This is a genomic window from Ochrobactrum sp. Q0168 (assembly GCF_016427605.1).
Classification (GTDB): domain Bacteria; phylum Pseudomonadota; class Alphaproteobacteria; order Rhizobiales; family Rhizobiaceae; genus Brucella.
This window is the reverse complement of the sequence record NZ_JAELXQ010000008.1, coordinates 168,320-225,990: the sequence shown is the minus strand read 5'-3', so window position 1 is coordinate 225,990 and position 57,671 is coordinate 168,320. Positions and strand designations below refer to the sequence as shown.

Below are 57,671 nucleotides of genomic sequence, written 5' to 3'. Positions count from 1 at the left end.
GATCTGCTCCGGCGAGCTTGCGCCGATCAGCGCCGAGGTCACGCGCGGATCGCGCAGCACCCAGGCCAGCGCCATCTGCGCGAGGCTCTGTCCGCGCTTCTTGGCGATTTCATTGAGGCTGCGGGCGCGCTCGATATTCTCGTCGCTCAAATGCGCCGGGCGCAGCGATTTGTTGCCCGGCTGGTTGATGCGCGCATCCGCCGGAATACCGTTGAGGTAACGATTGGTCAGCAAGCCCTGCGCCAGCGGCGTGAAGGCGATGACCCCTGCACCGACATCGTCGGTGGCCGACAGAAGATCCTTTTCGATCCAGCGGTTGAACAGGTTGTAGGACGGCTGGTGGATCAAGAGCGGCACGTTGCGCGCAGCGAGGATTTTGGCGATTTCACGCGTCTTGCCTGCCGAATAGGATGAAATGCCGACATAAAGCGCCTTGCCCTGTTCGACGGCGCTGACCAGCGCGCCTGCCGTTTCTTCCAATGGCGTATTGGCATCGAAACGGTGCGAATAGAAAATATCCACATAATCGAGGCCGAGGCGCGACAGGCTCTGGTCGAGGCTTGCAAGGATCGCCTTGCGCGAGCCGCCGCCACGCCCATAGGGGCCGGCCCACATGTCCCAGCCGGCCTTGCTGGAAATGATCAGTTCGTCGCGATAACGGCCAAGATCGCTTTTCAGGATTTGGCCGAAATTGCGTTCTGCCGAACCGGGAGGCGGGCCGTAATTATTGGCAAGATCGAAATGGGTGATGCCGAGGTCGAAGGCCTTGAACAGCATCGCCTTTTGACGGTCGAGCGGAATTCCGTCGCCGAAATTGTGCCAAAGGCCAAGCGAAATGGCGGGCAGGACGAGACCACTGCACCCGACACGGCGGAAGTTGGCCGTGTCGTAGCGGTCGGAAGCGGCGAGATAAGACATGAAAAACCCTGTCGTGCATGAGGTGTATTCCACCTCGTCGGAATTGTCGGAAGGAATCTGTTTCTTTCCGGGGACTAAATTAAGCTCAAACGAATTATAGGTCGAGGCCGTGGCGGATTTCTTTCAAAATCCGCACGGTTCTTTGTCTTCTTCAGATGACGTTGCGGATGCGTTCCACCCCAAGCTTGATGACGCTTTCCATTGCGGCGCGGGCCTTTTGCGGATCGCGGGAGGCGATGGCGTGGGCGATGCGCAGGTGATTGGCTGCGCATTCGGCAATGCCTTCATGGGATGCTGCCGGAGAGGAAAGCTGGAACGACACGGCGAGCGCGGCTTCGATCAGCCCGCTGACCGAGCGCATGAACGGATTGCCGGACATGCGGGCGACGGCGAGATGAAACTCCAGATCGACCTTGGCGATGGTTTCGGGCGTGTGCTGCGGATTGTCGAACTTGGCGGCGAGCGCATAGAGTTCGACGATTTCGTCGCTGGTGGCGCGCTCGGCAGCGGCAGCGGCTGCTGCCGGCTCAAGCGCCATGCGCATTTCGGCCAGATGGTCGACAAAGACTTCATCGAAACCGGCCTCGAAGCGCCATGTCAGAACATCGGGGTCGAAGAAATTCCAGCTGGCATGGCCCAGAACACGGGTGCCGACCTTGGCCTTCGGTTCAATCAGACGCTTGGCGGCAAGCGTTTTCATCGCCTCGCGCAAAACCGTGCGAGAAACGCCGAAGCGCAGCGACAATTCGTTGTCGCCGGGCAGGATCGAACCTTCGGGAATGGTGCCCGCGACGATGCCGCGCCCCAGTTCCCCCACGACGACAGCGTGGCTGTTATGCCGCTTGCGTCCGGTTATGGCCGTTTCCAGCAATCCCAATTCAGGCCTCCTTCATGCGTTGCCGCGCCAGTCTTAAATCGGAGAACCACAGAAGTCCTCTTTGCAGGGCGATGAACAGGAACAGCAATATACCGATTGCGATTTTCGTCCACCAGGAAGACAGCGTGCCATCGAAAACAATATAGGTCTGTATCAGCCCCTGTATCAGAATGCCGACAAATGTTCCCGCAACCAGTCCCGCGCCGCCGGTCAGAAGCGTTCCGCCGATGACCACGGATGCGATGGCATCCAGTTCTACGCCCACCGTCGCCAGCGAATAGCCGGACGAGGTATAGAGCGTATAGACGATACCGGCGAGGCCGGAAAGCACACCTGACATCGTATAGATGCCGATGGTGGTGCGACCGATGGGAACGCCCATCAGTTCCGCCGATTGCTGGTTGCCGCCAAGCGCATAGATATTTGCGCCAAAGCGCGTGCGGTGGGCGAGAATGCCGCCGACGATGAACACGGCCAGCATCAGCATGGCAATGAATGTCAGCCTGCCGCCGCCCGGCAGGCGGAAATAAAGCCCCTGCAACGTGTCGATGAAGGGATGCGAAATCGGCACCGATTCAGTCGAGATCAGGAAAGCCGCGCCGCGCGCGAGGAACATGCCAGCCAGCGTCGCGACGAAAGGCGGGATGCCGAGATAATGGATCATCATGCCCATCCACGCGCCAAAAGCTGCCGCGATGATGAGAACGAGCGCGAACGCCACCAGCGGATGCACGCCAAGCTTTCCGACGAGAACCGCGACGAAAACGCTGGTGAAGGCAATCACCGAGCCGACCGAAAGATCGATGCCGCCGGAAATAATCACGAAGGTCATGCCGACGGCGGCAATGCCGAGAAAGGCATTGTCGGTCAGCAGATTGCCGATCACCCGCGTTGACAGCATGTTCGGGAACTGCACGGCGCAGATCGCATAGGCGATCAGGAAAATCGCCACGGTTGTCAGAAAGGGCAGGTTGCGAAGAATTCTCATTGTCCTGCTCCTTGATGGGTGTGTCGGGTGCCATTGACGGCGTCGCCCTTGCGTTGCGAGCGCAGGAAGCCGATCAGGTTGACGATGGCCGCCGACTGGAAGGTGAGCACCACGATGATGATGCCAGCCTTGATGATGAGGTTGAATTCCGGCGGGAAGCCCGCCATCAGAATGCCGGTATTGATCGACTGGATGATGAGCGCGCCGAGCAGCGAGGCGGTGATCGAGAAGCGTCCGCCATTGAGCGACGTGCCGCCGATCACGACCGCCAGAATGGCATCGAGTTCAAGCCACAGACCGGCATTATTGGCGTCCGCGCCGCGAATATCGGCGGTTGCGATCAGGCCTGCAAGGGCTGCGCCGACGCCCGAAACGGCATAGACGCTGAACAGCAGGAAGCGTGCCTTGACGCCCGCCAGCATGGCGGCGCGCCGGTTGATGCCGGTGGCCTCGATCAGAAAGCCGAGCGCGCTGGAGCGCACCGCGATGCCGACAACCAGACCGGCCAGAAGCCAGATCAGCACCGGGATGGGCAGGCCGAGAAACGAGCCGGAACCAAGCGCGGCGAAAGCATCATTGTTGAAGGTGAGGATTGCGCCTTCGGTGATGAGCTGGGCGATACCGCGCCCCGCCACCATCAGGATCAGGGTGGCGATGATCGGCTGGATATCGAAAACGGCCACCAGAAAGCCGTTCCACAACCCACAAAGCAGGCCGACGCCGAGCGCTGCCGGAATGACGACCGCCAGCGGATAGCCCGCGACGATGAGCGATGCGGCGAAAGCGCCGCTGATCGCCATGACCGCGCCGACCGAAAGGTCGATGCCGCGAGTGGCGATCACCAGTGTCATGCCGACGGCCAGAATGGCGACGGGTGCGGCGCGCACCAGAATGTCGATCAGGCTGCCATAAAGGCGGCCGTTCTGGAACGAAACATCGAGAAAGCCGGGCGCGATGATGGTGTTGGCGGCAAGAATCAGAATGAGGGCTGCAAGCTGCGGCGCCAGTCTTTTGAATTTTCTGGATATGCGGGCAATCATGCTGCGGCTTCCTTTTGGCTCGCAGAAGCAGTTTTAGGGCCGGTCTCCGCGATGGCGCGCACAATATTGTCGGCGGTGATTTCTTCACCCCGCAATTCCGCGACATGGCGACGGTCCGACAGAACCACCACGCGATTGGCGACGGCGGCCAGTTCTTCGAATTCGGAAGAGATGATGACGAGCGCCATGCCTTGTCCGCAGAGTTCGCCGATGAGTTTCAGGATTTCGGCATGCGCCCCGATGTCGATGCCGCGCGTCGGTTCATCGAGAATCAGAAGACGGGGATCGGTGGCGAGCCAGCGCGCCAGAATGGCCTTTTGCTGGTTGCCGCCGGACAAAAACTTGATCGGCTTGTGCGGATCGGGCGGGCGGATATCGAGCGCCTTGATATAGCGGTCGGCCAGCGCCGCCTTTTCGCGGGCAGACAGCGGCTTTGACCAGCCGCGTTTCGCCTGCACGGCCAGCGCGATATTTTCGGCCACTGAAAAATCGCCGATGATGCCATCGGTCTTGCGCTCTTCCGGGCAGAAGGCGAAGCGCTCCGATATGGCCGCAACGGGCGAGGGGAGTTTTATCTCCTTGCCGTCGACTGTAAGCTGGCCGCTATCGGCTTCATCGACGCCGAACATCAAAAGCGCGGTTTCGGTGCGGCCCGAACCGAGCAGGCCCGCAATGCCGACAGCTTCGCCGGGCTTGATGGTGAGATCGAAAGGCGCAACGCTCCCCTTCTTGCCATAGCCTGCAAAGCGGATCGGCGCGACCGTGTCGTCGTTGACCTCTTCGGTCAGCTGACGGCGCACGGTTTCCTGCAACTGGTGGCCGAGCATCATGGAAATGAGATCGGTGCGCGGCAGTTCCGACAGATTGCGGCTGCCGACCAGACGGCCATTGCGCAGTACGGTGGCGCAATCTGCAATCGCATAGACCTGATCCAGAAAATGCGTGATGACGATGATGCCGAGCCCTTCGGCCTTCAGCTGGCGCAGAACCGTGAACAGCATCTCCACTTCGCGCGCATCAAGGCTGGCGGTCGGTTCGTCGAGGACAAGCACCTTGCCCGACAGATCGACGGCGCGCGCAATCGCGATGATCTGGCGTATGGCGACGGAATAGGCTGACAGCGGCGCGCTGACATCGACGTCGAGACCGTAACGCGCGAGGAGCGCGGTTGCGTCCTTTTCCATGCGCCGACGATCGACGAAGCCGAAGCGGCGCGGCTGGCGACCGAGAAACAGGTTTTCGGCGACGGTGAGGTTTTCCAGCAGGTTTACCTCTTGATAGACGGTGCCGATGCCGAGCGTCTGCGCTTCCGCCACCGAAGCAGGCGCAATGGGCTGACCCTCGAGGAGGATCGATCCATCAAAGCCGTGATAGGCACCGGTCAATATCTTGATGAGCGTGGATTTGCCCGCACCGTTTTCACCCAGCAAGGCATGGATTTCGCCGCGTTTGAGCGCGAAATCGACATGGTCAAGTGCGGTGACGCCCAGAAAGGATTTGGTGATGGAGCGAGCTTCGAGAAGCGGTATAACCGACGCCGGTTGAGCGCCTGTTTCGGGGCGAGCCATGGCAGTCTTCCGTTTGCGAATTGCAACGATACCCTTCGCCAAAACGGGCCGAAGGGAAACCGGGCCGCCGAAAGCTGGCGGCCCGAATGACACGAAGATTAGTAGCCGAGGCCCTTCTTGGCTTCGTACACAGCTTTCGGATCGTCAGCCTGCGTGTAAAGCTTCGATTCGGTCTGGATCCACTTCGGCGGAACGGTGCCCTTGGCCTTGAAGGCCTCGATGGCGTCGAATGCCGGACCGGCCATGTTCGGCGTCAGCTCCACGGAAGCATTGGCTTCGCCATTGGCCATGGCCTGGAAGATATCCGGCACGGAATCGATCGACACGATCTTGATGTCGGAGCCCGGCTTCAGACCAGCTTCCTTGATGGCCTGAATGGCGCCGACGGCCATGTCATCGTTATGAGCATAGACAGCGCAGATATTCTTGCCGCCGCCTTCAGCCTTGATGAAGCTTTCCATGACTTCCTTGCCCTTGGTGCGGGTGAAGTCGCCAGTCTGCGAACGGGTAATCTTGATGTTGTCGTGGCCCTTGATCGCTTCCTCAAAGCCCTTCTTGCGGTTGATCGCGGGCGACGAACCGGTCGTGCCCTGAAGTTCGACCACATTGCACGACTTGTCGCCGATATCCTTCACCAGCCACTCGCCGGCGACCTTGCCTTCATGGACCTGATCGGATGTCACGGCGGTGAGATAGAGATCTTCCGGGGAATCGATTTGTCGGTCGAGCAGAACGACCGGAATTTCAGCTTCCTTGGCTTCCTTGAGGACCGCGTCCCAACCGGTGGAGACGACCGGTGCAATCAGGATCGCATCAACACCCTGTGCGATGAAGCCGCGCACGGCCTTGATCTGGTTTTCTTGCTTCTGCTGGGCGTCGGCGAATTTCAGCGTATAGCCGCGCTTTTCAGCTTCCTGCTTGGTCAGGGCCGTTTCTGCGGCGCGCCAGCCCGATTCCGAGCCGATCTGCGAGAAGCCCACCGTCAGCGATGCGGCCGATGCGCTTGAAATCAGAGCGAGCGAAAGTGCGGCTGTCAGCGCCGCGAGACTACGTTTCATAACATTTCCTCCCAATAAGGCCCTCCCGGCCTTCGTGGCTATGAAGCATATAATATTACTTTATGGCAAGCGCCTTTCGCTCGATCACAAAAAATTTTGGCTGCGACAAACAGACATTTCCTACATTAGATTAATGAAATCAGTTGGTTGATACCCCAAGATCGCATTGTCGCATATGGGACTGTGCATGGGGCGGTTCAGCTTGCTTGACAAAGCAGGTCTTGGCAAAATAGTCATATTAATAATAGAAGGCGCCGCAAAACGTGAGTATGCGTTTAAACGGCCAATATGAGTGCCCGCGATCCTTTCGCGGTTAGGGAGGTTCAATGTTACGTCTGGTACAGTTCCGCGATGCGGGCGGTGAAACGCGTGTGGCTGCATGCGATGATGAGGGTGCGGCGCATATCGTCAAGGGCGCTTCAACGACCTATGAACTGGCCTGGGCGGCAATTGGCGCTGGCATCAGCCTCGCAGAGCAGGTGGCGCGCAATGGCAAGGGCGAAGCCGTCGATATCGACGCCGCTCTGGCTGCGGGCCGCGTCGGCCTGCCGATCACCCATTCCGATCCCGCGCATCTGATTGTTGCAGGTACGGGCCTCACGCATCTCGGTTCCGCCGATGGCCGCGACAAGATGCACAAGGCGGCGCAGTCCGCCGAAAAGCCGACCGATTCGATGCGCATGTTCCTGATGGGCGTCGAGGGCGGCAAGCCGAAGCCCGGCCAGACGGGCGTGCAGCCGGAATGGTTCTATAAGGGTGACGGTTCCGCGCTGGTCGCGACCGGCGGCGAACTGGTTTCGCCTTCCTTTGCGGAAGATGGCGGTGAAGAGCCGGAGCTGGCAGGTATCTATCTGATCGGCCCGGATGGGCAGCCGCGCCGTCTCGGCTTCTGCCTTGCTAATGAATTCTCCGACCATGTGACGGAAAAGCAGAACTATCTCTGGCTTGCCCATTCCAAGCTGCGTCAGGCATCGCTTGGACCGGAACTCTTTGTGGGCGCGCTGCCGGATCATGTGGAAGGCGTGTCGCGCATTCGTCGCGGCAATGAAGTGATCTTCGAAAAGCCGTTCCTGTCGGGTGAAGCGAACATGTCGCACACCATCGCCAATCTGGAACATCATCACTTCAAATATGAGCTGTTCCGCCGTCCGGGCGATATTCACGTGCATTTCTTCGGCACAGCGACCCTGTCCTTCTCGGAAGGCGTGAAGACTCAAACCGGCGACCAGTTTGAAATTTCCGCAAAGCCGTTCCGTTATCCGCTGGTCAACACGCTTGCCCAGGCGGCAGCCGAAGATGTTGCCGTAAAGGCGCTTTGAACATGGCGGCTCCATCCAACATCGCTTTAGCAATCGTCGGTCTTGGCAAGATCGCGCGCGACCAGCATCTGCCGTCCATCGAGGCGGTGGATGGTATTGCGCTGGCCGCCGTCGCCAGCCGCAATGCCGGTCTGGACAGCGTGGCGTCTTTCACGGATATCGATGAGCTGCTGGCATCGGGCGTGGCCATCGACGCTGTGTCGCTGTGCACCCCGCCGCAGGGCCGCTTCGCGCAGGCCTATGCCGCGCTGAAGGCCCGCAAGCATGTGATGCTGGAAAAGCCGCCCGGTGCGACGATTTCCGAAGTGCAGGCGCTGGACCGTCTGGCCAAGGCGGAAGGGTTGACGCTTTATGCCACCTGGCATTCGCGCGAAGCCGCAGCAGTGGAACCGGCCCGCGATTTTCTGAAAGACGCGGTGATCCGTTCGGTCGCCGTCGCCTGGAAGGAAGATGTGCGCCATTGGCATCCCGGCCAACAATGGATCTGGGAACCGGGCGGGCTTGGCGTATTTGATCCTGGCATCAATGCGCTTTCCATCGTGACGCATATTCTGCCGGAACGCTTTTACCTTACGCAGTCTGACCTCTATTTCCCGGAAAATCGCGCGGCGCCGATTGCGGCTGACCTTCAATTTCAGACGGAAAGCGGCATTCCGGTTTCGTTCGAGCTGGATTGGCGTCAGACCGGGCCGCAGACCTGGGACATTCGCGTCGAAACCGACAAGGGCACGCTCCTGCTCAGCCATGGGGGCAGCCGCCTGACCATTGCGGGCGATGAAAAAATGGCCGAGCCGGACCGCGAATATCAGCGCCTTTACAAGCATTTTGTGCAATTGATCGGTGAGGGGCGTTCGGATGTCGATCTCGCTCCGCTGACCCACGTCGCCGACGCCTTCCTGTTTGGAAAGCGGCACGCGGTTGAAGCTTTCGAAGATTAGGAAATGAGGACGCTCGCGGCCTCTTACCCAGCAGGACAAAGACATGAACAAGCCCGTCACTCCGAAAACGCCAAAGTTCCGCTCGCGCGCATGGTTCGATAATCCTGACAATGTCGATATGACGGCGCTCTATCTTGAGCGCTACATGAATTACGGTCTGAGTCAGGAAGAACTGCAGTCGGGCCGTCCGATCATCGGCATCGCGCAGACGGGTTCGGACCTGTCGCCCTGCAACCGCCACCATCTGGAACTGGCCAATCGCGTCCGCGAAGGCGTGCGTGAGGCAGGCGGTATCGTCATCGAATTCCCGGTTCATCCTATCCAGGAAACCGGCAAGCGCCCGACTGCCGGTCTCGACCGCAACCTCGCCTATCTTGGCCTCGTGGAAGTGCTTTACGGCTATCCGCTGGACGGAGTCGTGCTGACGATTGGCTGCGACAAGACCACGCCTGCCTGCCTGATGGCGGCTGCGACGGTCAATATTCCGGCGATTGCGCTTTCGGTTGGCCCGATGCTCAATGGCTGGTTCCGTGGTGAGCGCACGGGTTCGGGCACCATCGTCTGGAAGGCGCGCGAACTGCTCGCCAAGGGCGAGATCGACTATCAGGGCTTTGTGAAGCTGGTTGCTTCCTCGGCTCCGTCGACGGGCTATTGCAACACGATGGGCACGGCCACGACCATGAACTCGCTTGCTGAAGCGCTGGGCATGCAGCTTCCGGGTTCCGCCGCTATTCCCGCACCTTATCGTGACCGTCAGGAAGTGGCCTATCTGACGGGCCGCCGTATCGTCGAAATGGTCTATGAAGACCTCAAGCCTTCGGACGTTCTGACCAAGGATGCTTTCGTCAACGCAATCCGCGTCAATTCCGCCATTGGCGGTTCCACCAATGCGCCGATCCATCTGAACGCGCTTGCCCGCCATGTCGGCGTGGAGCTGACGGTGGACGACTGGCAGAAATACGGTGAGGAAATTCCGCTTCTGGTCAATCTCCAGCCAGCCGGTGAATATCTCGGTGAGGATTATTACCATGCCGGCGGTGTGCCAGCCGTCGTCAATCAGCTGATGGGACAGGGCCTCATCAATGAGGATGCGCTGACCGTCAACGGCAAGACCATTGGCGAAAACTGCAAGAACGCCACCATTGAAGACAGCAATGTCATCAAGACCTACGATCAGCCGCTGAAGAAACATGCCGGTTTCCGCGTGCTGCGCGGCAATCTGTTCTCGTCGGCGATCATGAAGCTCAGCGTTATTTCGGACGAGTTCCGCAATCGCTACCTCTCCGACAGCAAGGACCCGAATGCCTTTGAAGGCAAGGCGGTCGTGTTTGACGGACCGGAGGATTACCATCATCGCATCGACGATCCGTCGCTGGAAATCGACGAACATACGGTCCTGTTCATGCGCGGCGCTGGCCCCATCGGCTATCCGGGCGCGGCGGAAGTCGTCAATATGCGCGCGCCGGATTACCTTCTGAAGAAGGGAATCAGCTCGCTGCCATGCATCGGTGACGGTCGCCAGTCGGGAACGTCGGGTTCGCCGTCGATCCTTAATGCTTCGCCAGAAGCGGCTGCTGGCGGCGGTCTGGCCATTCTCAAGACCGGCGACCGCGTGCGCATCGATCTTGGTCGCGGCACGGCGGATATTCTGATTTCGAATGAGGAACTGGCCGAGCGTCACAAGGCGCTGGAAGCCGCTGGCGGTTACAAATATCCGGAAAGTCAGACGCCGTGGCAGGAAATCCAGCGTGCCGTTGTCGGCCAGATGGAAACCGGCGCGGTTCTGGAAAACGCGATCAAGTATCAGGATATCGCGCATACGCGCGGCCTGCCACGTGACAACCACTGAGGCTCGCCGGAATGGCTCTTGATAAAAAGCCGTTTGCTGCCGTCGCCGACTGGGGCACCACCCGTTTGCGGCTCTGGACGCTCAATGCGGACGGCGCCGTGCTGGGTGAAAGCCGCGGCGATGACGGTTTGCTGCGGGCAAAGGAAGCCGGTTTCGAGCCAACGCTCGAACGGCATCTGGCTACGCTCGGCGCGCCGGACGATCTGCCGGTGGTGATCTGCGGCATGGCCGGTTCGCGGACCGGCTGGATCGAGGCGCCCTATATGAGCCTGCCTGCCGGGCTGGACGGCATTGTGAAAGCTGCGGTGCGCGTGCCTGCGCGCCGTCACGTGATCATGTTGCCGGGCGTTGCGCGGCGGGATGAGGCGGCACCGGATGTCATGCGCGGCGAGGAGACAAAACTGCTCGGTCTCGTGCATGGCGGCACGCGCGATGCGGTCGTCGTCATGCCCGGCACCCATGCCAAATGGGTGCGGATTGCCGATGGCGGTCTTGCCGATTACCGGACTTTCATGACGGGCGAATTGTTCGCGCTTCTGAAAGACAAGTCGGTCCTGGCCGGGGCGCTGGAAGGCGCTGGTGAAGTCGATCCGGCTGGAGGGGCTTTTGCTGCGGGTGTCAAAGCCTCGCTAGAAACACCGGAACTCATCGCCAATGCGTTGTTCTCGGTTCGCGCGGGCTGGCTTGTGCATGACCGCAAGCCGACCGACCAGCTGGCGCGGCTTTCCGGCCTGTTGATCGGGCTGGAAGTTGCAGGCGGACGAACGCTTTACGGCAAGCCGCAGCAGGTGCTGCTGTTGTCCGATGGCATGATGGGTGCGCTTTACGCCAGCGCGCTTGAAATTGCCGGGCTGGCGGTCAAGCGCGTCGAGGCGGACGAATTGGTGCGCGATGGTCTGTTCATGGCGGCAAAGCACGCTTTTGCGGGAGTTTTACAATGAGCGCGCGCGTTGCATGGCCGAAACTGCGCTATCCGCTGGTCGCGATCCTGCGCGGGATTCGTGCCGACGAAACGGAAGCAATCGTCGAAGCGCTGATCGAGACGGGCTTTGAGGCGATAGAGATCCCGCTCAATTCGCCCGGTCCGTTCTTGTCGATTGGCAAGGCAGCGAAGCTCGCGCCTGCCAATGTGCTGATTGGTGCTGGCACCGTGCTGAGCGTCGAGGATGTGGACCGGTTGAACGATGTTGGCGGTCGGCTGATGGTCAGTCCCAATGTCGAGCCGGACGTCATTCGCCGCGCTGGCGGACATGGCATGGTGACGATGCCGGGCGTGTTCACGCCGACGGAAGCCTTTTCGGCGATCCGTGCAGGCGCATCGGCGCTGAAATTCTTTCCGGCCAGCGTGCTGGGCGCAGACGGGATCAAGGCGGTTTCCGCCGTCCTGCCAAAGGATATTCCGGTCGGTGCCGTGGGCGGCGTGTCGGAAAGCGATTTCGCAGCCTATGTCGCGGCAGGCGTGAGCTGCTTCGGCCTCGGATCGAGCCTTTACAAGGCTGGTTTCAGCGTGGCCGATGTGCGTGAGCGCGCCAGGCGCGCTGTCGCCGCATGGGAGGCAGTTGCGGGCTGAAGGAGGCGCGCAATTTGTTAGGGTTTAGGCATTTTTGAAGAGGGGTTAAATCCTTGTTCGGAAATGGTCTTGGAGGCATTCCGCAATCTGCAATTTGGGCGGGGCGCGGGAGTTTGGGAGAACGGCAGGTTTCGAGGCGAAGCCTGTCCCAATTTTTGGGAGTGTAACAATGGCAGGTATGAAAACTCTAACCCTGGCAGTCGCGATGGCCGCGCTTGCCTTCACGGGCATCGCCCGCGCCGAAGACAAGGGTCTTGTGGCGGTCGCCATGCCGACGAAGTCGTCGGCGCGCTGGATCGCCGATGGCGACAACATGGTCAAGGTTCTGAAGGAACGCGGTTATCAGACCGATCTTCAGTATGCTGAAGACGATGTGCCGAACCAGCTGGCGCAGATCGAAAACATGGTGACCAAGGGCGCCAAGGTTCTCGTCGTGGCGTCCATCGACGGCACCACGCTGTCCGACGTGCTGGCCAAGGCGCATGATGCAGGCATCAAGGTCATCGCTTATGACCGTCTGATCCGCGATACGCCGAATGTCGATTACTATGCGACCTTCGACAATTTCCAGGTCGGCGTGCTGCAGGCACAGTCGATTGAAAAGGCGCTGGACCTCAAGAACAAGCCGGGTCCGTTCAATATCGAACTCTTCGGCGGCTCGCCGGACGATAACAACGCCTACTTCTTCTACAATGGCGCCATGTCCGTGTTCCAGCCTTACATCGACAGCGGCAAGGTTGTGGTCGCCAGCGGCCAGACCGGCATGGACAAGGTTGCAACGCTGCGTTGGGACGGTGCGACGGCTCAGGCTCGCATGGATTCCATCCTGTCGGCCTATTATTCGGACAAGCGCGTCGATGCGGTTCTGTCGCCTTATGACGGCATCTCCATCGGTATCCTGTCTTCGCTGAAGGGCGTCGGCTATGGCAGCGGCGACATGCCGATGCCGGTCGTTTCCGGCCAGGACGCCGAAGTGCCTTCGGTCAAGTCGATCCTCGCCGGTGAACAGACCGCGACGATCTTCAAGGACACCCGCGAATTGGCCAAGGTTACCGTTGACATGGTCGACGCACTGATGAGCGGCAAGGAACCGGAAGTCAACGACACCAAGACCTATAACAATGGCGTCAAGGTTGTCCCGGCCTATCTTCTGAAGCCGGTGATCGTCGACAAGTCGAACTGGAAAGAAGTCCTGATCGACAGCGGCTACTACAAGGAAGACCAGATCAAGTAATCTGGGCTGTTAAAGGGAAGGCGGACGCGCCCCATGCTGCGGCTTGGCGGCGCGTTCGACAACCCCTTGCATATGCGCGGTTTCGGGCCGAAAATCCGGTAGTTTTCCGGCTTCGTCCGAAACAGCATCGAATTTCTGTAATGCCATTGCCTCAATCCCAGGCTTACCTCAGTTTTGAACTGGGGTAGGCTACCCGATTGACAGCGTTGTCTTTTTTAGGCGGTGCTTTGAAAGAGGGCTTTCGCCTGTGCGCAATGGCATTCGGAAAACCTGCGGCATCGCGTGAAGCAACCGGAACGGTTCTTCGGATGGGCAGGTTCAACAGGGTTTGGAGCGTCGTGTTGAGCATCCGGAGGGATGCGGGGCGCTCTGTCGGGAGTGAGCGATGAATGTAGCCAATCCTGTCCCGCTTGAGGAGCAGGGCGGCCAGCTGAATGCGGCTGGCAAACCTATTCTTGAAATGCGCGGCATCAGCAAATCCTTCGGGGTGGTGAAGGCGTTGAGCGACGTCAATTTCACGGTCATGCCGGGGGAAATTCACGCATTTGTCGGCGAAAACGGCGCGGGCAAATCCACGCTGATGAAGGTGCTGTCCGGCGTCTATCCGCATGGCAGCTATGAAGGTTCCATCTTCTTCGACGGAGAAGAACGGCAGTTTCGCGACATCAACGATTCCGAAGCGCTCGGCATCGTCATCATCCATCAGGAACTGGCGCTGATCCCGCTGATGTCGATTGCGGAGAATATTTTTCTGGTCAATCCACCGGCGAGCCATGGCGTCATCGACCGCAGTGCGGTGCATATGCGCACGCGGGAACTTTTGAAGAAGGTTGGCCTGTCGGAATCGCCCGACACGCTGATCACCGATATCGGCGTCGGCAAGCAGCAGCTGGTGGAAATCGCCAAGGCGCTGTCGAAGCGCGTGCGCCTGCTGATCCTCGATGAACCGACGGCCAGCCTGAACGAAACGGACAGTGCAGCGCTTCTGACGCTCCTGAAGGAGTTTCGCGCGCAGGGCATCACGTCGATCCTGATTTCGCACAAGCTCAATGAAATTCGCGAAGTCGCCGACAAGATCACCGTGCTGCGCGACGGCAAGGCCGTGGCGACGCTCGATTGTCATGCAGGCGAAGTCGAGGAAGACGATATCATCCGCAAGATGGTCGACCGCGATCTGGAAAGCCGCTATCCCAAGCGCGATCCCAAGATCGGCGACGTGATTTTCGAGGTTGATAACTGGTCGGTCTATCATCCGCTGCATCCGGAGCGCCATTCGGTCAAGAATGTGTCGTTCAAGGTCAGGGCGGGCGAAATCGTCGGCATTGCAGGCCTGATGGGCGCGGGCCGCACCGAATTCGCCATGAGCCTGTTCGGGCGCTCCTGGGGCACGAATATCACCGGCGAAGCGCGGATCAACGGCAAGGCTGCGGATATTTCCACCGTGGCGCGGGCGATCAAGTCCGGGCTTGCCTATGTGACCGAGGATCGCAAGAAGCTCGGCCTCGTACTGGGCGAAAACATTTCGCGCAACATTTCGCTCGCCAATCTGCGCGGCGTGAGCCCGAAGGGCGTCATAGACGATATTCGCGAAATGAAGGTTGCCGGTGAATATCGCAACCAGATGAGCATTCGCAGTCACAATGTTTTTCAACAGACCGGCACGCTTTCGGGCGGCAACCAGCAAAAGGTGGTGCTGTCAAAATGGCTGTTCACGGGACCGGACGTGCTCATCCTCGATGAGCCGACGCGCGGCATCGATGTCGGCGCGAAATATGACATTTACACCATCATCAATTCACTGGCGGAGAGCGGCAAGGGCGTCGTCGTCATTTCTTCGGAAATGCCGGAACTGATCGGCATCTGCGACCGTATCGTCGTCATGCATGAAGGCGCTTTCGTCGGCGAAGTCGCCGGCGAAGAGGCAACGCAGGAAAACATCATGCGCGCCATCATGCGGAACAAGGGAAAACGGCAATGAGCGAGACTATCATCGGAAGCAATCAGACCAGCAGCGTGGGGCGTTATCTCAAGAACAATCTGCGCGAATCCGGGATGCTGCTCTCGCTCGTCGCGATCATGATCTTCTTCCAGATCGTCACGGGCGGCGTGCTGATGAAGCCGCTGAACCTGACCAATCTGGTTCTGCAGAACAGCTATATCGTCATCATGGCGCTCGGCATGCTGCTGATCATCGTGACCGGCCATATCGACCTCTCGGTCGGTTCGGTCTGCGGTTTCATCGGTGCACTGGCCGCGGTGATGATGGTGAGATGGGGCGTTCCGTTCCCGATTGCCGCCATTCTCTGCCTGCTGGTCGGCGGGCTGATCGGCGCGTTGCAGGGCTTCTGGGTCGCCTATTTCAACATACCGTCCTTCATCGTGACGCTGGCGGGCATGCTGGTGTTCAAGGGCCTGATGCTGGCCGTGCTCGGCGGCCAGTCGGTCGGCCCGTTCCCGGTCGTGTTCCAGAAGCTTTCGTCGGGCTTTATCCCGGAAATTTTCGGCACCACGGCAGGCGGCGTCTACCTGACCTCGCTGATCATCGGCGTGCTTCTGGCCGGTTTCATGATCTGGCAGAATGTGAAATCGCGTCAGCGCCATATCGCGCATGAAGTGGAAACCGAGCCGTTCAGCCTGTTCGTCATCAAGAACATTCTGTTCTTTGCGGCCATTGCCTATCTGTCGCTGCTGATTTCCATGCATCGCGGCCTGCCGAATGTGCTGATCATCATGGCGGTGCTGATTGCGGCCTATGCGTTTCTCACCAATCGCACGGTGATCGGTCGCCAGATTTATGCGGTCGGCGGCAACCGTCATGCGGCCAAGCTGTCGGGTGTGAAGACCGAACGGCTGACCTTCCTCGCTTTCGTCAATATGGGCGTGCTGGCGGCTCTGGCCGGTCTGGTTTTCGCAGCGCGCCTGAATACGGCAACGCCCAAGGCCGGTATCGGCTTCGAGCTGGACGTGATCGCGGCCTGCTTCATCGGCGGCGCATCGGCCTATGGCGGTGTGGGTCGCGTGACGGGTGCGGTGATCGGCGCGCTCATCATGGGCGTCATGAATAACGGCATGTCGATCCTCGGCATCGGCATCGACTATCAGCAGGTCATCAAGGGTATCGTGCTGCTGGGGGCGGTCTGTATCGACGTCTATAACCAGAAACGCTGATTATTTTGGCTCTGGCGGCCTGCAAATGGCGTTGTTTTGCGCTTCCGGTGCTCACGTATCTTTAAGTACGCTGCGCGCCGGTTCTCAAACTCCACCATTTTCGGCTCGCCATAACCAAAATATCCCTCATGCTTCACCGTCGGGGGGCGGGTGAAGCTCCAGGCCGCGCCGGAAGCAATTCCGGCGCGGTTCTGTTTTAAGGTACGACGCTTATCCCTCATCCTGAGGTGCGGAGCGAAGCGACATCCTGAGCACGTCGAAGGGTCGAAGGAAGAGGGCAGGCGTTGTGCGTTTTCCCTCGCCCTTCGAGACGCCTTCCTTCGACCCTTCGACGGGCTCAGGGCTCAGGAAGGCTCCTCAGGATGAGGGAAAATGGAAGCGTTTCCTCAATTCCCCATGCCTTAGATCGCCGTGCGACGAGCGTGGTGGAGATAAATTTCGCGAAGGCGCTGGGCGACCGGGCCGGGCTTGCCGGTGCCGATGGTCTTGTCGTCAATGACGGTGATCGGGGTGACGAATGTGCCAGCGCTGGTGAGAAAAGCTTCCTTTGCCGCATAGGCTTCATCGATGGTGAAGAGGCGCTCTTCCAGTTCCATGCCGGTCTCGGCAATCAGCTGCAGCAGCGACAGGCGCGTGCAACCGGGCAGGATGGCATTGCTGTTGGGGCGCGTGACGACGACATCATCCTTGGTCACGATATAGGCGGTGGACGATGCGCCTTCGGTGACATAGCCGTCCTCGATCATCCAGGCTTCGTCGCAACCGGCATTCTTGGCGATTTCCTTGGCGAGGGCTTGCGGCAGCAGGCACACCGTCTTGATGTCGCGGCGCTTCCAGCGCAGATCATCCAGCGACAGCACGCGCGCGCCGGTTTTCAGCGCAGGCTTGTCGAGCAGATTGGCTTCCTGTGTGAACAGAACCACCGATGGCTTGATGCCTTTGGCGGCCACGAAATCGCGGTCGCGTCCGTCGCCACGGGTGATCTGGAGATAGACCATGCCTTCGGTCAGATTGTTGCGGCGCACCAATTCACGTTCGATGGCGATAATTTCGTCTTCGCTCAACGGCATCGGGATGCCGATTTCGCCGGTGGAGCGGCGCAGGCGTGTCATATGCGGGCCGCTGTCGATCAGCTTGCCTTCCAGCACGGCGGTCACTTCATAAATGCCGTCGCCGAAGAGAAAACCCCGGTCGAAGATGGAAATGCGGGCATCGCGCGCGGCAACATAGTGACCGTTGACGTAGACAATGCGGTTTTCGAGGTGTTCTGCTGAAACGGCCATGATGGAGTCTGTCCTGAAAAGAAAGGGCCGCGACGAATGTCGCAGCCCCTTCATAATCCACTGGATACCCTCAGGAAACCGTTATTTTCAGGCCGCCTGTCTGGCCGCTTCGATGGCTTCGCTGCGGATTTCTTCCGTCAGTTTGAGGCGCAGTTCGGAGAATTCCGGGCTTGCCTTGACGTGGTAGGAGCGCGGATGCGCGATATCGACCGGCGTGATCGATTTGATCTTGCCGGGGCGGGCGGTCATCGTGACCACGCGGGTGGCCATGAAGATCGCCTCTTCGATATCGTGGGTGACGAAGAGCACTGTCTTCTGTTCGCGCTCCCAGATGCCGAGCAGCAGCTCCTGCATCAGGCCGCGGGTCTGGTTGTCGAGCGCGCCGAACGGCTCGTCGAGCAGCAGGATTTTCGGATCGTTGGCCAGAGCGCGGGCAATGGCCGTGCGCTGCTGCATGCCGCCCGAAAGCTGCTTCGGCCAGTGGTTTTCAAAGCCGCGCAGCCCCACCTTGTCGATATAGCTGTCGACGATTTCACGGGCCTCTTTTTCCGGCATTCCCTTTTCACGCAGGCCAAAGCCGACATTCTGGCGGATTGTGAGCCAGGGAAACAGCGTATAGGACTGGAACACCATGCCGCGATCGGCACCCGGTCCAGTAACCGGCTTGCCTTCCAGCGTCACCGTGCCCGTCGTCGGCTTGTCGAGACCGGCGATGATGCGCAGAAGCGTGGACTTGCCGCAGCCCGAAGGGCCGAGAATGGTGACGAAGTCGTTCTTCGGGATGATGAGATCGGTTGCTTGCAGGGCCAGCGTCGGCTTGCCGCCATGCACGCCGGGGAAGGTGCGGCTGACGCCCTTAACAACCAGTTCCTGATCGGTCTTGGCAGCCATTACGCGAACCTCCATGCAAAGAGCCAGCGGTTGAAATATTTGAAGGCGAGGTCGGAAATCAGGCCGATCACGCCAATAACGATGATGCCGAAAATGATCTGGCCGGTGGCCATCAGCGCCTGACTGTTGATAATCATATAGCCGATGCCCGACGATGCGCCGATGAGTTCGGCGACGATCACATAGGTCCATGCCCAGCCCAGCACGAGGCGCAGCGTTTCGGCAATGTCCGGTGCGCTGGCAGGCATCAGCACGCGACGGATGATGCCGCTGTTGGACGCGCCGAGCGTATAGGCGGCTTCAACCAGATCGCGGCGGGTATTGGCGACGGTAACCGCGATCATCAGGATGATCTGGAACACGGCGCCGATGAAGATGACGAGCAGCTTTTGCGTTTCGCCGATGCCGGACCACAGGATCAGCAGCGGCACGAAAGCCGAAGCGGGCAGATAGCGCGCAAAGGAGACGAAAGGCTCCAGCAGCGCTTCGATAGGCTTGTAGGCACCCATGGCCACGCCGACCGGAATGGCGACGATGCTAGCCAGCACGAATCCGCCCAGCACGCGCCAGACCGTCATGCCGATATCGGACAGGAAGCCCTGATTGGCGATAAGGTCATAGCCGTCTTTGACCATGGTGATCGGATCGGCGAGGAAGGTGGCGGAGACGAAGCCGCCAAGCGTGGCGATGCCCCAGAACACAAAGAAGAGAATGAAGAAGAGAATGCCCAGTGAGATCCGGGTCGTGTTGCCTATCGGCTGCAAAGGCTGCATGACATTGTCCGTTCAGTCGCGCGCCCGTCTTCAAAGGAAGACGGAAGGGGAGAGGTCGGTCCGGGCGTCGCCGCCCGGAACTGCACCAGCTTCGAGCATGTCTTTACCCCAAAACCGCTTCGCACTTTTGGAGACATGCTCGAAAACCGATCTTACTTGATGAAGCTCGTATCCACGATCTCATCAAGGTTCGGCTTCGTCTTGATCACGCCAGCCTGCAACAGCAGGTCAGCCGCTTCAGCGGAGAATGCCTTGAAATCGCCCTCGAAGAACTTGTGATTGGCGGCCTTGTCCTGCCAGCGCAGATATTCGGCAGAGGCGCCGAATTCCTTGCCCGACTGCTTCACGTCCTTGCCCATGATTTCATAGGCCTTGTCCTTGTCGGCAGCGATCATGTCCAGCGCTTCGAAATAGCTGTCGGCAAGCGCCTTGGCGGCTTCCGGGTTTTTTTCGAGGAAGGCAGGCGTGCAGCCGACCGTATCCGTCACAGCCGGATAGTCGAGCGTGGTGGCGAGAATCTTGCCCTTGTCGGGAGCCGCACGCACCGTCGAGAGATAAGGCTCATAGGTCATGGCGGCGTCGTTCTGGCCAGCCACGAATGCCTGCGCTGCCGGTCCCGGCTCCATGTTGACGACCTTCACATCCTTGGTGGTCATGCCGTTTTTGGCGAGCATGAAAGCCAGCAGGAAGTAGGGCGAGGTGCCGGGCGCCGAAGCGGCAATCGTCTTGCCCTTCAGATCGGCGAAGGAATTGACGTCGGCGCGCACCGCGATGCCGTCAGCGCCATAGGACTTGTCCATCTGGAAAATCTGCTTGGATTTCACGCCGACCGCGTTCCAGACGATCCAGGTTTCAACGGTGGTGGCGGCGCACTGAATGTCGCCCGATGCCAGCGCCAGATGGCGGCTCGCCTGGGGAATCTTGTTCAGCGTGACATCCAGTCCGTGCTTCTTGAAAATGCCGGCTTCCTTGGCCAGCGTCAGCGGGCCAAAACCCGTCCAGCCGGAAAAGCCGATGGAAACGGCAGTCTCGGCCTGAGCGGCGGAAGCAAAAGCGAATGCTGCGAGTGCAACACCGGCAAACCATGATTTTTTCATGCAAAGTACCCCTTTTTTGTGTTTATAAGCCTATACATATTGGTCTCAGCAAATTAGCAGGACCGTGCTTTCTGTCCAGAGAGGCCGACAAAGATTTCTTTGCGGGCATTTCTGTTGTAATTTATTTAAACCTCTGATTCTATTGCGATAATCGTAATAAGGAACAGGTCTCCCTCTCCCTTTATTTCTATCATATTGATAGCAAGTGCGGACAGGACCGCAGCGTCGTGGGCACCCAGATGCGCGATTCCCTCGTCGGCCTTTAGTGCAAATTTTCCTTCTGCACAGAAAATAAGCACAGTTTCGCCATTGGTCCCGGTTTCCAATGTCACCGCGGCATTGCTCCCGCTGATACGGCGGACGCGATGCGTATAGCGCGTGCGTCGGGTCATGACATTGAGGTCGGTGATGGCGGAGCCGATCAGGCGCGCAGCCGAACCGCTGTCAGCCGCAAAGGCAAAGGGCGCAGTTTCGCGGGTGAGGGTGCTCATCCGTCCATCGACATCGAGTTGAATGCCGTCGCCCTCCAGCACCGACAAGGTGCGGTCGATGCCGGGGAAGACAGAAAACGGGCCGTCATTGGCGACGCTCGCCATGGAGATGCGCCAGTCGAAATCATCAACCGACGCGCTTTGCGGGTAGACGGCGATCTCAACAGTCACGCCGCCGCCGTTTTTCCACGGCATGCGGCGATGATTTTCGGCCTTGAGGATGGTGACGGCCATTCGACCTCAGTTCCCCAGAATGCCGGGCAGGCGCAGGCCCTGCTGCTTGGCCCAGTCGAGCGCTTCTTCATAGCCCGCATCGGCATGGCGCATGACGCCGGTGGCCGGATCGTTCCACAAGACGCGCTCCAGACGGCGGTCGGCGTCTTCCGTGCCGTCGCAGCATATGACCATGCCCGCGTGCTGGCTAAAGCCCATGCCGACGCCGCCGCCATGATGCAGTGACACCCAGGTCGCACCGGAAGCGGTGTTGAGGAGGGCGTTGAGCAGCGGCCAGTCGGACACGGCATCCGAGCCGTCCTTCATGGCTTCCGTTTCGCGGTTTGGCGAGGCGACCGAGCCGCTGTCGAGATGGTCGCGACCGATGACGATCGGCGCTTTCAGTTCGCCATTGCGAACCATTTCATTGAAGGCAAGGCCGAGACGGTGGCGGTCGCCAAGGCCGACCCAGCAGATGCGCGCTGGCAGGCCCTGAAAGGCGATGCGCTCGCGCGCCATGTCCAGCCATTTGTGCAGGTGCTTGTTGTCGGGCAGCAGCTCCTTCACCTTGGCGTCGGTCTTGTAGATATCTTCCGGATCACCGGAAAGGGCAGCCCAACGGAATGGGCCGACGCCGCGGCAGAACAGCGGGCGGATATAGGCCGGCACGAAGCCGGGGAAGGCAAAGGCATTTTCAAGGCCTTCATCCTTGGCCATCTGGCGAATATTGTTGCCATAGTCGAGCGTCGGAATGCCCATGTTCCAGAAATCGACCATGGCCTGCACATGCAGCTTCATCGAAGCGCGCGCGGCTTTTTCGACGGCTTTCGGGTCACTCTCCTGCTTCGCGCGCCATTCGGCGACGGTCCAGCCGAGCGGCAGATAGCCATGCACTGGATCATGCGCGGAGGTCTGGTCGGTGACGATGTCCGGCTTCACGCCGCGCTTGACGAGTTGTGGGAAGATTTCCGCCGCATTGCCGATCAGCGCGATGGACTTGGCCTCGCCTGCCTTGGTCCAGGCATCGATCTTGGCCAGCGCTTCATCGAGGCTGTGGGTCTTTTCATCGACATAGCGGGTGCGCAGACGGAAATCGGCGCGGGTTTCGTCGCATTCCACAGCGAGGCAGCAGGCACCAGCCATGACCGCCGCCAAAGGCTGCGCGCCGCCCATGCCGCCAAGCCCGCCGGTCAGGATCCACTTGCCCGTGAGGTTGCCGCCAAAATGCTGGCGACCGGCTTCGACGAAGGTTTCATAAGTGCCCTGAACGATGCCCTGCGCGCCGATATAGATCCACGAACCGGCGGTCATCTGGCCGTACATGGCAAGACCCTTCTTATCCAGTTCGTTGAAATGATCCCATGTCGCCCAATGGGGCACCAGATTGGAATTGGCGATCAGAACGCGCGGCGCATCCTTGTGGGTGCGGAAAACGCCAACCGGCTTGCCCGACTGCACCAGCAGGGTTTCGTCTTCATTGAGCGTCTTGAGGGTCGCGACGATGCGATCGAAATCGTCCCATGTGCGGGCCGCACGGCCAATGCCGCCATAGACCACCAGCTCATGCGGACGCTCGGCCACATCGGGATCGAGATTGTTCATCAGCATGCGCAGCGGGGCTTCGGTCAGCCAGCTCTTGGCGTTGAGTTCGTCGCCGCGTGGGCTACGCACTTCGCGCTCGTTGTGGCGTGGGTTCGACATGGTGTTCTCCTCAGGCTTTCAGGTCGTGCGCAAGCTTTTCCAGCCGCTGCAAAAGGGTTTTGAGATGGACGCGCAGCCTGTCCGCCTTGGCCGGGTCATAGGCAAAGGGAACAGCTTCCGTTGCAAGATGGGTCGATTGGGCAAGCTCCATCTGGATGGCGTGGACGCCGGTTTCCGGCTTGCCGTAATGGCGTGTCGTCCAGCCGCCCTTGAAGCGGCCATTGAGGATCGACGTGTAGCCTTCGGCGCTTTGAGTCACCTCGACCGCAGCCGCCTCGATGGCAGGCGCACAGGTCTTGCCCATATCCGTGCCGATGTTGAAATCGGGCAATTTGCCTTCAAACAGGAACGGAATATGCGAGCGGATGGAATGGCAGTCATAGAGGATGGCGACGCCATGGATCGCCTTCACGCGCTCGATCTCGGCGGCCAGCGCCTCGTGATAGGGCTTATGAAAACGCGTGATGCGGTCGGCGATATCGGCTTCAGACGGCGCTTCTCCATCCTTCCAGATCGAAAGCCCGTCAAAGTCGGTTTCCGGGATCAGCGTCGTGGTGTTCTGCCCCGGATAGAGGCTGACGCCCGCCGGATCGCGATTGGCATCGATGCAATAGCGATGGAAGGTTGCGCGCACAAAAGTCGCGCTGTCGAGCAGGCCGTCATAGAGCGTGTGAATATGCCAGTCGGTATCGGCGAGAATCTTGCCATTGTCGTTGAGCCGCGCCCAGATGTCCTGCGGCACATCGGTCCCGGTATGCGGCAGGCCGAGAATGACGGGCGAGGTTCCCTGACAAGTTTCGAACGGGCTCATGATCACGCCTCCAGCGCGGGCAGGATGCCGCCCGAAACCGCACCGGCCAACGCGCCGTCAGCCACCAGATCGGCGGCGTTCTTCAGGTCGTCGGCCATATAGCGGTCGTCTTCCAGCGTCGGCACGCGCCCACGCAACACGGCGATGACCTTGGCCAGTTCCGGGCTGGTGGTCAGCGGCTCGCGCAGCTCGACGCCGAGTGCGCCGGTCAGTGCCTCGATCCCAATAATGGCATTGAGATTGGCGGTCATCTGCAACAGGCGGCGCGCGCCGTGGCAGGCCATGGATACATGGTCTTCCTGATTGGCCGAGGTCGGCGTCGAATCGACGGAAGCCGGATGCGCCATCTGCTTGTTTTCGCTCATCAGCGCGGCGGAGGTGACTTCCGCGATCATCAGGCCGGAATTAAGCCCCGGCTTGCGGGCGAGGAAGGCCGGAAGGCCAAACGACAGCGCCGGATCGACCAGCAGCGCGATGCGGCGCTGGGCAATAGCGCCGATCTCGCAGATCGCAAGCGCAATCTGGTCGGCGGCAAAGGCGACCGGTTCGGCGTGGAAATTGCCGCCCGATACGGCGCGCCCATCGGAGAGGACGAGCGGATTGTCGGTCACCGCATTGGCTTCGATTTCCAGCGTGCGGGCGGCCTGTCGCAGAATGTCGAGGCAAGCGCCATCGACCTGCGGCTGGCAGCGGATGCAATAGGGGTCCTGCACGCGCTGGTCGCCTTCAAGATGGCTCTGGCGAATGACGGAGCCGTCGAGCAGGGCGCGCAATGCACGGCCCGCATCGATCTGGCCCTTATGGCCACGCAGTGTGTGGATTTCCTCGTGGAACGGCGCATCCGATCCCATGGCGGCATCGGTGGACAATGCGCCGGTGATCAGAGCCGTCTGCGCGGCGCGATGGGCGCGGAACAGACCCGCCAGCGCAAGGGCCGTCGATGTCTGCGTGCCGTTGATCAGCGCCAGCCCTTCCTTGGCGGCAAGCACCACCGGCTTCAGCCCGGCCTTTTCCAGCGCCTTCGCGCCGGAAAGGCGTTCGCCCTGATAGAAGGCTTCGCCTTCGCCGATCATGGCGGCAGTCATGTGGGCCAACGGCGCAAGGTCGCCGGACGCGCCGACGGAACCCTTTTCCGGGATCATCGGGATCACGCCCTTTGCCAGCATGTCTTCGAGAAGCGTGATGATTTCAAGCCGCACGCCGGACGCGCCGCGACCGAGCGAAATCAGCTTCAGCGCCATGATGAGGCGCACGATATTTTCCGAAAGCGGCTCGCCGACGCCGCAGCAATGCGACAGGATCAGGTTGCGCTGAAGCGTGGCGACATCGCCCGCAGCAATGCGGATCGAGGCCAGTTTGCCGAAGCCGGTATTGATACCGTAAACCGGTTCGTCACCGGCCGCGATTTCGGCAATGCGCGCCGCCGCCTTTTCGACACCGGCATGAAAAGCGGGGTCGATGCGGACGGGAACCGCATCGCGATAGATGGTTTCCAGCGTTTCAAGCGGGACAGAACCGGGCTTGAGAATGATGGTCATGAAAGGCTCCGTTGCGGATGGTTAGACGCGGCCTTTGAAAACCCGCTTCCACAGCGGGTTGAAGCCGATACGATAGACGAGTTCGGCGGGGCGCTCGACGTTCCAGATGGCGAGATCGGCATCCTTGCCGACTTCGAGCGTGCCGGTCTGGTCGAGAATGCCCAAGGCGCGTGCGGCCTCGCGCGTGACGCCTGCAATGCATTCATCCACCGTCATGCGGAAGAGCGTTGCGCCCATATTCATGGTGAGCAGCAGCGAGGTCAGCGGCGAGGTGCCCGGATTGTTGTCGGTGGCGAGCGCCATCTTGGTGCCAGCGGCGCGGAAGGCTTCGACTGGCGGCTTTTGCGTTTCGCGGATGAAATAGTAAGCGCCGGGAAGCAGCACGGCGACCGTTCCGGCCTTGGCCATGGCGGCAGCACCGTCGGCATCGGTATATTCCAGGTGGTCGGCGGACAATGCGCCATAGGACGAGGCAAGGGCTGCGCCATGCAGATTGGAAAGCTGGTCGGCGTGCAGCTTGACCGGGATATTATGCGCCTTGGCCGCATCGAACACGCGCGCGATTTCATCGGGCAGGAAGGCGATGCCTTCGCAGAAGCCATCCACCGCATCGGCCAGATGCTCGGCTGCTATGGCGGGCAGCATATCGTTGATAACGCGGTCGATATAGGCGGCCTTGTCGCCGTTCATTTCCGGCGGCAAGGCGTGCGCGCCAAGGAAAGTGGTGCGGATCGCCACGTCGCGCTCAACGCCCAGCCGACGCGCGGCTTTCAGCGACTTGATTTCGCTGTCGCGGTCGAGACCGTAACCGGACTTGACCTCAACCGTGGTGACGCCTTCGGCGATCAGCGCATCAAGACGGGGCAGGGTTTCGCGCACCAGATCATCTTCGCTGGCAGCGCGCAGGTTCTTGACCGAGGAAACAATACCGCCACCGGCGCGGGCCACTTCCTCATAGGAGGCGCCCTGCAAGCGCAGCTCGAATTCATGCGCGCGATTTCCGGCATGAACGAGATGGGTGTGACAATCGACGAGGCCCGGCGTGATCAGCCGGTTTTCGCAATCGATTCTCTCAAAGGACGCATAATCTTCCGGCAGCGCCGATTGCGGGCCGACATAGGCTATCTTGCCGTCCTTGACCGCAAGTGCTGCATTCTCGATGATACCGAGACCGTCCGCGTTTTCTTCCAGCGCCGCAATGCGCGCATTGATAAAAACGATGCTTGTATCGTTCAGCATGAGCGTTTTCTCGCTTCCCCTGTTTTTTGATAATGTATATACATATCAGAGGCGCAGCCAAGAGAAAAAATGCGCGGGAACATTCGAGGAGATGATTTTCATGTCAGCAGCCAGACCTGAATTGCGTTTTATCCATGCCGCTCAGGCACTTCTCGATACTGGCTGGACTGAAAATGTCCGCATTGGCATTGCCGGCGGAAAGATCGCTTCGCTGGAGGCGGATAATGCGGCAGAAGCCGGGGATGAGCGCCACGCGGCGATTGTCGCAGGCGTGCCGAACCTGCACAGCCATGCGTTCCAGTACGGTATGGCGGGACTTGCCGAAAGGCGCGGACCGTCAGCCGATTCGTTCTGGAGCTGGCGCGAGATCATGTACAAATTCGCGCTCACCATGTCGCCCGAACAGGCGGAAGCTGCGGCTCTGCGGCTTTACGTGGACATGCTGGAAGCCGGGTTCACCCGCGTTGGCGAGTTTCATTATCTGCATCACGACCGCGACGGCGCGCCTTACGCCAATCTCTCCGAGATGGCCGACCGCATTGTGGCTGCGTCCAAAGCGGCGGGCATCGGCCTGACGCTGCTTCCGGTTTTCTATGCGCATTCGGGTTTCGGCGGCAGCGCGCCCAATGAAGGCCAGCGGCGGTTTATCAACGATCCCGACCGCTTTGCACGGCTGATCGAAGGTTGCAGCCGAGCGCTGGCCGGTTTCGACGGCGCGGTTCTGGGCGTTGCACCGCACAGCCTGCGCGCCGTGACGCCGGATGAACTCGATGTCGTGACGAAGCTTCTGCCCGACGCGCCGGTGCATATCCATGTGGCCGAACAGGTAAAGGAAGTGGAAGACTGCATTGCCTGGTCGGGCAAGCGTCCGGTCGAGTGGCTTTTCGATCATCAGGACCTGTCATCGCGCTGGTGCTTGATCCACGCGACCCATATGACCGACGACGAAACCCGGCGCATGGCCAAGGCCGGGGCGATTGCCGGTCTTTGCCCTGTGACGGAAGCCAATCTCGGCGACGGAACCTTCAATGCAACGGTGTTTGCGGAGGCGGGCGGCAAGTTTGGCGTCGGTTCGGACTCGAACGTGCTGATCGGCATTGGCGACGAATTGCGGCAGCTTGAATATTCGCAGCGTCTCCACCATCGCGCCCGCAATGTGCTGGCCGAAAGCGAAGCTTCCACAGGTCGCGCCCTGTTCGACGGCGCGGTGCGCGGCGGCAACATCGCCATGGGCCGCGCCGATGACGGGTTGAAGCTCGGGGCTTCGGCGGATTTTGTCGCGCTGGATATGGCGCGGCTCCCCCACGCCAAGGGCGATGCCGTGCTGGATGGCTGGATATTTGCCGGTCGCGCGCGGGTCGATGATGTGTGGGTGCGCGGCGTGAAACAGGTGGAGGGTGGACGTCACCGCTTGCGCGACGAAGCCGAGCGTGCTTTCCAGAAGGCGATTGGCGAATTGCTCGCCTGAAGAATTTCCTGCAAAAGTGGGAAAACAAAGGGGGAATGGCATGGCGGCTGACGGTTCAGCGACGAAAGACGGCCCGGTGCTTTCACTGCATCAGCGTATTTTGGACGATATTGAATCGCGCATCCTGTCGGGGGAATGGGCGCCGGGGCATCGTATTCCGTTCGAGCATGAACTGACCGAACAATATGGCTGCTCGCGCATGACGGTGAACAAGGCGCTGACCCAGCTCGCCAAGGCCGGTCTGATCGAGCGCAAGCGCAAGTCGGGCAGTTTCGTCTCATTCCCGCGCTCGCAGGCGGCCATTCTCGAAATCCACGATATTCGCGACGAGGTTGCAGCACTTGGCGCGCCCTACCGCTTCGAACTGCTCAAGCGCTGGGACCGTCTGAGCGGGCCAGCGGATGCGCAGAAGATCGATATTCCGCGCCATACGCAGATTATCGATCTGGTTTGCCGTCATCATGCCGGGCAGCGGGTTTTCGCGCTGGAAGAGCGTATCATCAATCTGGACGCTGTGCCCGATGCGGCGGGGGCGGATTTTTCCGAACATTCGCCCGGTCCGTGGCTGGTGGCTTGCGTACCGTGGAGCAGCGCCCAGCACTCCATTCGCGCCATCGCCGCTTCGCCGGAAAATGCCGCATTGCTCGATATTGCGCCCGGCTCGCCCTGTCTGGTGATCGAGCGCCAGACATGGAACGCCGATCTGCCGGTGACGCATGTGCGCTTCACCTATCCCGGCGACAGCCATGCGCTGGTGGCGAAGTTCACGCCGTCGCAGGGGTAAGCTTACTAGAGCGGTTCCTGTTTTAGCAGAATCGTCGGAACCGCTCTATCCATTTGTTTTCATGCATTATCCTACGCATCGAAGCAGGATCAGAAATCAGTCCAGTGGACTGATTTCCCTGCGTAGACGCTTCGCGCTTTTGCTGGAAATGCTCTAAGAAAAAAGCCGCCGCAATGGAAGCGGCGGCCAAAAGGCGGCATGATCTGGGTGGTGATCACGCCGCGCGTTCGAAATTTTGTTATGCGGCGCGTTTCAGCGCGTCACCGATAACCGAAACGATCGTGTCGATCTGTTCCTTTTCCACGATCAGCGGCGGCGATAGTGCGATCACATCGCCGGTGACGCGGATCAGCAGGCCCTTCTTGAAGCAATCCACGAAGACGTCATAGGCGCGCGCGCCCGGTGCGTCCTTGCGCGACGACAATTCGATGGCGCCGACCAGACCGAGGTTGCGGATATCGACGACATTCGGCGCGTCCTTCAGCGAGTGCAGCGCTTCCTGCCAATGATCGGCAAGCTGCGCACCACGGGTCAGCAGGCCTTCTTCGGCGTAGACTTCGAGAGTCGCGAGACCAGCGGCACAAGCGACCGGATGGCCGGAATAGGTGTAGCCGTGGAAAAGCTCGATGGCGTTTTCCGGGCCGGTCATCAGGCCGTCATGCACCTTGCGGCTTGCAAAGACCGCGCCCATTGGAATCGCGCCATTGGTCAGGCCCTTGGCGGTGGTGACGAGGTCTGGAACCACGCCGAAATAATCGACCGCAAATGGCGTGCCGAGACGACCGAAACCGGTGATGACTTCGTCGAAGATCAGCAGGATGCCGTATTTGTCGGCAGTGGCGCGGATGCGTTCCAGATAGCCCTTTGGCGGCAGGATGACGCCAGCCGAACCGGACATCGGTTCGACGATGACAGCGGCGATCTTTTCAGCACCGTGCAGCTGAACCAGGCGCTCAAGATCGTCTGCCAGCTCGATTCCATGCGCAGGCAGGCCCTTCGAGAAAGCGTTGCGCTCGATGTCGAGCGTGTGGCGCATATGATCGGCGGGAATCTGCGGGAAAACGCGGCGATTGTTGACCAGACCGCCAACCGAAATGCCGCCGAAACCAACGCCGTGATAGCCCTTTTCGCGACCCAGCACGATGGTGCGGGTGCCCTGACCGATGGCGCGCTGATAGGCGATGGCGATTTTCAGCGCGGTATCGACCGATTCCGAGCCGGAATTGGTGAAGAACACGCGGTCGAGCTTTGCCGCCGGACCGCCCGGCGCGATGGCTGCGAGCTTTTCGGCAAAGTCGAATGCAATATTGTGGCCCATCTGGAAGGTCGGCGCGAAATCCATCGTGGAAATCTGGCGCTCAACGGCTTCGGTGATCCGCTTGCGACCATGACCGGCATTGCAGCACCACAGACCAGCCGTCCCGTCGAGAACCTGATTGCCGTCAGTGTCTGTGTAATACATGCCCGAAGCGCTGGCGAGCAGGCGCGGAGCGGCCTTGAACTGCCGGTTTGCGGTGAACGGCATCCAAAAATTTTCAAGGCTGGGCGCGTTGGTTTTGGTGAGCATGGTAACCTCCTATTTTCAGCCAACAGGACACGCTTTCTTGAAGGCAACAAGCCCTTTTCTTCAAGAGTTTAACTCATTGAAATCATGTGACTGGAAATGCAAAATTATGCTATATCGAACATCATAAACGAAAAAGGGAATGCCCGATGAGTATCGATATCGGCGGAAGGTTGCGCTATGTGCGCATGCGGCAGAATCTGTCGCAGCGCGAGCTTGCAAAACGGGCTGGTGTGACCAACTCGACCATATCGCTGATCGAGGCCAATCAGTCCAATCCGTCGGTCGGCGCACTCAAGCGTATTCTCGACGGCATTCCAATCGGCATGGCCGAGTTTTTCGCGCTGGAACCGGATACGCCGCACAAAGTATTCTATCAGGCGGAGGAGCTGGTGGAAATCGGCAAAGGCCCCATTTCCTACCGGCAGGTGGGCGACCATCTTTTTGCGCGCTCGTTGCAGATCTTGAAGGAGCGCTATGAGCCGGGTTCCGACACGGGCAAGGTGCTGCTCATGCATGAGGGCGAGGAGGGCGGCATCGTCATATCGGGCCGCATCGAGGTGACGGTCGGCAGCGACCGGCGCATACTGGGGCCGGGCGATGCCTATTATTTTTCCTCAACACTGCCGCATCGTTTTCGCTGCATCGGGCCGACAGCCTGCGAGGTGGTCAGCGCCTGCACGCCGCCGAGTTTCTAGAGCATTTCCAGCAAAAGTGCGAAGCGGTTTTGCGTTCGGAAATGCGACAGGAAAGAACGGCATTTCCAGCAAAAGTGCGAAGCGGTTTTGCGGTCGGAAATGCGGAGGAAGAAAGTCATTTCCAGCAAAAGTGCGAAGCGCCTACGCGGGGAAATCAGCCCACTGGACTGATTTCTGATCCCGCTTCGATGCTTTCGGAAATGCGGAGAAACACAACGGCGCGCAGGAGAACGGTATTTAGTTGTAGCGCGAGATGCCGAGATCGTCGGCGCGGATATCCGGCTTGTTGCCGCTGATGAGATCGGCCAGAAGCTTGCCTGAACCGCAGGACATGGTCCAGCCCAGCGTGCCGTGACCGGCATTGATGAACACATTGTCGTAACGAGTTCCACCGATGATCGGTGTGGAATCCGGTGTCATCGGACGCAGGCCCGACCAGAAGGTCGCGGCCTTGAGGTCGCCGCCGGGGAACAGATCGCTGACCGACAGGTCGAGCGTGGCGCGGCGCGCCGCCGGCAGATCCTTGGTGAAGCCCGATACTTCCGCCATGCCGCCGACGCGGATGCGGTCGCCGAGCCGGGTGATGGCGATCTTGTAGCTTTCGTCCAGAACCGTCGAGACCGGCGCGCGGTCCTCGTCGATGATTGGCGCGGTGATCGAATAGCCCTTCACCGGATAAATCGGCGCGTTGAGACCCAGCGACTTGACGAGCGCGGGCGTATAGCTGCCGAGCGCGACGACATAGCGGTCGGCTGTCAGAATGCCGTCTGACGTTTCCACGCCGGAAACGCGACCGCCGGACAGAACCAGCGACTTGATATTCACGCCGAAGCGGAATTTTACGCCCATGCCTGCGGCAATTTTGGCCAGAGCATTGGTGAATTTGAAGCAATCGCCGGTTTCGTCATGCGGCAGGCGCAGGCCACCGACAAACTTGTCCTTCACGCGGGCCAGCGCCGGTTCAACCTTGGCGCAGTCGTCCCGGTCAAGCACTTCGAACGGCACGCCGTCCTGGCGCAGCACTTCGATATCCTTGCCGATGCCGTCGAGCTGATATTGCTCGCGGAAAAGCTGCAACGTGCCCTGCATGCGCTGGTCATATTCGATGCCGGTATCCTTGCGCAGCTCGACAAGAAGGTCGCGGCTATATTCCGCCACGCGCACCATGCGGGTCTTGTTGACCTTGTAACGGCTGTCCGTGCAGTTGGCGAGCATCTGCATCAGCCAGACATACTGCTTGGGATCGGATGTCGGGCGGATGATGAGCGGCGCATGTTTCTGGAACAGCCACTTTGCGGCTTTCAGCGGAATGCCGGGAGCCGCCCATGGCGAGGCATAGCCGGGCGAAACCTGACCGGCATTGGCGAAGCTTGTTTCCAGCGCCGGACCTTCCTCGCGGTCGATGACCGTCACTTCATGGCCAAGCTTGGCCAGATAGTAAGCCGTTGTGACGCCGATGACGCCGCTGCCGAGTACGGTAATCTGCATGTTCGCCTCTTTTTTGTTATGCATTTTGGCTCGAAAGCGCGCTATCCACATAGATACGGGCATAGCGATGGCCGAGCGCTGTCAGAATTTCATAAGGGATGGTGTCGCATTGGCTGGCCACGTCTTCCAGCCGCTGGTGCGGTCCGATCAGTTCCACGAGACTGCCAAGCTTGAGCGTGCCTTCCGGCAGAGCGCTGACATCAAGCGTGATGGAATCCATCGAAACGCGCCCGACGATGGGCAGGCGGGTATCGCCGTAAAAGGCAGAGCCCTTGTTGCTGAGCGCGCGGAACCAGCCGTCGGCATAGCCCACCGCAATGGTGGCGATCCGCATGGGGCCTTCGGCGACATAGGTGCCGCCATAACCGATGGCCGCACCCTTATCCACGTCGCGCACCTGAATGACGCGGGCTGAAAGCGTCAGCACCGGGACGATCGCGCTTTTAGGCCCGACGCCGTAAAGCGCCACGCCGGGGCGGGCGAGGTCGAAATAATAAGATTTGTCGAGGAAGCTGCCGCCCGAATTGGCGAAGGCCACCGGCAGTTTCGGCAGCCGCGCCAGTGCGGCGCGCATGGCTGCAAGCTGGCTCGCATTGGCCGGGTTTTCCGGTTCGTCGCCGCTCGCCAGATGGCTGATGATGAAGCGCACGTCGATACCGTCGAGCAGCGAAAGATTGTCGGCCAGTTGGTCCAGTTCCTTGGCCGAAAGGCCAAGACGCGACATGCCGGTATCGACTTGCAGGAGCGCGGGCAGTTTCTTGCCGCTGCTCGCCGCCACATTGGCCCAGTTTTCAACCTGTTCCAGCGAATTGAGCACCGGCACGATGCCTTCCCGCGCGCAGGCTGCTTCGGTGCCGGGTTGCAGGCCGTTCAACACATAAAGCGTCGCATCGGCGTTGAGCGCAGGCCGCAGCGCGATGGCTTCGCCCAGATGCGCCACGAAGAAGTCGCGGCAGCCCGCTTCATAAAAGGCCGGCGCAACACGATGCGCGCCAAGGCCATAGGCGTCGGCCTTGACCACTGCCGCCGCGCGGGTTGGCGCGATATGCTGTGCTACGGCTGCATAATTGTGCCTGAGCGCCGCAAGATCGATGGTCAACACGCCGCCCGCGGCGAGATCGCTTTGCTCTTTCGAAAAATGCATCGACATATCAACCATATCCATTGCGCAATTCTTATTGCCCCTTATCCGCCGGATGCATTGCCGCATCCAAACGGGCATCGAGATATATTAATCGAAGACTATTCGAATGTTTTTGCTATCTGTCGCAGATTGTGCGAATTTTGGCACATCCTGCGCACGTTTTAGCTTTTCATTCGAAGAATATGCATGGCGACACTCGACAGTATAGACCGGAACATCATTCGTTGTCTGCGTCGCGACGGGCGCATGACCAACAGCCAGCTTGCCGCCGAGGTGGGGCTGTCTCAGTCCGCCTGTCTGCGGCGGGTGCAGATTTTGGAGGAAGGTGGGGTCATCCGTGGCTATACGGCCATCGTCGGCTCATCGGGCGGTGATGAGCGGCTGGTCGCCATTGTGCGCATAACGCTCGACCGGCAGACGGAAGAATATCTCAACCGCTTCGAAGAGGCCGTGCGCCGTCATCCGGAAGTGCAGGAATGCTATCTGATGACGGGCGACGCGGATTATATCCTGCGCGTTGAAGCCGAGAATGCGGCGGCTTACGAGATCATTCACAAGGAAATCCTGTCGCGCCTGCCGGGCGTGGCGCGCATCCATTCCAGCTTCGCCATTCGCACGGTGCTGCTGTCGAAAGCGCCGTCATCGAGGGGATAAAAAGCAAAAGCCCGACATCGCCGGGCTTTTTCAACACATGTGCTGATCGTTTACATCAGAAATTGACCGAATGCAGAACCGATGCGTCGATCGTGTTGATATCGCGCTTGCCGCAGAGCGCCATGGTGACGTCGAGTTCCTTGCGGATGATCTCAAGCGCCAGCGTGACGCCTTCCTTGCCCAAGGCGCCGAGGCCATAGAGGAACGGGCGACCGATGAACACGCCCTGTGCGCCAAGCGCGCGAGCCTTCAGCACATCCTGACCGGAGCGAATGCCGCCATCGACATGCACTTCAATCTGATCGCCGACGGCGTCCACAATCGGCTTCAGCATGGAGATGGACGACGGCGCGCCGTCGAGTTGGCGACCACCATGGTTGGACACGATAATGGCATCGGCACCGGACTTGGCAGCCATCTTCGCATCTTCCACATCAAGGATGCCCTTGAGGATCAGCTTACCGCCCCATTGTTCCTTGATCCAGGCCACATCGTTCCAGTTCATCTGCGGGTCGAACTGTTCCGCCGTCCAGGAGGACAGCGAGGACAGGTCGGTCACGTTCTTGGCGTGTCCGGCAATGTTGCGGAAGGTGCGGCGCTGCGTGCCCATCATGCCCAGGCACCAGCCCGGACGGGTCGCCATCTGCCAGATATGCTTCGGGGTAAACTTCGGCGGAGCGGACAGACCGTTGCGGATATCCTTGTGGCGCTGGCCGAGGATTTGCAGGTCGAGCGTCAGCACGAGAGCCGAGCAGCCTGCCGCCTTGGCGCGGCCAATCAGGTTCTTCACGAAGTCGCGGTCCTTCATCACATAAAGCTGGAACCAGAACGGCTTCTTGGTCACCGAGGCAACGTCCTCAATGGAGCAGATGCTCATCGTGGAAAGCGTGAAGGGCACGCCGAAAGCCTCGGCAGCCTGTGCGGCCAGCATTTCGCCATCGGCATGCTGCATGCCGGTGAGGCCTGTCGGCGCAAGCGCGACCGGCATGGCCACATCCTGACCGATCATGGTCGTTGCAAGCGAACGGTTGGTCATGTCGACCAGCACGCGCTGGCGCAGCTTGATCTTCTTGAAGTCGTCCTCGTTGGCACGATAGGTCGACTCAGTCCAGGCGCCCGAATCCGCATAATCGAAAAACATTTTCGGGACGCGGCGCTGGGCGAGCCGCTTCAGATCGGCGATTTCAACGATGTTGGACATTACTCTTGCCCCTTGTGGTAAGTTTTCTTGACCAATCGCATGAAGGATCGCGCGACCGAAATCAAGTGCGAAGCGACAAAACACCGACATCAATTGGTCGTCAATTGAAGGGAGCGGCGATTGTGCCTATGCTATCTGCTTCATGGAATGCGTTCGCAGTGCAATGAGGAATTCGAGATGAGCAAGGGTGGCAAGGGTTCCAAAACCGGTTTCATCGGCAAAAGCTCCAGTGCTGCCGGTGGCTGGGGCGCTCTGAAAAGCTGCGGCAAGCAGCTGCTTGCAAGCGGTGCGCCGCTGACGGGCGCGCGTGCCCTGCTCAAGGCCAATCAGCCTGATGGGTTTGATTGCCCCGGTTGCGCCTGGGGTGATCCCGAGCACGGCTCATCCTTCGAATTCTGCGAGAACGGCGTCAAGGCGGTAGCCTGGGAGGCGACCGACCGGCGCACCACGCCCGCCTTTTTCCGCGAACATACGGTTTCGCAATTGCGCGGCTGGACCGATTACGATCTGGAAAATACCGGCCGTCTCACGCATCCGCTTCGCTATATTGCGGCGACCGACAAATACGAGGCGGTAGAATGGGACGAGGCGTTTGCGCGCATCGGTGAAATTCTGCGCGGCTTCGACAATCCCAACCGGGTAGAGTTCTACACATCAGGCCGCGCCTCCAATGAGGCCGCCTTTTTGTATCAGCTTTTCGTGCGGGCCTATGGCACCAATAATTTCCCCGACTGCTCGAATATGTGCCACGAAGCGAGCGGCGTGGCGCTGAAACAGGCGGTCGGCGTTGGCAAGGGTACGGTGCTGCTGGAAGATTTCGAGCAGGCCGACGCAATTTTTGTCGTCGGGCAAAACCCCGGCACCAATCATCCACGTATGCTGGGCGATCTTCGCCGTGCTGCCGAACGCGGCGCGCGCATTGTCGTGTTCAATCCGATCCGCGAGCGGGGGCTGGAGCGTTTTGCCGATCCGCAGAACAAGCTCGAAATGCTGCATGGCGGCAGCGAAGCGATTGCCAGCGATTATTTCCAGCCGCGTCTGGGCGGTGATCTGGCAGCGTTTCGCGGCATGGCAAAGGCAGTGTTTGCGGCGGATGACGCAGCGCTCGCCGCGGGTCAGCCATCCATTCTCGACCGGGAATTTCTGAGCGCCCATACCGCAGAGCTCGAAGCCTATCGCGCAGCCGTGGATGCGACGACGTGGGAGGAGATCGAAGACCAGTCCGGTCTATTACGGCAATCGCTGGAGCGGGCCGCGCAGGTCTATATGGATGCGGAGCGCGTCATCTGCACCTGGGCCATGGGCGTGACCCAGCATCGCCATTCGGTAATCACCATCCGTGAGATCACCAATTTCATGCTGCTGCGCGGCAATATCGGCAGGCCCGGCGCTGGCCTGTGCCCGGTGCGCGGCCATTCCAATGTGCAGGGCGACCGCACGGTTGGCATTAACGAAAATCCGCCGCGTGCATTCCTCGATGCGCTGGAAAAGGAATTCGGTTTCGATGTGCCGCGTGAGCCGGGCCATAATGTCATCGGCGCTATCGGGGCCATGCTGGACGGCACGGCACAGGCCTTTATCGGGCTTGGCGGCAATTTTGCCCGCGCCACACCGGACAGCCCCATCATCGCAAAAGCGCTGTCGAGCCAGCGTCTGACCGTGCATATCGCGACCAAGCTCAATCATTCGCATCTGGTGCCGGGGCAGGACTCCTTCATTCTGCCCTGTCTTGGGCGCACTGAGATCGACCTGAATTCCAAGGGCGTCGCCCAGATCGTCACGGTCGAGGATTCCATGAGCATGGTGCATGGATCGGGCGGCATCAATGCGCCAGCCTCGCCGCATCTGCGGTCGGAAGTGGCAATCATTGCGGGCATGGCCAATGCGACGCTCGGCCCCAAGCCTGTCAACTGGCTGGAAATGGCCGACGATTACGACCTGATCCGCGACCGCATTGCGCGGGTGCTGCCTGATTTCTACGATTTCAACACGCGTGTGCGCGTGCCGCGCGGTTTCCATCTGCGCAACACGGCGCGCGAACTGGAATGGAAGACGGCGAACGGCAAGGCCACGTTCTGGACCGGCGCGCTGCCGGAAGCCATCGAGCACCAGCAGGCGCGGGGCAAGCCGGGCCGCTATGTGTTGCAGACCTTCCGCAGCCATGACCAGTACAACACGACCATCTATGGCATGGATGACCGCTATCGCGGTGTCTATGGCGAGCGGCAGGTCGTGTTCATGAATCCGCTCGACATGGCGGATATCGGCGTCGAGGCGGGCGACCGCGCCGATATTGTCGGCGAATTCGCCGATGGTCTGGAACGGGTCGCGCGCGACTTCCGCTTCGTGCCCTATGACATTCCGCGCGGCTGCATCGCTGGCTATTATCCGGAGATGAATGTGCTTGTGCCGCTCGGCAGCTCCGGCGATGAGAGTTTTACGCCGACCTCGAAATCGGTGATCGTCTCGTTCCGACCGGTTCAGCCGGTCGCCGCCTGATGGATCAAGCCGCTGCCGACTATATGGCGCAGGTCGAGAGGCTGGTTGCCGCTTCGGGCAATCTTTCACCCTTTGGTGCGGGCATCATCGCGGCGCTGGCGCTGGGCATCGCCGCCGACAGCCGGACTTTTGCCCGGGTGCTGGGGATCGAACATGCGCTGGTGCTGCGCGAGGTGAACCTGCTTGGCGCAGACGGCGGCTACCTCCAGATCACGCAACGCGATCGGCGAACCCAGCGCACGCGCTACGAACTCAGCCCTTCCGGTCAGCAGTTGGTCGGTAAAATCTAGAACCAATCCGCTGCCAATTTAAATAGTTCATCGGCTGCATCCTACTGGATGCGGCCCCGCCGCATCCAAGCGCTGACAAAATAGCCTGCGGGAATGGGCGCTTGCGTATTTCATAAAAACATCACTTGCTATTGGTTCTATATAGGTTCTATCATGTCGGGCATGAATAGAACCACCTTGATCACTTCCATCGAAGAACGCGGTCTGCACGACCCGCAGCGGACAGGGCCGCTTTATCGCAATCTGGCGCGTATTCTCGGTGAGCTGATCGAAGAGGGGAAACTCGCGCCCGCAGTCGGTCTGCCGCCGGAACGCGATCTGGCCGAGGAGCTTGGGCTTGGGCGCATCACGGTGCGCAATGCCTATAAGGAATTGCTGGCGCAAGGCGCGGTTGAATCCAGGCGCGGCAGCGGTACATTTGTTGCAGAGCGTCCGGCGCGCATCAGCCAGCATCTGTGGCGGCTGACATCGTTTTCGGAAGACATGCTGTCGCGCGGCAAGGAGCCGGGCGCGCGCGTGGTGACGAACCGTATCGACAAGCCGTCGCCGGATGAAGCCTTCCGGCTCGGCGTCGGCGTGGATACGTCCATTGTGCGGCTCGACCGTCTGCGCCTCGCCGATGGTGTGCCGATGGCTTTTGAACGCGCCGTGGTGCCGCGCCATTATCTGGATACGGATCGCGTCGAGGAAGCGTCGCTGTATGGTGCGCTGGCGCGGCGCGGTTACAAGCCGGTGCGCGCCTTGCAGCGGCTGACGGCCGTGACGCTCGATCCCGGCACCGCGCGTCTTCTCGGCGTGCATCGCGGCGCTCCGGCGCTTTTGATTGAACGCATCTCGCATCTCGATGACGACCGTATCGTCGAATACACCCGCTCGCATTATCGCGCCGACGCCTATGATTTCGTCGCCGAACTGAAAATTGGAGAATGACCATGGTGAGCCAACCATCCCTGATGTTGCAGGAAACCGAGCAGTCGCCTGCGGTGGTTGCAACGCTTCTGGAAAAGGAAGCCGGCACGCTGGCCGAGATCGCCAGGATTTTCGCGAAGAACGAACCGGCGGTCGTCACGACAGCAGCGCGCGGTTCTTCCGATCACGCGGCGACATTTTTCAAATATCTGATGGAAATCACGATGGGCATTCCAGTTTCTTCCATCGGTCCTTCGGTTGCCTCCGTCTATGGCTCGAAGCTCAAGCTTGCGCGTGGTATGCATTTCACCGTTTCGCAGTCCGGCGCCAGCCCCGACATCGTGGCAGCGCAGGCCGCAGCCAAAAAGGGCGGCGCGACGACGATTGCCGTGGTCAATGTGGTGGACAGCCCGCTTGCGAAAGAGGCAGACCTCGTTCTCGCGCTGAATGCCGGTGAGGAAAAGAGTGTCGCGGCCACAAAGTCCTTCATCGCTGCCGTTGCTGCCCTGTCCGGCGTGGTGGCTGCCGCCAGCGGCGATGCCGATCTGCGCGCCGGTTTGCAACGCCTGCCGGAAGCGCTTGCCGCAACCCGCCCGGATGGGCGCGAAGCGGTGGAAAACCTTCTGTTCAATGCGCGCTCGCTTTATACCGGCGGTCGCGGCACGGCCTATGCCATTGCGCTGGAAGCGGCCCTGAAGGCCAAGGAAACCGCCAATATCCACGCCGAGGCTTTCTCGCTGGCCGAGCTGATGCATGGTCCGATGCGGCTGGTGGAGGACGGGTTCCCGATCATTTCCTTTCTGCCGCGTGACGAGGCTTTTGACACCAATATTGCGGCCTTGAAGCGGCTGCATTCCTTCGGGGCCAGCATCGTGACCTTGTCCGATGCCGAAACGCCGGGCTTCCGCCTGCCATCGGCCAGCACGGGCAGCCCGCATCTCGATCCGCTGGTTTCGCTCATCAATTACTACCGCATCATCGAAGCGGTAACGCGCCGCAAGGGTTTTGATCCCGACAAGCCGCGCAATCTCAACAAGGTCACGGTGACGGTATGACGAAAAAATCAGCAATCGCGGGTGCGCGAATTTTCGACGGCGAACGGTTTCACGACCAGTCCGCCCTTGTTTTCAGCGACGGCAAGGTGGAAGCCATTGTGCCGGAAGCAGCCCTTGGCGAGGCCCATCAGGTCGAGCGCCTGAAGGGCGGCGTGCTTGCGCCGGGCTTCATCGATGCGCAGGTGAATGGCGGCGGCGGGCGGATGCTCAACGATCAGCCGACGCCGGAGACCATGTTCGTGATTGCCGAAGGGCATCGCAAATATGGTACCACCAGCCTGCTGCCAACGCTTATCACCGATACGACCGTCGTGCGTGACCGCGCCATTGAAGCTGCCGTTGAAGCGGTGAAGGCCGATAAGGGGGTTGCGGGTCTACATCTTGAAGGGCCGCATTTGGCGCCTGCGCGCAAAGGCGCGCATCTGGCCGAGCTGATGCGTCCGGTTGATGACGCTGATATCGCGCTTTACATCCACACGGCGGAGCAGATTGGCACATTGCTTGTGACTATCGCTGCCGAACAGGTCACGCCTGAACAGGTGCGCCGTTTGAGCGATGCCGGTGTTGTAGTCAGTATCGGCCACAGTGACACGACGGCGGAAGAAGCCTTTAAGCGCTTTGATGCCGGTGCGCGCAGCGTTACCCATCTCTTCAACGCCATGAGCCAGATCGGCCATCGCGCGCCGGGTCTTGCCGGGGCGGCGCTCGATCATCCGGATATCTGGTGCGGGATCGTTGCCGATGGTCATCATGTTGATCCGATGGCGCTGCGTCTGGCGCTGCGCGCCAAGCGCGGCGACGCCCATCTGTTCTTCGTGACGGATGCGATGTCGCTGGTTGGCTCCAATGCGACAAGTTTCGAAATCAATGGTCGTGCCGTGCAGCGCGTGCCGGGCGGCATCTGCCCCAAGCTGATCCTGTCCGATGGCACTATCGCCGGTTCCGACCTCGATATGGCCTCGGCGGTTCGCTTCGGCGTGGCCGAACTGGAGCTGACGCTGGCTGAAGCCCTGCGCATGGCGAGCCTTTATCCAGCACGGTATCTGCGGCTTGCAGATCGCGGATTGCTGCGTTCAGGCATGCGCATGGATGCGGTGCATCTTGATGACGGGTTGTTTGCGAAGACAACCTGGCGCTCCGGCGTGAAACAGGCAGCCGGGTGAGGGGAAAGCAGATGACAGCTATAACAGACCGCTATTTCAACGATCTGATTGCCCGTCTGACGAGCCTGCGTGACCGTCTGGCCGAGCCGATGGAAAAGGCCGCCGACCTGATTGCCGCCGCCGCGCGCGCTGACCGCCGGGTCTATGTGTTCGGCACCGGCCATTCCCATATGATGGCGGAAGAGCTGCATTACCGCGCCGGTGGTCTGGCGATCACTGTGCCGATCCTCTGCGGCGCAATCATGTTGCAGGATGGCGCGGTTGCCAGCTCGCATTTCGAGCGGATCGAAGGCGCGGTGCTGCCAATTCTTGACCGCTACGGCATTCAGCAAGGCGATGTGCTGATCGTTGTGTCCAATTCCGGCGTCAATGCTGCGCCCATCGAAGCGGCGCGCTATGCCCGCGAGAAGGGAGCGGCGGTGATTGCCGTCACCCCGGTCACCTATTCCAGCGCGATTGCCAAAGGGCGCACACAACTGCTTTCGCTGGCCGATGTCGTTCTCGACAATGATGCGCCTGCGGGCGACGCCGTGCTGGAAGTGGAGGGCAGCGCCCTGAAGGTGGGGCCGGTTTCCACCGCGCTTGGCGTGACGATCCTGAATGCGATTTTTGCCGATGTGGCCTCCCGCCTCGTGGACGAGGGCAGCGCTCCGATCTATCTCAGCGCCAATATGCCGGGTGCCGGTGATGTTAACCGCGACCTTGTTGCACGATATCGCGACCGCAATCCGCATCTTTAAGTGTCTGATCCAAAAGTCGCCATGCCGGCCTGCAAATGGCAATTTCTGCGCTTCCGGTGCTCACGTACCCAAAAGTACGCTGCGCTCCGGTTCTCGAAATCACCATTTTCGCCACGGCCTGCCGCTTTTTGATTCAGACACTAACAAATAAGAGCAATCTTTCTTCCAAAGTCGCTTGATAGCGCAATCCGGTCAGTGCATTACGCATTCTGGCATGGCGGAGACCGCATCGTGAACTAGTTTCAAGGCGCGCGCTTTGGCCTGCGCCTTCGAAAACTGAGGAAGTCCGATGCATAATTTTGTCCTGACCGTCACCTGCAAGTCCACCCGCGGCATCGTTGCCGCAATTTCGGGTTACCTTGCCGGCAAGGGTTGCAACATCATTGATAGCGCCCAGTTCGACGATCTCGATACGGGTCGTTTCTTCATGCGCGTCAGCTTCATTTCGGAAGAAGGTGTGGCGCTTGAGACCCTGAGCGAAGGCTTCAAGTCCGTCGCGGCACCCTTCGAAATGGATTTCGATTTCCACGACAACGCCAAGCGCACCAAGACGCTTCTGATGGTCTCGCGCTTCGGCCATTGCCTCAACGATCTGCTCTATCGCTGGAAGATCGGCGCGCTGCCGATCGATATTGTCGGCGTGGTGTCGAACCACTTCGACTATCAGAAGGTCGTGGTGAACCACGATATTCCGTTCCATCACGTAGCCGTCACCAAGGCCAACAAGCCCGAAGCCGAACAGCGTCTGATGGATATCGTCAACGATACCGGCACGGAGCTGGTCGTTCTGGCGCGCTACATGCAGGTTCTTTCCGACCAGCTTTGCCAGAAGATGTCCGGCAAGATCATCAATATCCACCACTCGTTCCTGCCGTCCTTCAAGGGCGCAAACCCTTACAAGCAGGCCTATGAGCGCGGCGTGAAGCTGATCGGCGCAACCGCGCATTACGTCACCGCCGATCTCGACGAAGGCCCGATCATCGAACAGGACGTGGCGCGCATCACGCATGCGCAGAGCGCTGCCGATTATGTTTCCATCGGTCGCGATGTCGAGGCGCAGGTGCTGGCGCGTGCGGTCCACGCGCACATTCACCACCGTTCGTTCCTCAACGGAAACCGCACCGTGGTCTTCCCGGCAAGTCCGGGGTCATTCGCGTCGGAACGTATGGGGTGATGCTCGAGTTTTTGGGGCGTGCAAAAGGCGGCTCAGTGAGCCGCTTTTTTAATTGCGTCTTTTGAGGGAGTTGGTATTTGCTATTAATTATATACTATTGATTTAATTTATAATGGAACTATACCAAGAATAATATTCATGGAGAATTATATGAAAAAATTCTTTTTAACTGTGATCTCGTCATTTTTCTTTATATTGTCCAGTCATGCCTATGCTGAGCGGGAATCTTTAAGAGTAAATCCAGTAATTTCTTATTTAACAACGGGAGAATCAAGGATAATATATAAAAATAAAGAAATTTTTCCAGAACTCCATATTTTTCGAGTAAAAAATGAGATGGTTTCAAATGGAATTTGCGCTTATACAAAAAAATACTGTGACTATATCGAGCAGACATGCAGCAGCGGGTTGATCAGGGAGTGTGACAACGATACCTATTATTGCGAGTGCTGGAGCAGATAATAACGAATACTATATCTGATTAAAAAATGAGGTTTGGGACCAGATAAATATCGTTACTCAGAAATCAAATTAAACCTGTATCAGCAACAAAAAACCCCGCCGGAGCGGGGTTTTCTTTTGACCTTTTACAAGATCAGTCGATGTCGAAGGAAACGCCCTGTGCGAGCGGGAGAGCCTTCGAATAGTTGATGGTGTTGGTTGCGCGGCGCATATAGCCCTTCCACGCATCCGAACCGGATTCACGACCGCCGCCGGTTTCCTTTTCGCCGCCGAATGCACCGCCGATTTCGGCGCCCGAAGTGCCGATATTGACGTTGGCGATGCCGCAATCCGAACCTTCAGCCGAGAGGAAGCGTTCTGCTTCCTGCAGGTTCAGCGTGAAGATCGAGGACGACAGGCCTGCACCGACTTCATTATGGCGCGCCAGAACGTCGTCGAAGTCGGAATACTTCATCACATAAAGGATCGGTGCGAAGGTTTCTTCGAGAACCGGGCCTTCCTGCTTTGGCATTTCGACGATGGCCGGGCGCACATAATATGCGTTTTCATGGCCGGTATCGACGCGTTCACCACCTTGAACCTTGCCGCCATGGGCAGCTGCTTCCTTGAGGGCCTTCTGCATGTTGTCGAAAGCAACCTTGTCGATCAACGGACCGACCAGAGCAGTGGTTTCAAGCGGCGAGCCGACGGAAACGCTGGCATAGGCCTTCTGCAGACGCGGGACGAGGGCGTCATAAACGCTTTCATGGACGAACAGGCGACGCAGTGTGGTGCAGCGCTGGCCAGCGGTGCCCATGGCGCCGAAAGCAATGGCGCGCAGCGCCATGTCGAGATCGGCCGACGGACAGACGATACCGGCATTGTTGCCGCCGAGTTCGAGGATCGCGCGGGCAAAACGCTTGGCAAGGCGCGGGCCGACTTCGCGGCCCATGCGGGTCGAGCCGGTGGCCGAGAGAACCGGAACCTTCGGGCTGTCCACGAGGACTTCGCCGATTTCGCGGTCGCCGAGCAAGACCTGCGAGAGGCCTTCCGGCGCATCGCCGAAACGCTTCAGGGCGCGCTGGAAGATCGCGTCGCAGGCGAGAGCTGTGAGAAGGGTCTTTTCAGACGGCTTCCAGACAACCGAGTTGCCGCAAACGATGGCGAGAGCCGCGTTCCACGACCAGACGGCCACAGGAAAGTTGAAGGCGGAGATGACGCCGACAACGCCGAGCGGATGCCAGGTTTCCATCATGCGATGGCCGGCGCGTTCGGTGGCGATGGTGAGGCCGTAGAGCTGGCGCGACAGACCGACAGCGAAATCGCAGATGTCGATCATTTCCTGGACTTCGCCGAGGCCTTCCGAAGTGATCTTGCCTGCTTCGATCGAAACGAGGCGGCCCAGATCTTCCTTGGAAGCGCGCAGTTCCTCGCCCAGAAGGCGGATCAGTTCGCCACGCTTCGGTGCGGGAACGTTGCGCCAGACGCGAAAGGCTTCATCGGCCTTGTCGATGATCTTGGCGGCGTCGTCCTTGCTGTGGGTCTTGACCGAAGCGATCTGCTCGCCCGTGACCGGGCTGAAACCGGCAAGGTTGCCTGCGGTGTAAACGGCAGCGTCAACACCGAGCTTGGCGAGAAGCTCTGCGGCTTCCTTCTTCACGTCGACTTTTCTGACAGCGGTGTTCATGGCTTTCCTCTCTATGTCTTAACTTTACTCTGCCGCTTCAAGGCCGCTAAGGCGGGCCTGCACGGCTTCGATGGATTCACGTTCGATACGGGCATAATGCTCGAATTCGTTGAGAACCTTGGCGCCAAGGTCTTCTTCAAAGCGCTTCTGGTTCGGGCTTTCCACGAATTCCTGCGTTTCGTCATCGCCCAGATTGGACTGGAATATACCGGCAGCACTCACCGGCAGGAAGTCTTCATAGGTCAGCGGGTCGAACTGCACCGCGCCAGCGGCGACCAGAACCTCGATATCGGTACCCGGCTTGAAGCTTGCAAGCTTTGCGGCATCCTTGACCGAATAAGCGAAGTAGCCAAGGCCCGCTTCACGAATGCCGGCCCATGTGTCCGGGAAAGCCTTGAATGTGTCGCTCAGCGCCTTGACATAGGCGCTTGCATTGGAGCCATCCGGGGCCGGACGGGCAATGGCACGGGTGTCGTTGAGAAGCTTGTCGTAGAGGCTGCGACCCTTTGGCGTCAGCGCAATGCCGCGCTGTTCGATTTCACCGAAACGGGCGGTGTGCGAACCCGGGGTCCACTGACCGTCGCTGCCGATGAACGAGACTTCTTCTTCCAGCGCCTTGAACGAGGTCTGGCGCAGGAGGATTGGGCACTTGCGGGTGGGCGGGCCTTCGACGACAGCCTTCGGATTGATGCCGCGCTCCGGCATCTGGTCCTGCACGGCGTCGATGTCGAGCGTGCGCGGCGTCAGATGGTTGATATGCGGGCCCTTGAACGACACGACGTCGGCGATCAGGCGATGTGCGTCATGCAGGCGATGGTAAAGCTCGGCCGAGACATTGGCGTGATCGTGCCAGCGGAAGGTTTCCAGCACTTCGGCCACAAAAGCCTTGGCGTCGGCATCGTTGAGGCCGCCTTCGGCTTCTGCCTTCTCGACAAGCGCTACAGCGCCTGCGGTGAAGATGTTGCGCTTAGCCAGAACGGCTTCCGATTCTGCGCGCAGCTTCTCGTCGGCGATGAGGTCGAGACGCAAAAGCGAGGTGAAGACGCGGAAGGGATTGTGCTTCAGCGCGGCATCGTCAATCGGGCGAAAAGCGGTGGAATGAACGGGAACGCCAGCGGCGCTCAGATCGTAATAGCCGACCGGGAACATGCCCATCACCGCGAAGACGCGGCGCATCATGGAAAGTTCAGCGGCGGTGCCGAGGCGGATAGCGCCATGCCGCTCTTCGGAAATACGCTCAAGCGAGTCGGTTTCCGTCAGGCGTTCGTGCAGATGGCTGTCGTCCGCCAGAACCTTGGCGTTCACATCTGCGACGAGTTCCATCAAGGTGCCGTAGGCAGGCACTTCTTCCCTGTACATGCCGGACATTGCAGCCGAAAAGGCGGAGCGAATGGCGTCTGGCGATACGAATTTCTGCGCGTTCATGGCTTATGCTTCCGGAGAACTTGGATCGTCTTTGTAGGGGTCATATTCAGCATTGCGAAAACATGACGGGATTATGATGAAAATGTATCATATCAGCCGCTTTCCGGTTATGATTGCGCCGAAAGCAACTATGTTAATGCGAGATTGGAATGAAGCTAAGCAGGAGACTGATTCCGGACATCGCCACTTTGCAGGCCTTTGAATGTGCCGCGCGGCATGGCAGCTTCACCCAGGCGGCCAACGAACTCAACCTCACCCAGAGCGCCGTCAGCCGCCAGATCAAGGATCTGGAAAGCCAGCTCGGCGTGCTTCTGTTCGAGCGCATCCGCCAGCGCATTCTGCTTTCCGATGCGGGGCGCAAGTTTCTGCCGGAAGTGCGGCGTCTTCTCAACCAGACCGAAGATACGATGTTGCGCGCCATGGCCTCGGCGCAGTCGACATCCTCTTTCAGTGTCGCGACCTTGCCAACTTTCGGCACGCGCTGGCTGATGCCGCGTATTCCCGATTTTGTCGAGAAACATCCGGGCATTGCGCTCAATGTCGCATCGCGTTCGGGCGTCTTCGATTTCGAGGAAGAGCCGCATGATCTTGCCATTCACTATGGGCAGCCGGTCTGGGCGCACGCAACCTGCACGTTTTTGTGTGGCGAGGTGATTGTGCCGGTTGCAAGCCCGCGCCTGCTGGAAGCGCGTCATCCTTCCGTGCCGGAAGATATGGAAAGCGAGCCGCTTTTGCATCTGGCGACGCGACCGAAAATGTGGGCGCAATGGTTTGAAAGCTGTGGTGTCGAGGGACAATCGGCCTATCGCGGACATCGCTTTGACCAGTTTGCAATGGTTATCGGGGCGGCTGTGGCGGGTCTCGGTTTTGCGCTTCTGCCGCTCTACCTGATCGAGCAGGAACTGCGCGACGGCGATCTGGTGCTGCTTTTCGAAAAGCCCATGCGCACCGAGAATGATTATTACCTCGTTGTGCCGGAAGGAAAACTGGAGAATCCGCTGACCCAGGTGTTTTGCCAGTGGATCGCCGGGCAGGTGGGCAACACGGACTATTCGGCACTGGTTCATTCCAAACCGGAATGAATTGTTGCGCAATTAGCGCTGTCCAACCGGCTTTCGCGGCGTGAAATAGAAGTAATCCGGCACGCGATGTGCCTTCCACTATACGAAATGGTTGCTCTCAATGTTGAACGATCCGCGCTCTCATGGTCTTTGGGAAAAGACCGCTCCGGCTGCTCCGAAGACCACGTCGCTGCAAGGCGACCTGACAGCGGACGTGGTGATTGTGGGCGGTGGTTTCTCCGGTCTTTCCACGGCCTTGCATCTGGCGGAAAAGGGCGTGAAGGCGATCGTCCTTGAAGGCATTGAGATCGGTTATGGCGGTTCGGGCCGCAATGTGGGTCTGGTCAATGCGGGCATGTGGGTGATGCCCGATGATTTGCCGGGCGTTCTCGGCGAAAAATACGGTGCGCGTCTGCTCGATGTTCTGGGCAATGGCCCGAAGCTGGTTTTCGAGATCATCGAGAAAAACAAGATTGCCTGCGAAGTGGAAAAGCAGGGCACGCTGCATTGCGCCGTTGGCGCGAAGGGCCTGAAGGAACTGGAAGACCGCTGTGAGCAATGGGCGCGTCGTGGCGCCAATGTGAAGCTGCTCGATGCGAAGGAAACCGAAGCCAAGGTCGGCACCAGGGCCTATGCGGGTTCGCTGCTCGATCTGCGCGCCGGTACGATCCAGCCGCTGGCCTATGTGCGCGGTCTGGCCCATGCGGCCATTGGCGCAGGAGCACAGATTTTCACGGGCAGCCCGGTGGTGGGCGCTGAAGAAAAGAACGGCAAGTGGACCGTCAAGACCGCCAAGGGTTCGGTCACGGCGGACTGGGTGGTTGTCGCCACCAATGCCTATACCAATGCGCCTTGGGCTGAAGTTCGCGCCGAACTGGTGCATCTGCCTTATTTCAATTTCGCGACCACGCCGCTTTCCGACAATCTGAAGAAGAGCATTCTGCCGGAACGTCAGGGCGCGTGGGACACGAAGGAAGTTCTGTCCTCCTTCCGTTTCGACCAGCAGGGCCGTCTGGTGTTTGGCAGCGTCGGCGCGCTGCGCAATACGGGCGCTGCCGTGCACAAGGCCTGGGCGAAGAAGTCGCTCAAGCGCCTGTTCCCACAGATCGGCAATGTCGAGTTCGAAGCGGAATGGTATGGCAAGATCGGCATGACCAATGACAGCCTGCCGAAATTCCACCGTCTGGCGCGCAATGTGGTCGGCTTCTCCGGCTATAATGGTCGCGGCATTGTGCCGGGCACCGTGTTCGGCAAGATATTGTCGCAGCTCGTTTCGGGCGAGATCACCGAGGCCGATCTGCCGCTGCCGGTCAGCGATCCGAAGGCGCAGAATTTCCGTGGTGTTCGCGAAGCCTATTACGAAGCGGGTGCGCAGATTGCGCATGTGGCGGAAATGGTCATCTGATTTTTTACTCGCTGCGGCCTGTCATAAAACCGCAGCGCAAATCCTCTATTGCGGTGCGCATCGTCTCCAAAACGGAGGGATGCGGATCGCTGATGGCCAAGAATATTCAATGGCTTAAAGCCTTCCGATGGACGTGATTCCGCCGGAAGGCTTTTTGTTTTCCAAGCATTTCAAGCAAAAGTGCGAAGCGGTTTTGCGTCGGATAATGCGTAAAGACAAATAAATCGAGCGGTTCCACCGCTCCGAGTTTACGATGCAGGATGTTTGACAGGTGCAGCATGAATGGAAATGATCGTGCCTATCGCCATAACAGTATCTGCGCGCTATCAGTTCGCACGCGGCAGGGCTGCGCTGGTATTGCCGGCCATGCTGGCGAGCATTACACCGAAATTCGAGGAGCAAATCCCATGAACAAGATGCTGAAGCGGGCCGTTGCCGTACCTGCGCTTCTTGCTCTATCCATCGCTGTGGCGCAGGCCGACACGCTGACGCTTTATACCTCGCAGCCCGAAGCGGATGCGACCAAGACGGTCGAGGCTTTCCGCAAGGCCAATCCGGACACGGAAGTGCAGATTTTCCGCTCCGGCACCAGCGAACTCCTCACCAAGCTTGCCGCTGAATTTTCCGCCGGTGCGCCGCAGCCAGACGTGCTGCTGATCGCCGACGCGGTGACCATGGAAGGCCTGAAGAAGGACAAGCGTCTGCTCGCCTATCCGGAAGCCAAGGTCGATGGTTTTGCCGCAGATAGCTATGATGCCGACAAGACCTATTTCGGCTCGAAGCTCATCACCACCGGCATTGCCTATAATACCGGCGCGTCGCAGAAGCCGGAACATTGGGCCGATCTCGCCAAGGCCGATTATAAGGGCCAGGTGGTCATGCCGAGCCCGCTTTATTCGGGCGCAGCGGCTTACCTGCTGAGCGGTTTTGCACTCAACGAGGATCTGGGCTGGGATTACTTCAAGGGCCTCAAGGCCAATGAACTGGCAAGCGTGAAGGGCAATGGCGCGGTACTGAAGTCGGTTGCCAGCGGTGAAAAGCCTTACGGTATCCTCGTCGACTTCATGGCGCTCAACGCCAAGGCCAAGGGCTCGCCGGTCGAGTTCGTGTTCCCGTCGGAAGGCGTGCCTGCCGTGACCGAGCCGGTCGCCATCATGGCAACCGCCAAGAATGTCGATGGCGCGAAGAGGTTCGTTGACTTCATCCTCTCCGACGACGGCCAGAAGCTGGCGCTGGATCAGGGCTATCTGCCTGCCAAGGAAGGCGTTGGCCGTCCGGCCTGGCTGCCGGAAGGCACCAAGATCAACATCATGTCTATCGACACCCAGAAGGTTCTCGATCAGACTGATGCCGACAAGAAGCAGTTCTCCGAGCTGTTTGGCGGATAAGGCATTTCGATGCGTATCATGAAAGACCTTCAGGGCCGCGATGCGGCCCTGATTGTTGGCGTAACACTGATCGTGGCGGTTCTGTCGCTTCTGCCGATGGGCCGACTGCTGGTGGAGCTTGTTGCGCCGCAGGGACAGTTTTCAACATCCGTGCTGGTTGAGACGCTGGGTAGCCAGTCGACATGGGTTGCGACATGGCATTCCCTGCAAATCGGCCTTGGCGGCACATTGCTGGCGCTAGCCTTCGGCATTGCCGCAGCTCTGCTGGTCGGCCTCACCAATATGCGCGGGCGTAATGTCTTCGTGCTGTTCTATGTGACGCCGCTTTTGATCGCGCCGCAGGTGACGGCGCTGGCCTGGCTGCAGCTTTTCGGGCCGTCGAGTCAGTTTCTCAAACTCCTCGGCATGGCTCCGCCGCTTGGCAGCCGCAATCCGCTCTATTCCGTCTGGGGCATTATCTTTCTGCTCGGCGTGCAATATGGACCGCTGGTGTTTCTCATCGTGCGGGCGGGCCTGCGCAAGCTGCCGCGTGAACTGGTCGAGGCCGGTTTCAGCGCAGGTGCGAGCAAATGGACCGTGCTGCGCACCATCATATTGCCGCTGATGACGCCATCGATCATCGGCGCTGCCGCTCTGGCCTTCGTTTCCTGTGTGGGCAATTTCGGCATTCCGGCCTTTCTGGGCATTCCGTCGAATTATCTCGTCCTGCCGACGCTGATCTATCAGCGTCTTGCCGGCGGCGGTCCATCGGTCCTCTCGAGCGTCGCGGTTTTGTCGGTGCTGATCGGGCTGATTGCCATGGCGGGCATCGCAGCACAGGACTATGCATCGCGCAGGCGCGATTTCCGCATCGTCTCCACATCGCTTCCCGCAGCACCTTTCGCGCTCGGCCCCTGGCGTCTGCTGGCGGAAGTTGTGGCATGGCTGATAATTGTCGTTGTACTCGCGCTGCCATTGATCGGGTTGACGCTTTCGGCGCTGGTTCCGGCCTATGGCGTGCCGCTGACTTTCGCCACTGCTACATTCGAAAATTTCCGCTTCGTGCTCATGGAACATGGCGGGGCGGCGCGGGCCTTCGGCAACAGCATTCTGCTGTCGCTCGCCGCAGCACTTTTTGCTGTCCTCATCGCCGTGCCGCTTGCCTATATGCTGGCCTGGCGCAAGCGGCGCTGGACGCCGGTGCTCAATTTCGCAGCCGAGCTGCCCTATGCGCTGCCGGGCGTCGTGCTGGCCATCGCTTGCCTGCTGATGTTCCTGAAACCGCTGCCTGTGATCGGCGTCAGCCTCTACAACACGCTCTGGATCATCCTGTTTGCTTATCTGGCGCGCTTCTTCGTGCTGGCGCTGCGGCCAACGGTTGCCGGTCTGCACCAGATCGACCGCGCGATGGAGGAAGCGGCGCGAGTGGCCGGCGCAGGGCTTTTCTATCGGCTGCGCACGATTATATTTCCTCTTGTCGCACCGGCGACGCTTGCAGGCGGCGTGCTCATCTTCATGACCGCGTTTTGCGAGCTGACGGTTTCGGCGCTTCTCTGGGCCTCGGGGTCGGAAACGCTGGGTGTGGTGATGTTTTCTTTCGAACAGGCGGGTGATTCCGCCTATGCGGCTGCCATATCCATTCTGGCCGTTGCGGTGACATTCATGCTGATGCTTGCAACAAATCTGTTTGCGCGGCGTCTTCCAAACGGAGTCCTGCCATGGCGCGACTGAAGATCGACCAGGTATCCAAGACGTTCAACGGGTTTCAGGCCTTGTCCGGCGTGACGCTGGATGTGAATGACGGCGAATTCGTCGCCATTCTCGGCCCCTCCGGCTGCGGCAAGACCACATTGTTGCGCATGATCGCGGGCTTCGAGGAAGTGGACGGCGGGGAAATCCATATTGGCGACAGCTGCGTCTCCCATGCAAAGGGCAATGTGCCACCGGAAAAGCGGCAGGTCGGCATCGTCTTCCAGAATTATGCGCTCTGGCCGCATATGACCGTGGCCGAAAATGTCGGTTATAGTTTGCGCGTGGCCAAGGTCGCCCAAGCCGAGCGGGAACGCCGGGTGAGCCAAGCGCTTGCGCTGGTCGATCTCGACGGGTTCGGTGATCGCCGCCCCGCCAACCTCTCCGGCGGACAGCGCCAGCGCGTGGCGCTCGCCCGCTGTCTGGTGGCGGCGCCGTCGCTCGTACTGTTCGATGAGCCGCTGGCCAATCTCGACGTGCATCTGCGCGCCTCGATGGAAGACGAGTTCGCCGCCTTCCACAAGCGCACCGGCACGACGATCATCTACATCACCCATGATCAGGCGGAAGCCATGGCGCTGGCCGACCGCATCGCGGTGCTGGATCACGGCAAGCTGCAGCAGTTCGATACGCCGCGAAAGCTCTATGAAGAACCCGCCAGCGAAATGGTGGCTTCCTTCATCGCCCATGGCATGGTTCTGCCTGCCGAAGTTGTGTCCTTTGCACAAGCGGGCCATTGCGAAGCGCTGGTGCTGGGCAGCCGTGCACAGGTGCGCTGTTCGGGCACCGAAATGCCGCGCGCCAATGCGCAGCTTTGCGTGCGCGCCGCCGATCTGAAACTCACCGAAACCGGCGGCATTCCCGTTCGCGTGAAGCGTTCCGTTTATCGCGGCGGCGGTTCGCGCCTTGAGGCCGAAGTCATCGCCAGGCCGGAAATCGCCTTGCATTTCGAAGTGCGCGATCCCGTCCGGCTGGATGAAGGCGACGAGGTGCGTATCGCCATTTGCGGCGGCTGGATCATCCCCACCGAGGACATGCCGGTGCGAAAAGCTTCAACCGGCTTTCCAATCGGCAACAAGATCTGAATACCAAAAGGGCGGCTGGAGAAGCCGCCCTTTGTCGTCACTTCTTCTTCATCGCTTCCAGCAAAGCTGCGCCAAAACCGCCGGTCGATGGCTGTTCCTGCTTGCGCGGCGGCGTGAAGTTTTTGGCAGGCCTTGGATCGCGCTGGGCATTGTTGCGCGGGGCAGGGGCTTCGCCACCATCCTTGCGCATGGAAAGGCCGATGCGCTTGCGCGGAACATCCACTTCCACCACGCGCACCTTCACCACGTCGCCTGCTTTCACCACTTCATGCGGGTCCTTGATGAAGCGGTCCGCGAGCTGCGAGACATGGACGAGACCATCCTGATGCACGCCGATATCCACGAAAGCGCCGAATGCGGCCACGTTGGTCACGGTGCCTTCCAGCATCATGCCGGGTTTCAGGTCCTTGATGTCGTCAATACCATCCGCAAAGGTTGCGGTCTTGAATTCCGGTCGCGGATCGCGGCCCGGCTTGTCCAGCTCGGCAATGATATCGCGCACGGTCGGCAGGCCGAAGCGTTCGTCCACAAAAACACGAGGATCAAGCGCTTTCAGCGCCACGCTGTCGCCCATCAGCGAGCGCACATCGCGACCGCAGGCGGCAACGATCTTTTTCGCCACGCCATAGGCTTCCGGGTGAACGGATGAAGCGTCGAGCGGTTCGGTGCCGTTCGGAATGCGCAGGAAGCCCGCGCATTGTTCGAAAGTGCGGTTGCCGAGGCGGGCGACTTTGAGCAGTTCCTTGCGGTTTTTGAATGCGCCGGCAGCATCGCGATGCGCCACAATGGCCTCTGCAATCGATGTGCCAAGGCCCGACACGCGGGCAAGCAGCGAGGCGGAAGCCGTGTTGAGATCGACGCCAACCGCATTCACCGCGTCTTCCACCACAGCGTCGAGCGCGCGGGCAAGGCGTAACTGATCGACGTCATGCTGATACTGGCCGACGCCGATGGATTTCGGCTCGATCTTGACGAGCTCGGCCAGCGGGTCCTGCAGGCGGCGCGCAATCGATACGGCACCGCGCAGCGAAACGTCGAGCTGCGGGAATTCCGAGGCGGCAGCTTCCGATGCCGAATAGACCGAAGCGCCCGCTTCCGAAACAATGACCTTCAGCGGTTTTGGCGCTGGCATGTCCGACAGCATGTCCACGACAAGACGTTCCGTCTCGCGGCTGCCGGTGCCGTTGCCAATGGCGATCAGCTCTATTCTGTGTTTGCGGACGAGACTCGCCAATTCAGCCTGCGTGCCGCGCACGTCGTTTTTCGGCGGGAAGGGGTAAACGGTGGTGGTGTCGAGCAGCTTGCCCGTGCCATCGACCACCGCCACCTTGACGCCGGTGCGGATGCCCGGATCGAGGCCCATCGTGGCGCGGGAGCCTGCGGGAGCGGCCAGCAACAGGTCTTTCAGATTGCGGGCGAAAACATTGATCGCTTCTTCTTCGGCTCGCTCGCGCAGGTCGCGCATCAGGTCGAGAGACAGTGAGAGCGAAAGTTTCACGCGCCATGCCCAGCCAGCCACTTCCATCAGCCAGCGGTCGCCCGGCAGCGTGCCGCCAATCGCATAGGCGGCGGCGATCTTGCGCTCGACCGGTTTTACCGGAGAGGTGTCGTCGGCGTCGATTTCAATGTCGAGCGACAGGAAATCCTCGTTGCGACCGCGCAGCATGGCCAGCGCACGGTGACCGGCGACGGTGGCCCAGCGTTCGGAATGATCGAAATAATCCGAGAACTTTGCGCCTGCTTCCTGCTTGCCGTCAACGACACGCGAGCGCAGCACGGCACGGTCCTTCAGATAGTTACGCAGATTGCCGATCAGCTCGGCATTTTCCGCAAAGCCTTCGGCGATGATGTCGCGTGCGCCATCGAGCGCTGCTTTCACATCGGCGATTTCGCCGGTGACATAGGAGACAGCAATCTCGGCGGGCACAAGGCTGCGGTCGGCGAGGATTGCCTCGGCCAGAGGCCCAAGCCCGCGCTCACGGGCGATTTCCGCACGGGTGCGGCGCTTTGGCTTATAGGGCAGATAAAGATCTTCCAGCTCGGCCTTGGTCTGGACATTGGCGATCTTCAATTCCAGTTCGGGTGTCAGCTTTTCCTGGCTGCGGATCGATTCCAGAATGGAGCTGCGGCGCGCTTCCAGTTCACGCAGATAAGCGAGGCGTTCGGACAACTGACGCAGTTGGGTGTCGTCGAGCCCGCCGGTGACTTCCTTGCGGTAGCGCGCGACGAAGGGCACGGTCGCGCCTTCATCCAGAAGGCCGATGGCGGCCAGCGCCTGCTCCGGCTTTGCGTTGATTTCCGCCGCGATAATTCCGGCAATGCGCTTGCTGTCGTCCGCCATCGTCATTCCAATCCCAAATATTTGCAGCGAACATAGTCGGATGTCCGTTCGGCGCAATCAAGGCGGTATCGATGTTCCACAGGAAAGGCGGGAGATTGGCCGTTCACGCCGATGTGAACACGGTGCACCTTTTTAAATCGGGTTTGAACGATATCTATATCGTGAAATGACGATATGCGTTGGATCAGCGAGGTGATTGCAGTGTCGGAAGTTCAATCGCTGGAGCAGCAGGCCTCCTTGCCAGTACCGCTGGATGAGGTGCTGAAGGCGCTTAGCCATCCCGTGCGTCTCGACATTTTGAGCTGGCTTAAAGAGCCCGAGAAACATTTCTCCGCTCAGCACATGCCCTTGGAGATAGGCGTGTGCGCGGGCCAGTTCGAACGGTGCGGTCTGTCCCAATCCACCGTTTCAGCCCATCTGTCCGTGCTGACAAAGGCGGGGCTGATCACGCCCCATCGCATCGGCCAATGGACTTTGTACAAACGCGACGAAGAGGCGATTGCCGCCTTCATTGCGACGCTATCCGATCTTTGACCAACTTTTCCAACTTGCACCAATTTTCCAACATGAAGGAAATGCACTATGGCCACACTGTTCGATCCTGTCACCGTGGGTGATCTGAAGCTTGCCAATCGCGTCGTAATGGCGCCGCTGACGCGCAATCGCTCGCCGCGCGCCGTGCCCAACGATCTCAATGTCACCTATTATGAGCAGCGCGCAAGTGCCGGCCTCATCATCACCGAGGCAACGCCGATCAGCCATCAGGGACAGGGCTATGCCGATGTTCCCGGCCTTTATTCGGCCGAACAGCTCGCTGGCTGGAAGCGCGTAACCGATGCCGTGCATACCGCTGGCGGCAAGATCGTCGTGCAGATGTGGCATGTGGGTCGTATTTCCCACAACAGCTTGCAGCCCAATGGCGGCAAGCCGGTTGCACCTTCGGCAATCATTGCCAAGTCGAAGACCTATCTGGTTCATCCTGACGGCACGGGCGAATTCGCACCGACCTCCGAGCCGCGCGCGCTGGAAAAGAGCGAGATTGCAGACATCGTGGCCACCTATGCCAAGGCCGCCAAGGATGCGATTGACGTTGCCGGTTTCGACGGTGTCGAAATTCATGCGGCCAATGGCTATCTGATCGACCAGTTCCTGCGCTCGGGCAGCAATCACCGCACCGACGAATATGGCGGCTCGATTGAAAACCGCGCCCGCTTCCTGTTCGAAGTGGTCGATGCGATCACCAAGACTGTCGATGCAGGCAGGGTCGGTATCCGCCTTTCACCGGTCACGCCCGCCAATGACGCCTCGGATTCCGATCCGCAGCCTTTGTTCGATTATGTCATCGACAAGCTTGCCGCTTACGGCCTTGCCTATGTGCATATCATTGAGGGCGCGACGGGCGGTCCGCGCGACTTCCAGCAGGGTCCGCAGCCTTTCGACTATGCGCATCTGAAGCAGGTCTATCGCGACGCTGGCGGTGATGCCGCCTGGATGGTCAATAACGGCTATGACCGCGAGCTGGCCGAGGAAGAAATCACGAGCGGCCGCGCCGATCTGGTGGCTTTCGGCAAGCCGTTCATCTCCAATCCGGACCTCGTGCGTCGTCTGAAAGAGAATGCACCGCTCAACGAGCTGGATCAGCAGCATTTGTATGGCGGCGGCGCCAAGGGTTACACGGATTATCCGGCGCTCGCCTAACACTACAGTTGCATTCT

At 59.8% G+C, this 57,671-nt stretch carries 50 protein-coding genes (1 of these 50 cut by a window edge); 27 read left to right on the top strand and 23 right to left on the bottom strand.

The annotated features are described in order from the left end of the window. The 6 genes from mgrA to ytfQ all read right to left on the bottom strand — a co-directional run. Positions 1-918 carry the 5' portion of an L-glyceraldehyde 3-phosphate reductase gene (gene mgrA, locus JAU75_RS15905; RefSeq protein WP_199057460.1) on the bottom strand. 126 nt of this gene lie to the left of the window's left edge, so only the first 918 of its 1,044 coding nucleotides appear in the window; it begins with the start codon at positions 916-918; the stop codon falls past the left edge of the window. Positions 919-1,069: 151 nt separating this feature from the next. Beyond that, positions 1,070-1,795, bottom strand: a complete 726-nt coding sequence (locus tag JAU75_RS15900) for a FadR/GntR family transcriptional regulator (RefSeq protein WP_109369598.1) — start codon at positions 1,793-1,795, stop codon at positions 1,070-1,072. Between the two features lies 1 nt (position 1,796). Continuing rightward, positions 1,797-2,783, bottom strand: a complete 987-nt coding sequence (yjfF, locus tag JAU75_RS15895) for a galactofuranose ABC transporter, permease protein YjfF (RefSeq protein ID WP_199057459.1) — start codon at positions 2,781-2,783, stop codon at positions 1,797-1,799. Continuing rightward, positions 2,780-3,823 carry an ABC transporter permease gene (locus JAU75_RS15890; RefSeq protein WP_199057458.1) on the bottom strand — a complete coding sequence of 348 codons (1,044 nt, stop codon included), beginning with the start codon at positions 3,821-3,823 and terminating at the stop codon, positions 2,780-2,782. The genes yjfF and JAU75_RS15890 overlap by 4 nt, the downstream gene beginning before the upstream one ends. Next, positions 3,820-5,391 carry a sugar ABC transporter ATP-binding protein gene (locus tag JAU75_RS15885; RefSeq protein WP_199057457.1) on the bottom strand — a complete coding sequence of 524 codons (1,572 nt, stop codon included), beginning with the start codon at positions 5,389-5,391 and terminating at the stop codon, positions 3,820-3,822. The genes JAU75_RS15890 and JAU75_RS15885 overlap by 4 nt, the downstream gene beginning before the upstream one ends. Positions 5,392-5,489: 98 nt before the next feature. Further along, positions 5,490-6,449: a galactofuranose ABC transporter, galactofuranose-binding protein YtfQ gene (gene ytfQ, locus JAU75_RS15880; RefSeq protein ID WP_199057456.1), complete on the bottom strand. Its 960-nt coding sequence runs from the start codon at positions 6,447-6,449 to the stop codon at positions 5,490-5,492. A gap of 326 nt (positions 6,450-6,775) precedes the next feature. Between ytfQ and araD1 the strand changes: the two genes are divergently transcribed. The 6 genes from araD1 (at position 6,776) to chvE (ending at position 13,359) form a co-directional block, all read left to right on the top strand. Beyond that, entirely contained in the window at positions 6,776-7,768 is a 993-nt protein-coding gene (gene araD1 / locus JAU75_RS15875; protein WP_199057455.1) for an AraD1 family protein, read from the top strand. Positions 7,769-7,770: 2 nt separating this feature from the next. Continuing rightward, complete coding sequence (locus JAU75_RS15870) at positions 7,771-8,706, top strand: Gfo/Idh/MocA family protein (RefSeq protein ID WP_199057454.1); 936 nt, start codon at positions 7,771-7,773, stop codon at positions 8,704-8,706. 43 nt (positions 8,707-8,749) lie between these two features. Beyond that, complete coding sequence (locus tag JAU75_RS15865) at positions 8,750-10,555, top strand: IlvD/Edd family dehydratase (protein ID WP_199057453.1); 1,806 nt, start codon at positions 8,750-8,752, stop codon at positions 10,553-10,555. 11 nt (positions 10,556-10,566) lie between these two features. Beyond that, complete coding sequence (locus JAU75_RS15860) at positions 10,567-11,496, top strand: 2-dehydro-3-deoxygalactonokinase (RefSeq protein ID WP_199057452.1); 930 nt, start codon at positions 10,567-10,569, stop codon at positions 11,494-11,496. Beyond that, a complete protein-coding gene (locus tag JAU75_RS15855) occupies positions 11,493-12,125 on the top strand; it encodes a 2-dehydro-3-deoxy-6-phosphogalactonate aldolase (RefSeq protein ID WP_199057451.1) in 633 nt (210 codons plus the stop codon). Before JAU75_RS15860 ends, JAU75_RS15855 begins: the two co-directional genes overlap by 4 nt. Before the next feature lie 169 nt (positions 12,126-12,294). Beyond that, positions 12,295-13,359, top strand: coding sequence for a multiple monosaccharide ABC transporter substrate-binding protein (gene chvE, locus JAU75_RS15850; RefSeq protein WP_199057450.1), 1,065 nt, complete (start codon positions 12,295-12,297; stop codon positions 13,357-13,359). Between the two features lie 9 nt (positions 13,360-13,368). Here chvE and JAU75_RS15845 read toward each other — a convergent pair whose 3' ends face one another. Continuing rightward, on the bottom strand, positions 13,369-13,506 hold the full coding sequence (locus tag JAU75_RS15845; RefSeq protein ID WP_199057449.1) for a hypothetical protein: 138 nt from the start codon (positions 13,504-13,506) through the stop codon (positions 13,369-13,371). 238 nt (positions 13,507-13,744) lie between these two features. Here JAU75_RS15845 and mmsA point away from each other — a divergent pair, with 238 nt between their 5' ends. Both mmsA and mmsB read left to right on the top strand, forming a co-directional pair. After that, the gene (gene mmsA, locus JAU75_RS15840; RefSeq protein ID WP_199057448.1) at positions 13,745-15,337 is read left to right on the top strand and encodes a multiple monosaccharide ABC transporter ATP-binding protein; all 1,593 of its coding nucleotides are present in this window, start codon (positions 13,745-13,747) and stop codon (positions 15,335-15,337) included. Beyond that, complete coding sequence (gene mmsB, locus JAU75_RS15835; protein ID WP_199057447.1) at positions 15,334-16,527, top strand: multiple monosaccharide ABC transporter permease; 1,194 nt, start codon at positions 15,334-15,336, stop codon at positions 16,525-16,527. Before mmsA ends, mmsB begins: the two co-directional genes overlap by 4 nt. A 401-nt stretch (positions 16,528-16,928) precedes the next feature. Here mmsB and JAU75_RS15830 read toward each other — a convergent pair whose 3' ends face one another. The 9 genes from JAU75_RS15830 to hutI form a co-directional block, all read right to left on the bottom strand. After that, positions 16,929-17,810: a D-amino-acid transaminase gene (locus JAU75_RS15830; protein WP_199057446.1), complete on the bottom strand. Its 882-nt coding sequence runs from the start codon at positions 17,808-17,810 to the stop codon at positions 16,929-16,931. An 87-nt stretch (positions 17,811-17,897) separates the two neighbouring features. Then, a complete protein-coding gene (locus JAU75_RS15825) occupies positions 17,898-18,701 on the bottom strand; it encodes an ABC transporter ATP-binding protein (RefSeq protein ID WP_199057445.1) in 804 nt (267 codons plus the stop codon). Then, positions 18,701-19,474, bottom strand: coding sequence for an ABC transporter permease (locus JAU75_RS15820; protein ID WP_199057444.1), 774 nt, complete (start codon positions 19,472-19,474; stop codon positions 18,701-18,703). Before JAU75_RS15820 ends, JAU75_RS15825 begins: the two co-directional genes overlap by 1 nt. A gap of 152 nt (positions 19,475-19,626) precedes the next feature. Beyond that, complete coding sequence (locus tag JAU75_RS15815; RefSeq protein ID WP_199057443.1) at positions 19,627-20,571, bottom strand: ABC transporter substrate-binding protein; 945 nt, start codon at positions 20,569-20,571, stop codon at positions 19,627-19,629. Positions 20,572-20,696: 125 nt separating this feature from the next. Beyond that, on the bottom strand, positions 20,697-21,296 hold the full coding sequence (locus JAU75_RS15810; protein WP_199057442.1) for a HutD family protein: 600 nt from the start codon (positions 21,294-21,296) through the stop codon (positions 20,697-20,699). Positions 21,297-21,302: 6 nt separating this feature from the next. Further along, the gene (gene hutU, locus JAU75_RS15805) at positions 21,303-22,976 is read right to left on the bottom strand and encodes a urocanate hydratase (RefSeq protein WP_199057441.1); all 1,674 of its coding nucleotides are present in this window, start codon (positions 22,974-22,976) and stop codon (positions 21,303-21,305) included. A 10-nt stretch (positions 22,977-22,986) separates the two neighbouring features. Further along, a complete protein-coding gene (gene hutG, locus JAU75_RS15800; RefSeq protein ID WP_199057440.1) occupies positions 22,987-23,787 on the bottom strand; it encodes an N-formylglutamate deformylase in 801 nt (266 codons plus the stop codon). 2 nt (positions 23,788-23,789) lie between these two features. After that, positions 23,790-25,325 carry a histidine ammonia-lyase gene (gene hutH / locus JAU75_RS15795; protein WP_199057439.1) on the bottom strand — a complete coding sequence of 512 codons (1,536 nt, stop codon included), beginning with the start codon at positions 25,323-25,325 and terminating at the stop codon, positions 23,790-23,792. Between the two features lie 21 nt (positions 25,326-25,346). Continuing rightward, on the bottom strand, positions 25,347-26,564 hold the full coding sequence (gene hutI, locus JAU75_RS15790) for an imidazolonepropionase (RefSeq protein ID WP_199057438.1): 1,218 nt from the start codon (positions 26,562-26,564) through the stop codon (positions 25,347-25,349). A 100-nt stretch (positions 26,565-26,664) separates the two neighbouring features. Here hutI and JAU75_RS15785 point away from each other — a divergent pair, with 100 nt between their 5' ends. Further along, on the top strand, positions 26,665-28,032 hold the full coding sequence (locus JAU75_RS15785) for a formimidoylglutamate deiminase (RefSeq protein WP_199057437.1): 1,368 nt from the start codon (positions 26,665-26,667) through the stop codon (positions 28,030-28,032). Positions 28,033-28,072: 40 nt separating this feature from the next. Continuing rightward, positions 28,073-28,816, top strand: a complete 744-nt coding sequence (gene hutC / locus JAU75_RS15780; protein ID WP_199057436.1) for a histidine utilization repressor — start codon at positions 28,073-28,075, stop codon at positions 28,814-28,816. Positions 28,817-29,054: 238 nt separating this feature from the next. Here hutC and JAU75_RS15775 read toward each other — a convergent pair whose 3' ends face one another. Next, positions 29,055-30,383 (bottom strand): aspartate aminotransferase family protein, encoded by a 1,329-nt coding sequence (locus JAU75_RS15775; protein WP_199057435.1) that lies wholly within the window; start codon positions 30,381-30,383, stop codon positions 29,055-29,057. Positions 30,384-30,529: 146 nt separating this feature from the next. Here JAU75_RS15775 and JAU75_RS15770 point away from each other — a divergent pair, with 146 nt between their 5' ends. Then, entirely contained in the window at positions 30,530-31,078 is a 549-nt protein-coding gene (locus JAU75_RS15770; RefSeq protein WP_199057434.1) for a cupin domain-containing protein, read from the top strand. 237 nt (positions 31,079-31,315) lie between these two features. Here the strand turns inward: JAU75_RS15770 and JAU75_RS15765 are convergent, their stop codons facing one another. Next, on the bottom strand, positions 31,316-32,566 hold the full coding sequence (locus JAU75_RS15765) for a D-amino acid dehydrogenase (protein WP_199057433.1): 1,251 nt from the start codon (positions 32,564-32,566) through the stop codon (positions 31,316-31,318). Positions 32,567-32,582: 16 nt separating this feature from the next. Continuing rightward, positions 32,583-33,725, bottom strand: a complete 1,143-nt coding sequence (gene alr, locus JAU75_RS15760) for an alanine racemase (RefSeq protein WP_199057478.1) — start codon at positions 33,723-33,725, stop codon at positions 32,583-32,585. A gap of 171 nt (positions 33,726-33,896) precedes the next feature. Between alr and JAU75_RS15755 the strand changes: the two genes are divergently transcribed. Beyond that, on the top strand, positions 33,897-34,364 hold the full coding sequence (locus tag JAU75_RS15755) for an Lrp/AsnC family transcriptional regulator (protein ID WP_182520894.1): 468 nt from the start codon (positions 33,897-33,899) through the stop codon (positions 34,362-34,364). Positions 34,365-34,419: 55 nt separating this feature from the next. Here JAU75_RS15755 and JAU75_RS15750 read toward each other — a convergent pair whose 3' ends face one another. After that, positions 34,420-35,565: an alpha-hydroxy acid oxidase gene (locus JAU75_RS15750; protein ID WP_199057432.1), complete on the bottom strand. Its 1,146-nt coding sequence runs from the start codon at positions 35,563-35,565 to the stop codon at positions 34,420-34,422. A gap of 177 nt (positions 35,566-35,742) precedes the next feature. On the opposite strand from JAU75_RS15750, the gene JAU75_RS15745 reads away from it, so the two are divergent. The 7 genes from JAU75_RS15745 to purU all read left to right on the top strand — a co-directional run bounded on the left by JAU75_RS15745 (position 35,743) and on the right by purU (position 43,395). Then, a complete protein-coding gene (locus tag JAU75_RS15745) occupies positions 35,743-38,064 on the top strand; it encodes an FdhF/YdeP family oxidoreductase (protein WP_199057431.1) in 2,322 nt (773 codons plus the stop codon). Further along, on the top strand, positions 38,064-38,354 hold the full coding sequence (locus JAU75_RS15740) for a hypothetical protein (protein WP_371836188.1): 291 nt from the start codon (positions 38,064-38,066) through the stop codon (positions 38,352-38,354). Before JAU75_RS15745 ends, JAU75_RS15740 begins: the two co-directional genes overlap by 1 nt. 162 nt (positions 38,355-38,516) lie before the next feature. Then, a complete protein-coding gene (locus JAU75_RS15735) occupies positions 38,517-39,284 on the top strand; it encodes a GntR family transcriptional regulator (protein WP_199057430.1) in 768 nt (255 codons plus the stop codon). A 2-nt stretch (positions 39,285-39,286) separates the two neighbouring features. Beyond that, a complete protein-coding gene (locus JAU75_RS15730) occupies positions 39,287-40,318 on the top strand; it encodes an SIS domain-containing protein (protein WP_199057429.1) in 1,032 nt (343 codons plus the stop codon). After that, the gene (gene nagA, locus JAU75_RS15725; protein ID WP_199057428.1) at positions 40,315-41,481 is read left to right on the top strand and encodes an N-acetylglucosamine-6-phosphate deacetylase; all 1,167 of its coding nucleotides are present in this window, start codon (positions 40,315-40,317) and stop codon (positions 41,479-41,481) included. Before JAU75_RS15730 ends, nagA begins: the two co-directional genes overlap by 4 nt. A gap of 11 nt (positions 41,482-41,492) precedes the next feature. Beyond that, positions 41,493-42,221, top strand: coding sequence for a sugar isomerase domain-containing protein (locus JAU75_RS15720; protein ID WP_199057427.1), 729 nt, complete (start codon positions 41,493-41,495; stop codon positions 42,219-42,221). Between the two features lie 289 nt (positions 42,222-42,510). Next, the gene (purU, locus tag JAU75_RS15715; RefSeq protein WP_199057426.1) at positions 42,511-43,395 is read left to right on the top strand and encodes a formyltetrahydrofolate deformylase; all 885 of its coding nucleotides are present in this window, start codon (positions 42,511-42,513) and stop codon (positions 43,393-43,395) included. 595 nt (positions 43,396-43,990) lie between these two features. Here the strand turns inward: purU and JAU75_RS15710 are convergent. Next, positions 43,991-45,523 (bottom strand): aldehyde dehydrogenase family protein, encoded by a 1,533-nt coding sequence (locus JAU75_RS15710; RefSeq protein ID WP_199057425.1) that lies wholly within the window; start codon positions 45,521-45,523, stop codon positions 43,991-43,993. Between the two features lie 24 nt (positions 45,524-45,547). Next, the gene (locus tag JAU75_RS15705; RefSeq protein ID WP_199057424.1) at positions 45,548-46,948 is read right to left on the bottom strand and encodes a VOC family protein; all 1,401 of its coding nucleotides are present in this window, start codon (positions 46,946-46,948) and stop codon (positions 45,548-45,550) included. A 149-nt stretch (positions 46,949-47,097) separates the two neighbouring features. Here JAU75_RS15705 and JAU75_RS15700 point away from each other — a divergent pair, with 149 nt between their 5' ends. From JAU75_RS15700 to JAU75_RS15680, 6 genes are all read left to right on the top strand, one after another. Then, a complete protein-coding gene (locus tag JAU75_RS15700) occupies positions 47,098-48,030 on the top strand; it encodes a LysR family transcriptional regulator (RefSeq protein WP_199057423.1) in 933 nt (310 codons plus the stop codon). Between the two features lie 100 nt (positions 48,031-48,130). After that, complete coding sequence (locus tag JAU75_RS15695; protein ID WP_199057422.1) at positions 48,131-49,414, top strand: FAD-binding oxidoreductase; 1,284 nt, start codon at positions 48,131-48,133, stop codon at positions 49,412-49,414. A 282-nt stretch (positions 49,415-49,696) separates the two neighbouring features. Continuing rightward, a complete protein-coding gene (locus JAU75_RS24270) occupies positions 49,697-49,825 on the top strand; it encodes a hypothetical protein (protein WP_371836187.1) in 129 nt (42 codons plus the stop codon). Then, the gene (locus tag JAU75_RS15690) at positions 49,822-50,802 is read left to right on the top strand and encodes an ABC transporter substrate-binding protein (protein ID WP_199057421.1); all 981 of its coding nucleotides are present in this window, start codon (positions 49,822-49,824) and stop codon (positions 50,800-50,802) included. Before JAU75_RS24270 ends, JAU75_RS15690 begins: the two co-directional genes overlap by 4 nt. A gap of 9 nt (positions 50,803-50,811) precedes the next feature. After that, the gene (locus JAU75_RS15685; RefSeq protein ID WP_199057420.1) at positions 50,812-52,512 is read left to right on the top strand and encodes an iron ABC transporter permease; all 1,701 of its coding nucleotides are present in this window, start codon (positions 50,812-50,814) and stop codon (positions 52,510-52,512) included. Further along, positions 52,500-53,615: an ABC transporter ATP-binding protein gene (locus JAU75_RS15680; RefSeq protein WP_199057419.1), complete on the top strand. Its 1,116-nt coding sequence runs from the start codon at positions 52,500-52,502 to the stop codon at positions 53,613-53,615. The genes JAU75_RS15685 and JAU75_RS15680 overlap by 13 nt, the downstream gene beginning before the upstream one ends. Positions 53,616-53,652: 37 nt before the next feature. Here the strand turns inward: JAU75_RS15680 and JAU75_RS15675 are convergent, their stop codons facing one another. Beyond that, a complete protein-coding gene (locus tag JAU75_RS15675) occupies positions 53,653-55,956 on the bottom strand; it encodes a Tex family protein (RefSeq protein WP_199057418.1) in 2,304 nt (767 codons plus the stop codon). Positions 55,957-56,148: 192 nt separating this feature from the next. Here JAU75_RS15675 and JAU75_RS15670 point away from each other — a divergent pair, with 192 nt between their 5' ends. Next, complete coding sequence (locus JAU75_RS15670; RefSeq protein ID WP_371836190.1) at positions 56,149-56,490, top strand: ArsR/SmtB family transcription factor; 342 nt, start codon at positions 56,149-56,151, stop codon at positions 56,488-56,490. Between the two features lie 48 nt (positions 56,491-56,538). Continuing rightward, positions 56,539-57,654, top strand: a complete 1,116-nt coding sequence (locus tag JAU75_RS15665; protein WP_199057416.1) for an alkene reductase — start codon at positions 56,539-56,541, stop codon at positions 57,652-57,654. The last annotated feature ends 17 nt before the right edge of the window (positions 57,655-57,671 follow it).

Bases quoted from the DNA above. Each gene is read 5' to 3' on its own strand.
- JAU75_RS15710 (WP_199057425.1), bottom strand. From the start codon at position 45,523: ATGAACACCGCTGTCAGAAAAGTCGACGTGAAGAAGGAAGCCGCAGAG.
- hutH (WP_199057439.1), bottom strand. From the start codon at position 25,325: ATGACCATCATTCTCAAGCCCGGTTCTGTCCCGCTTGAAACGCTGGAA.
- purU (WP_199057426.1), top strand. From the start codon at position 42,511: ATGCATAATTTTGTCCTGACCGTCACCTGCAAGTCCACCCGCGGCATC.
- ytfQ (WP_199057456.1), bottom strand. From the start codon at position 6,449: ATGAAACGTAGTCTCGCGGCGCTGACAGCCGCACTTTCGCTCGCTCTG.
- hutC (WP_199057436.1), top strand. From the start codon at position 28,073: ATGGCGGCTGACGGTTCAGCGACGAAAGACGGCCCGGTGCTTTCACTG.
- JAU75_RS15745 (WP_199057431.1), top strand. From the start codon at position 35,743: ATGAGCAAGGGTGGCAAGGGTTCCAAAACCGGTTTCATCGGCAAAAGC.
- JAU75_RS15825 (WP_199057445.1), bottom strand. From the start codon at position 18,701: ATGGCTGCCAAGACCGATCAGGAACTGGTTGTTAAGGGCGTCAGCCGC.
- JAU75_RS15685 (WP_199057420.1), top strand. From the start codon at position 50,812: ATGCGTATCATGAAAGACCTTCAGGGCCGCGATGCGGCCCTGATTGTT.
- JAU75_RS15855 (WP_199057451.1), top strand. From the start codon at position 11,493: ATGAGCGCGCGCGTTGCATGGCCGAAACTGCGCTATCCGCTGGTCGCG.
- nagA (WP_199057428.1), top strand. From the start codon at position 40,315: ATGACGAAAAAATCAGCAATCGCGGGTGCGCGAATTTTCGACGGCGAA.
- hutG (WP_199057440.1), bottom strand. From the start codon at position 23,787: ATGAGCCCGTTCGAAACTTGTCAGGGAACCTCGCCCGTCATTCTCGGC.
- JAU75_RS15810 (WP_199057442.1), bottom strand. From the start codon at position 21,296: ATGGCCGTCACCATCCTCAAGGCCGAAAATCATCGCCGCATGCCGTGG.
- JAU75_RS15730 (WP_199057429.1), top strand. From the start codon at position 39,287: ATGGTGAGCCAACCATCCCTGATGTTGCAGGAAACCGAGCAGTCGCCT.
- JAU75_RS15815 (WP_199057443.1), bottom strand. From the start codon at position 20,571: ATGAAAAAATCATGGTTTGCCGGTGTTGCACTCGCAGCATTCGCTTTT.
- JAU75_RS24270 (WP_371836187.1), top strand. From the start codon at position 49,697: ATGGAAATGATCGTGCCTATCGCCATAACAGTATCTGCGCGCTATCAG.
- JAU75_RS15820 (WP_199057444.1), bottom strand. From the start codon at position 19,474: ATGCAGCCTTTGCAGCCGATAGGCAACACGACCCGGATCTCACTGGGC.
- JAU75_RS15750 (WP_199057432.1), bottom strand. From the start codon at position 35,565: ATGTCCAACATCGTTGAAATCGCCGATCTGAAGCGGCTCGCCCAGCGC.
- JAU75_RS15680 (WP_199057419.1), top strand. From the start codon at position 52,500: ATGGCGCGACTGAAGATCGACCAGGTATCCAAGACGTTCAACGGGTTT.
- JAU75_RS15830 (WP_199057446.1), bottom strand. From the start codon at position 17,810: ATGGCCGTTTCAGCAGAACACCTCGAAAACCGCATTGTCTACGTCAAC.
- JAU75_RS15845 (WP_199057449.1), bottom strand. From the start codon at position 13,506: ATGGCATTACAGAAATTCGATGCTGTTTCGGACGAAGCCGGAAAACTA.
- JAU75_RS15720 (WP_199057427.1), top strand. From the start codon at position 41,493: ATGACAGCTATAACAGACCGCTATTTCAACGATCTGATTGCCCGTCTG.
- JAU75_RS15870 (WP_199057454.1), top strand. From the start codon at position 7,771: ATGGCGGCTCCATCCAACATCGCTTTAGCAATCGTCGGTCTTGGCAAG.
- alr (WP_199057478.1), bottom strand. From the start codon at position 33,725: ATGGTTGATATGTCGATGCATTTTTCGAAAGAGCAAAGCGATCTCGCC.
- JAU75_RS15865 (WP_199057453.1), top strand. From the start codon at position 8,750: ATGAACAAGCCCGTCACTCCGAAAACGCCAAAGTTCCGCTCGCGCGCA.
- JAU75_RS15775 (WP_199057435.1), bottom strand. From the start codon at position 30,383: ATGCTCACCAAAACCAACGCGCCCAGCCTTGAAAATTTTTGGATGCCG.
- JAU75_RS15705 (WP_199057424.1), bottom strand. From the start codon at position 46,948: ATGAACGCGCAGAAATTCGTATCGCCAGACGCCATTCGCTCCGCCTTT.
- JAU75_RS15675 (WP_199057418.1), bottom strand. From the start codon at position 55,956: ATGGCGGACGACAGCAAGCGCATTGCCGGAATTATCGCGGCGGAAATC.
- JAU75_RS15700 (WP_199057423.1), top strand. From the start codon at position 47,098: ATGAAGCTAAGCAGGAGACTGATTCCGGACATCGCCACTTTGCAGGCC.
- JAU75_RS15860 (WP_199057452.1), top strand. From the start codon at position 10,567: ATGGCTCTTGATAAAAAGCCGTTTGCTGCCGTCGCCGACTGGGGCACC.
- hutU (WP_199057441.1), bottom strand. From the start codon at position 22,976: ATGTCGAACCCACGCCACAACGAGCGCGAAGTGCGTAGCCCACGCGGC.
- JAU75_RS15885 (WP_199057457.1), bottom strand. From the start codon at position 5,391: ATGGCTCGCCCCGAAACAGGCGCTCAACCGGCGTCGGTTATACCGCTT.
- JAU75_RS15755 (WP_182520894.1), top strand. From the start codon at position 33,897: ATGGCGACACTCGACAGTATAGACCGGAACATCATTCGTTGTCTGCGT.
- JAU75_RS15785 (WP_199057437.1), top strand. From the start codon at position 26,665: ATGTCAGCAGCCAGACCTGAATTGCGTTTTATCCATGCCGCTCAGGCA.
- chvE (WP_199057450.1), top strand. From the start codon at position 12,295: ATGGCAGGTATGAAAACTCTAACCCTGGCAGTCGCGATGGCCGCGCTT.
- hutI (WP_199057438.1), bottom strand. From the start codon at position 26,564: ATGCTGAACGATACAAGCATCGTTTTTATCAATGCGCGCATTGCGGCG.
- mmsB (WP_199057447.1), top strand. From the start codon at position 15,334: ATGAGCGAGACTATCATCGGAAGCAATCAGACCAGCAGCGTGGGGCGT.
- JAU75_RS15890 (WP_199057458.1), bottom strand. From the start codon at position 3,823: ATGATTGCCCGCATATCCAGAAAATTCAAAAGACTGGCGCCGCAGCTT.
- JAU75_RS15740 (WP_371836188.1), top strand. From the start codon at position 38,064: ATGGATCAAGCCGCTGCCGACTATATGGCGCAGGTCGAGAGGCTGGTT.
- mmsA (WP_199057448.1), top strand. From the start codon at position 13,745: ATGAATGTAGCCAATCCTGTCCCGCTTGAGGAGCAGGGCGGCCAGCTG.
- araD1 (WP_199057455.1), top strand. From the start codon at position 6,776: ATGTTACGTCTGGTACAGTTCCGCGATGCGGGCGGTGAAACGCGTGTG.
- JAU75_RS15735 (WP_199057430.1), top strand. From the start codon at position 38,517: ATGAATAGAACCACCTTGATCACTTCCATCGAAGAACGCGGTCTGCAC.
- JAU75_RS15690 (WP_199057421.1), top strand. From the start codon at position 49,822: ATGAACAAGATGCTGAAGCGGGCCGTTGCCGTACCTGCGCTTCTTGCT.
- JAU75_RS15665 (WP_199057416.1), top strand. From the start codon at position 56,539: ATGGCCACACTGTTCGATCCTGTCACCGTGGGTGATCTGAAGCTTGCC.
- JAU75_RS15765 (WP_199057433.1), bottom strand. From the start codon at position 32,566: ATGCAGATTACCGTACTCGGCAGCGGCGTCATCGGCGTCACAACGGCT.
- yjfF (WP_199057459.1), bottom strand. From the start codon at position 2,783: ATGAGAATTCTTCGCAACCTGCCCTTTCTGACAACCGTGGCGATTTTC.
- JAU75_RS15695 (WP_199057422.1), top strand. From the start codon at position 48,131: ATGTTGAACGATCCGCGCTCTCATGGTCTTTGGGAAAAGACCGCTCCG.
- JAU75_RS15770 (WP_199057434.1), top strand. From the start codon at position 30,530: ATGAGTATCGATATCGGCGGAAGGTTGCGCTATGTGCGCATGCGGCAG.